The sequence below is a fragment of the Streptomyces sp. NPDC040410 genome, assembly GCF_055595715.1.
Genome location: NZ_JBVIVK010000001.1, coordinates 172,029 through 217,922, shown reverse-complemented (window position 1 = coordinate 217,922; position 45,894 = coordinate 172,029). Strand labels below are relative to the sequence as shown.

Genomic DNA, 45,894 nt, shown 5'->3' with positions numbered 1-45,894 from the left:
CACCCTCCCCCCCCCCCCCCCCCCCTTCTCCCCCCCCCCCCCCCCCTCCCCCCCCCCCCCCCCCCCCCTCCCCACCCCCCCACCCCCCCCCCCCCCCCCCCCCCCCCCCGGCCCCCGGGATGTCGTCCGTCAGGCGGAGCGGACCTCGGCGATGCGCACCGGCCGGTGCTCGTGCAGCGACAGCGTGCACGCCTCCGCGATCCAGCCGGCCTCCAGGGCGTCCGCGACCGTGCACGGCGAAGGCCGCCGTCCGGCCACGACCTCGGTGAACGCGGTGAGTTCGGCGCGGTAGGCCTCGGTGAAGCGGTCCATGAAGAAGTCGTGCGGGGTGCCGGCCGGGAAGGTCACGCCGGGCTCGACGGAGCGCAGCGGCAGCTTGTCCTCCAGGCCCACGGCGATGGAGTCCTGGAAGCCGTGGATCTCCATGCGCACGTCGTGCCCCCGGGCGTTGTGGCGGCTGTTGGAGACCACCGCGATCGTGCCGTCGTCCAGGGTCAGGATCGCGCCGGTGGTGTCGGCGTCGCCCGCCTCCTTGATGTAGTCGGCGCCCCGGTTGCCGCCCACGGCGTACACCTCGGTCACCTCGCGGCCCGTCACCCAGCGGATGATGTCGAAGTCGTGCACCGAACAGTCCCGGAAGATGCCGCCGGACGCGGCGATGTACGCGGCCGGCGGGGGCGCCGGGTCCAGCGTGGTCGACCGCACGGTGTGCAGCTTGCCCAGCTCGCCGCCCCGTACGGCGGCGCGGGCGGCCACGAAGCCGGCGTCGAAGCGGCGGTTGTAGCCGATCTGGACGGGGACACCGCTTCCCCCGACCGCCTTCAGCACCTGCACGCCCTCCCGCATGGTGCGGGCGACCGGCTTCTCGCAGAACACGGGAATGCCCGCCTCGACGGCGGCCAGGATCAGGCCGGGGTGGGCGTCCGTCGCGGCGGCGACCACCACGCCGTCCACGCCGGCGGCCAGCACCGCCTCGGGGGAGTCGGCGACCTCGCCGCCGAACCGGTCGGCTGCGGACTTGGCGGCGTCCGCGAACGGGTCGGCGAGAACGAGCGACCCGACCGCGTCGAGCCGGGAGAGCGTCTCGGCGTGGAAGACGCCGATGCGGCCGAGGCCGAGGATGCCAATGCGCATGAACTCCGCTGCTTTCCTTGTGTGTGGTTGCTGTCCGCTGCCTGGGCTCCGCCCCGGACCCGATCGCCCTTCGGGCTCGTCCTCGGCCGCCGGACGGGCTCCCTCTGCTCGGTCGAGGCCGCCGAGCACGTTCCGGTCCCAGTCGATCACCGATCCGGTGACCACCCAGGACCGGTCCGACACCAGGAAGCCCACGAACCGGCGATTTCGTCCGGCCGGCCGAGCCTGCCCATCGGGCAGCAGGGGGCGCCCGGCTTCCGGCGGACGCCACCGTGCTGCCATTCTTGTCAGGACAAACCCTTCGGACAACCAGCAGGAAGCCATCAAAAACCCTTCAAGGAGCCCCCGCATGGGCCACCCCTTCCCGATCCGTGAGATCGCACGTCAGGCGGGTCTGAGCGAGGCCACCGTCGACCGGGTCCTCAACGGCCGCGGAGGGGTGCGGGAGAGCACCGCACGGGAGGTCGAGCAGGCCATCGCCGACCTGGACCGGCAGCGCACCCAGGTCCGGCTCGTCGGCCGTACCTTCATGGTCGACATCGTGATGCAGGCGCCGGAACGGTTCTCCACAGCCGTACGGGCCGCCCTGGAGGCCGAACTGCCGGCGCTGCACCCGGCCGTCGTGCGCTCCCGGTTCCACTTCCGTGAGACCGGGCCGGTGCGGGAGCTGACCGCGGCGCTGGACCGGATCGCCCGGCGCGGCTCGCAGGGTGTGATCCTCAAGGCCCCGGACGTCCCCGAGGCCGCCGCCGCGGTCGGCCGGCTGGCCGAGGCGGGCATACCCGTGGTGACCCTGGTGACCGACCTGCCGTCCACCGCGCGCCTCGCCTACGTCGGCATCGACAACCGGGCCGCCGGAGCGAGTGCCGCGTACCTGATGGGTCAGTGGCTCGGCGACCGGCCCGGCAATGTGCTCACCAGCCTCAGCAGCGGCTTCTTCCGCAACGAGGAGGAACGCGAGATGGGCTTCCGCAGTGCCATGCGCGCCCGGCACCCGGACCGCACGCTGGCGGAGATCGCCGAAGGCCAGGGCCTGGACGCCACCCAGTACGACCTCGTCCGGGCGGCGCTGGAGCGGGACCCGGACATCCGGGCGGTGTACTCGATCGGCGGCGGCAACATCGCCACCCTGCGGGCCTTCGAGGACCTGGGCCGCGAGTGCGCGGTGTTCATCGCGCACGACCTCGACCACGACAACACCAGGCTGCTGCGCGAGCACCGGCTGTCCGTCGTCCTCCACCACGATCTGCGCCAGGACATGCGCGAGGCCTGCCACATCGTCATGCGCGCCCATGGAGCCCTGCCGCCCGCCGGCCCCACACCGCCGTCGGCGATCCAGGTGGTGACGCCGTACAACATGCCGTCGCAGACGACGACCGTGTGACACGGCGGCCCATCGGGGCGCGGCCCGGGCGTGTATCCCACCGCGGCGGGCCCGGGCTTCCTACCGTCGTCCGTATGTGGAAATCGACCCCCGACGGCGGGCCCGAGCGGCTGCTGGCGCTCGCCGACGGCGTGTACGCCATCGCCATCACCCTGCTCGTCCTCGATCTGTCGGTGCCGCGAGGCCTGAACCCCTCGGAGTACCGGGACGCGCTGCACGAACTGCTGCCGAACCTCGGGGCCTATGCGCTGAGCCTGTACGTGCTCGCGGAGTTCTGGCGCGGCCATCGCGGCATCTTCCAGAGCGTGCGGCAGGTGGACGCGCAGGTGATCTCGCTGTCCATGCTGGGCCTGGGGGTCGCGGCACTCGTGCCCTTCCCCACCAAGCTGGTCTCCGAGTACGCCGACGAGCCCGTGTCGGTCGCCGCCTACGCGGCGGCGGTCGCCGCACTCGGCGCCACCCACCTCGCGCTGCTCCTCGTTCTGGCCCGGCGTCCGTGGCTGCGCGGCGACGCCGCGCCCGACCCGGGCCTCACGCTCCAAGCCGTCGACCTGGCCACGACCGTGCTGGTCTTCCTCCTCACGGTCCCCCTGTCCCTGGCGATCGGGTCGCGGGCCATGCTGTGGTGGCTCGTCATGATCCCGGCCAAGATCGTCATCGCGCGCTGGGGCAAGGCGATCCCGGGGACGACAGGCTGAGCCGGGCCGCCGTCACGACGGCCCGTCCACCTCCACCCAGGCGCGGCTCCGCGCCGACCGCTCCATCGCGTCCAGTACGGCGGCGGTGCGCACGGCGTCCGGAAGGGTCGCTCCGTACGGCGTGCCCTCGGCCACGGAGCGCAGGAAGCGGTGCGCCTCGACGACCTTGAGATCGTCGTAGCCCATGGCGTTCGCCGCGCCCGGCTGGAACGCGCCGAACTCGCCGTCGCCCGGGCCGACGTACACCGTGCTGACGGGCTGGTCCTGGTAGGCCGTGCCGCGGCTGACGCCGAGCTCGTTCATCCGGCGGAAGTCCCAGAACACCGCGCCCTTGGTGCCGTGCACCTCGAAGCCGTAGTTGTTCTGCTCACCGACCGAGATCCGGCAGGCCTCCAGGACGCCGCGGGCGCCGGAGGCGAAGCGCAGCAGACAGCTGACGTAGTCCTCGTTCTCGACCGGGCCGAGCTCGCCGCCCGCGGCACGCGAGTGGCCCGCGGTCGCGCCGGTGGGGCGGGCCCGCCGTGGCACGAACAGGGCGGTGTCGGCGGTCAGGGACGTGATGTCGCCGAGCAGGTACCGGGCCAGGTCGGCGCCGTGCGAGGCGAGGTCGCCGAGCACCCCGCTGCCGCCGCGCTCCCGCTCGTACCGCCAGGTCAGCGCGCCGTCGGGATGCGCCGCGTAGTCGCTGAACAGCCGGATGCGGACGTGCGTGACCGTGCCGATCGCGCCGGAGGCGATCAGTTCGCGGGCCGCCTCCACGGCGGGCGCGTTGCGGTAGTTGAAGCCGACCGCTCCCTGCACGCCCGCCTTCGCGACCGCGTCGGCGACCGCCCCGGCGTCGGCCGCCGTCAGGCCCACCGGTTTCTCGATCCAGATGTGCTTGCCGGCCTCGGCCATCGCGACACCGATCTCGCGGTGCAGGAAGTTCGGGGCGGTGATGCTCACCGCCTGCACCCGGGGATCGGCCGCCACCTCGCGCCAGTCCCGGGTCGCCGAGGCGAACCCGAACTGCGCGGCGGCCTGTTCGGCCCGGCCCGGCACCTCTTCCGCGACGGTCACGAGCCGCGGCCGCAGCGGGAGGTCCGGGTAGTGGTGCATGACTCGGGCGTACGCCTGGGTGTGCACCCGGCCCATCCAGCCGAATCCGACGACGGCGACACCGAGCGCATCCACCATGACAGCCTCTCTCTGGCTTTTGGACCGGTCCACAACCTGTCCAGGCCACCCTGAGCGCCATAGCAAGACGTGTCAACCCTTTGACAACCCGGCGAGCCCCATGGAACGGTCCAGAACATGAAACCGCCGACGATCCGCGACGTGGCCGAACACGCCGGTGTCTCCAAGTCGCTGGTGTCGCTGGTGCTGCGCGGCTCCGGCCAGGTGCGGCCGGAGAAACGGGAGGCCGTGCTCAGCGCCGTACGCGAACTCGGCTACCGCCCCAACGCCGCGGCGCGCAGCCTCAGCGAGCAGCGCACCCGCACGGTCGGCGTCCTCCTCCACGACCTGCGCAACCCCTGGTTCGTGGAGCTCCTCGACGGCCTGAACCCGCTGCTGTACGACAACGGCCTGCACATGCTGCTGGCCGACGCCCGCCTGAGCCGCCGTACCGGCCAGGACCTGACCGGCCCGTTCCTCGACCTGGGGGTCGACGGCCTGGTCGTGGTCGGCACGCTGCCCGACCCGGCCGCGCTAGAGGCGGTCGCCGAGCGGATCCCGGTCGTCGTCGCGGGCGCCCGCGAACCGGTTCCGGCGGGCGTCGACGTGGTCGCGGGTGACGACGAGCAGGGCACACGGCTGGTCACCGAGCACCTCATCGGCCTCGGCCACCGCCGCATCGCGCACCTCGCGGGCTACGGAGCCGTCGGCGAGCTGCGCCGCCGCAGCTTCGAGGCGACCATGCGCGCCCACGGCCTGGGCGACGATGCGGTCGCCGAGCCGTGCGACATGACGGAGGAGGGCGGCTACCGCGCCACCGTCCGCCTGCTCGGCCGTCCGCGGCGGCCCACCGCCGTGATCGCCGTCAACGACATCGCCTCCATCGGCGCGCTGTCGGCCGCCGAGGAACTCGGCCTGCGCGTCCCGCGCGACCTGTCCGTGACCGGTTACGACAACACGAGCGTCTCCCGGCTGCGCCACCTGTGGCTCACCACCGTCGACAACGCCGGTCACGAGGTCGGCCGCCGTGCCGCCCGGTGCCTCCTCGACCGTCTCGCGGCGCCCCGGGGAGCGGGGCGCGTCCACCTGGCCGCGCCCGCGCTGGAGATCCGCGGGACCACGGCAGCGCCGCCTACAGATTGACGGCGTACGCCTTGCGCAGGGTCTCGTGCACGGTCCACGTCGTACGGTCGCCCTCCCGCAGCACGGCCATGTCGCCGGGCCCGACCGTCAGCGTCGGCCCGCCCGCCACCTCGATGGTCGCCGAACCGCTGATCACCACGAACAGCTCGTCCGCCTCGGTGTCGGTGACCACGCCCGGCGTGATCTGCCAGATCCCCCGGGCCTGACGGCCGTCCGCCGACTCCCAGACGACCTTTCCGCTCACCTCGGGCGTCCCGGAGACGATCTGCTCCGGGGCGAGGGGCTCGGGCTCGAGCTCGGCGTCGGGGACGTGAAGGACGAAGCTGTGGTTCATACGGCGACCCTAGGCCCTGCCGTCGGATTCCCGCCCGCCCCGCGACGCCTTGCACGCTCCCCACTGCCTCAAGGGCGTGGGAGGTACCCCCACTCGCCGCACCATGCCCTGGCCCGCGTATGGCCGGTACGAGGGCCCGGTCGCTCCGGCTCTGCCCGGCATTGGGGGTTTACTTGAGTCAGGCAATAAAGACCAGCCGTGCCGGCCGGCCGCATGCGGTAGGGTTTCTCTGCGTGTTCGCACGGGTCACCGTGGGAGCGGCACCGGGACGTGGCGCAGCTTGGTAGCGCACTTGACTGGGGGTCAAGGGGTCGCAGGTTCAAATCCTGTCGTCCCGACTTGCGGAAACCGCAGGTGAGAGGCTGTTTCAGCGTCGTCTGAAGCAGCCTCTTCGTCGTGCTGGACGGCCTTCACGATCAGACGGGCCGCAGCCGCCCCGCCGAGCATGCCCACCAGCTCGACCACACTGAACGCGATCAGCCTCCGCGCCTCCATGAGTGGCGCGGTGCACACCGTCCTGTCATCCGAAGTCGCAGTTCAACGCGCTTCGCCCACGCACGACTTGCGGTCAGCCGCCGGTTCCGAAGTGGGCGCCCGTCGTCTCGCCGTCGTCCGTGACCGCTGCCGCGACACACCGGAAGACCCGTAGGCCGCTGTCCCACTGCGAGGCGGTCGGCGGGAGGATGTCCACCATCCATTCCGCGGCGGCCTCCCGGCCCGTGGCCGTCATGGACTTCGTCCTGATCTGCTGCGAGCACAGGGCTTTGACGTCGGGATGTCTGATCAGGTCCCGTGCGTTGTTCGTCATCCCGTCCTTGGGCAGCGGGGCGATGGCGAAGGTCTCCCACACATGCTTCGTGTGGCAGTCCGCGGCGCTGACGGTGATGGTGCCCGAGACGTCGGTGATGCCGCTCCAGCACTCGGGGGTCGTCACACACCGGCCGCCCACGCCCTCGACCGACGTCGCGGGGCAGTCCTTCGTGGTGGTCGGCACCCCACCGAAGGCTGCCTGCCCGTCGGACGCCCCCTGGCCGTCGCGGCTCGCGGCGGGAGATGTCGTCGAGGCGGAACTGGGATCCCCCGGCGGCTGGTTCTGGTAGACGGTCACGGTGATCGACACCGCCGCCGAGACCGCCACCGCCGCGAGCACGGCGATCAGCCGGGGGCGCCGTCCCTTCCTCCTGCGGTCCTCCGCACGGGCGTTGACGGTCGTCGCGCCTCCCGCCCCGTCCGGCCGGCCGGGCTGCCCCGGAGCGACCGTTGCGGGTACACCGTCCCGGGCCGACGGTGTCGGCGGAACGGCGTCGTGAGGGGCGTACGGAAACGGCGACGGAGCGGCGTCCCGGTACGCCGGGACGGTGTGCATGCTGGGGGCCGGTCCGAAACGGCCCGGAAGGTCGTCGACGTCCACGGCGGCGAGGGCGTCGCGCAGCACCGCGGCGTCGGACATACGGTGCGCCGGCTCGGCGGCCAGGGCGTGGCGGAGCACCTCGTTCAGGGCCGGCGGCACTCCGGGCAGGTCGGGGTAGGACCAGGTGTGCCGCACGATGAGTTCGGCGAGGCTGAGCTGGCTGCCGTCCTGCGGGAAGTGGGGCGGGCGGCCCAGCAGAAGGGCGTAGACCGTCGCGGCGAGTGAGTACACGTCGCCGGCCGGAGCCGGTTCGGCCATGTGAAAGGCCTCGGGCGGCGCGTACGCGGGAGTCAGAGCCTCCCGTGTGACCGACAGTTCCCGGCCGGGCCGGGGCATGGCCGCCAGCCCGAAGTCGGCCAGGGCGACACCGCCGTACCGGTTGATCATGATGTTGCCGGGCTTGATGTCGCGGTGCAGTACGCCGGAGGCGTGTGCCGCGGCCACCGCGTCGGCTATGCCCACGCCGATGTCGCGCGCCTCCTTGACGGCCAGCGGGCCGTCACGGTGGAGGCGGTCGCCCAGCGAGCCGCCGGGACACAACTCCAGCACCATGTAGGGGCGATTGTCGCCGAGCACCCCGGCGTCGTACACGGGGACCACGTGTGGGTGCCCCGACAACTGCCCGGCCGCGGTGACCTCCCGCATGAAGCGCTGCCGGTCGCGGGGTGAGGCCAGCACTCTGCTGTCGACCTTGAGCGCCACCTCCCGGCCCACGGCCAGCTGGTGCGCCCGGTACACCGTGGCGAAACCGCCCTGGCCCAGGACCTCTTGAATCGCGTAACCGGACAGATCCACATCTTCGAACCGCATCGTACCGTCAGCCCCCAGCGCAAACCCACCCACGGCAGGACGTCTGGCCGGGGACGGCGCCGACTCTAGCGTGGAGACCGCTCGGTGACCGCGCCGGATCCATTCGTCGAGATGCGGGCCCCGGATCCGCTGGTGGTGCGGTCGCGTATCGAGCGCATGATCGTCGGGAAGTGCGCGAGCGGCAGTCCTGACATGGCGTGGTCGAGGACGTCACCCTCCCCCGAAGGTGACGTCCTCGACCGCTCCCCCGGTGCCGGACTGTGGTCCGAGCCGTCCGTGCGGAGGCGGTTTGTGCTGTCACCAGCACATGACCGCGGTCTCTCCCGGACCCCAGCTGGAGTACAGGCGCACACGGACGAAGTAGCGGCGGCCCTTGACGAGACGGGCCCTGATGGTGGCGTTGCGCGGTGTTCCTCCGTCGTCCTGGCCGGCGAGGTAGCGGGGTTCCCCGTCCCGCTCCTCGAAGACCACCACGACGGCGTCGCTCTCGCCGAAGGTGCCCACCGTGTACTCGCGGGTCTCCGGCGGCTCGACGGTGAAGTCGGCCTGTCCGCCCGGGCCGAGGCTGATCGGCGCAGAGCGGAAGGGCACCAGCGCGGGCGGCCGCTTCGGGCCGGCCGGTGGGTACCAGCACAGTACGAACTCCTTGTCGGCGGAAGAGAGCGTGCCGGGCGGGTTCAGGCCCGCGCGGTACTGCTCCGGCTCCAGGATCAGCCCCGCCGAGAAGGGGTACTGCATGATCGACTGAGGGTCCCAGACGGAGCCGTTGACCTCGTCCGGGTCGAGCTTGCGCAGTATGTTGAAGTACGTCCTGTCACGGCTCCAGAAGTTCGGCGGGCCCGCCAGATCGGCGTAGACGGCCTCGTCGTCCCAGTGGATGCCGGCGAACGGGCTCTGGTGCTCGTGCAGCAGGCCGAGCGCGTGCCCGATCTCGTGCAGGGCCGTCCCGCGTTCCCCCGGCGCGGTCAGGTCCCACCCGAAGTTCATGGTGCGTTCGTTCAGGCCGACCTGGAGCGCGTCCTTGCCCACCGTCGACCAGGAGCCGCCGCCGAGCTGGAACCCGATGCGCAGTTCGGCCTCCGAGCGGTCGTCGACCTCGGCGAACGACAGCCCGACACCGAGGTCCCGCCACTCCTCGAAGCACTCACGCACCACGTCCCGCTGCTCCTCGGCGCCGACCCACGACACCCGCCGGGACTGCCCGGTTCCCGGTACGGGAATGACGGACCCGTCGGGGTCGCCGTCGAAGAAGTAGTAGTGCACGACGGTGCCGTTGACCCACATCGGGCGTCCCCCGACGAGCGCACTGAGCCTCTCGGCGGTCAGCCCCGGTGCGAAGGCGGGGGCCGACTGCTGCGCGAGGGAGCAGTAGCGAGCGGTCATGGCGCACAGACTGCCGCCGACCCCGCCCAGGGCGCCTGAGTCGGGGGCTACTCAAGTCACCCTGTATCAGGGATGAGTATCCGGACTCTCGTTGTCGTGATGACTTTCGAGCGGGACGCGAAGACCCTGGAGCTGCCCTGGCCGTTCATCGGGCGGGAGAACGAACTCGAACTGGTCCGCCGGTCGGTGACCGCCGGCCGTCACGGCATCGTGGTGACGGGCCCGGCGGGCTGCGGCAAGACCCGGCTGGTCACCGAGGCGGCGCGCGGAGGCGACTCGGCCAAGGTGGCCGGCACCCCCGAGGCCCGGCAGATCCCCTTCGCCGCGTTCGCCCACCTGCTGCCCGAGTCGGTCTCGCTGCACCGAGCGGTCCAGCTGCTGTCCGGCACCCGGCTGCTGCTGGTCGACGACGCCCATCTGCTCGACGACGCCTCGGCGGCCCTGGTCCACCAGCTGGCCGTGCACGGACGTACCCGGCTGCTGGTCGCCGCCACGGACGGCGCTCCGGTGCCCGGTGCGGTCTCCCGGCTGTGGACCGGGGAGCTGCTGCCCCGCCTCCTACTGGAGCCGCTGCCCCGTGAGGAGACGGCCCAGCTGCTGGCGGCGGGCCCGGAAGCCCTCACGTTCAACCGGCTGTACCGCCTGTGCCAGGGAGACCTGCGGCTGCTGCGCGACCTGGTGGGCGCCGTGCGCGAGCGCCAACTGCTCACTCCCGTCCCGGATGCGGACGAGTGGGCGTGGCGGGGTCCCGTACCGCTGACCGCGACCGTACGGGAACGGACCGCGCCGGTCCTCGACCGCACCGGCCCCGAGGAGCGCGAGAGCCTCGAACGCCTGGCCTTCGCCGAGCCGCTGCCGCTGGACCTCGACGACCTCGACCTGCGCATCCTGGAACACCTGGAGGCCGACGGCCTGGTCCAGGTCGACGATCACGGCGCCGTCCGCCTCGCCCACCCTCTGCACGGTCCGGCACTGCGGGCCGCTGCCGGACGGCTGCGGGCCAGGCGGCTGGCCCGCACCCCGGACCGGTGCCGGGCGGCCCTTGAGGCGGAGGCGGCCGCGCTGAGCCGGCGGATCGAGTCGTCGGACGTACGCGCGACGCCGACGCCCGTGGGGGAGTGGCTGGCGGAGGAGGGCGAGCCGGTGCCGGCCGGGTACGCGGCGCTGCGAGCGCGGTTCTCGCGGCTGCGGGGAGAGCTGCGGCAGGCGGCTGCCTGGGCGAGGGAGGGCCTGCGCGGTGCCGGTGACGATCCGTCGTGCCGCGCGGAACTCGCTCTCGCCGCCGCGCAGTCGGGCGAGATGCCGGCCGCGCGCGAGACCGCGGACGGCGCCGGCGCCTGGTTCGCGGCCGCGCGCGGCGACATGGACGCGGCCGTCGCGGCGGTCGGTGACGTGCCCTACGACGCCGTACGCCTCGGTGCTCCCGAGCGGGCCCTCGGCCGGCTGTCGGGCGTGTTCGCCGCGCACGCCGACGCGCTCGCCCGCGGCGACGGGCCCGCCCTGGACCGGGCGGGGGCGGCCCTGGAGCAGCGGGGTTTCCTGCTGTTCGCCGCCGAGGCGTACGCCCAGGCCGTCCGGGTACACCGGGACCCGCGCGCAGCCCGCATGTCACGCACCCGTGCCGTCGCACTGGCCGGACGCTGCCAGGGTGCCCGCACCCCGGCCCTGGCCGGCCTCGTGCTGGGCGAACTCACCGCCCGGCAGCGGCAGATCGTCACGCTCGCGGCCGCGGGCCTGAGCAACCGGCAGATCGCGGAACGGCTCACCCTCTCCATCCGTACCGTCGGCAACCACCTGTACAGCGCGTACGCCCGCCTCGGCGCCAGCGACCGCGGCGCGTTGCCCTGGCTCGTCGAACCACCGACCGCACAGCCGGCGTGACCGGGGGGACCAGGCGCGCTCCGAGGCGGCCGGGTGCACGCCCATCACGCCGCGCCGAACGCCGAGAAGGCCCATCCCGTCGCCTGGTGCAGCGCGTCGCCCGGCAGCGCGGTTCGCGCGTCGCGCAGGGCCTCGGCCAGGGACAGACCCGCGCTGAGGCCCTTGTGCAGCGCGAGCATCAACGGCACGACCGCGGCGTCGTTGACGGGCGCGCTGCACGCCACCACCCCCGCCGTGCCCAGCGGCAGCAGCGCGGTGACCAGGCCGAGCAGCTCGTCGGCACCGACTGAGGCGAACCGGGCGGTGTCGCAGCAGGAGAGGATGATCCGGTACGGGCTTCGGTCCAGGCGCTCGAAGTCGTGGACGATGAGCGGGCCGTCGGCCATCCGCAGTGCCGAGAACAGGGGGCTGTCCGCGCGGAAGGTGCCGTGCGCGGCGATGTGGGCGAGCGCGGCGCCGTCGAGTTCCCCCAGCACCCGTGGGACGCGCGCGTCGTTCTCCTCCAGTACGACGGCATCGCCGTAACGTCCGGCCAGTTCGGGCACTTCGGCACCGCCGGTGGCCAGGCCCGGGCCGCGTACCAGCACCTGGCGGCCGGCCGGCGGCGGCTCCGTCTCCCGCGCGCGCAGCCAACTGCTCGCCGACGGCGACACGCTGAGCACGCGTTCGCGCAGCGACGGCAGCAGCGCCCACGGCACGCGGTGCAGCCGGCCGGGCGGCACGACCACGACCGGGCCGCTGCCGAGCTGTGCCGCGGCCGGGCCGAGCAGCAGTTCCTCAAGACGGCGGCCCGCCGCCTCCACCACCGGAAGCCTGGCCTCCGCCCCCGGGTGGGCCAGCCGCCGCAGTCCGGCCTGCACATGCTCGGCCTCCCGCTCCGCGTCGGCCAGGAGTCCGGCCTCGAACCGCCGCACCCGCCCCTGCCCGCACAGCAGCACCTGCACCCGCCCGTCGAGCACGGCCAGCTCCACCAGCCGTACGTCGTCGCCCAGCCGCTCCAGCAGCCGGCCCGGGTCGAAGCGGTGCCCGTCGCCGGGCGACTCGCCGCGGATGTGCAGGGTACGGGAGCGGATCTCGCGCTCCAGGCGCCGCTGTTCGCGCTCCAGGGCCGGGATCGGATGGCCGTCCATGCGGGCGGCCTCCGCGCGGGCGGCGATCTCCCGGAAGGCCGTCAGGCCGCTGAGCAGCGCCGGATCGGCGGGCGGCCGGGTCGGCGGCGCGGACAGCGCGGTGGCCCGCCAGCGCTCGCTCCACACCAGCAGCCGCCGCGGGCCGCCGGAGTCCAGGCTGGCCCGCTGGGCCATGGCCGCGAGCTCCGCGCCCTGCTCGGTGGCGCGGGCGCGCAACTCCGAGGCGCCCAGCGTCATCCGGTGGTCGTCGAGCACGTCGAGGCCCCGCCGGCAGGCCTCCAGGACCCCTCGGCCGGATCCGGCCGCCCGGGCCCTGAGCGCCTGAGCGGCCCAGCCCGTCATCCGCGCGAGCGGCGGCCCGCTGTGCCGGCTGCGGGCGGCGACGGCCAGATGCCGCTCCGCGTCCGCCGTCCAGCCCAGGCCGAGCGCGATCCGGCCCGCGAGGAGCGACGCCTGAGGCGCGGCCGGCGCGCCGAACGCGGCCAGCCGCTCGGCCACCGCGGCCGCGTCGGCGACCAGCCGCCCCGAACCCCGCCCGGCGGCGAGCCGTGCCTCGATCAGCACCAGCCGGGCGTGCGTCTCCCACCAGGTGCGCCGCTGCCCGGCGAACAGCCGTACGGCCAGGGCCGCGCGGGCGATCGCCGTGTGCGGGTCACCGGCCAGCCGGGCGGCCCGGGCGGCGGCGAGCAGCAGCTCCGCCTTGCGGGTCGACTGGCCGCCGATGCCGTCGAGCACCCCTGTCGCCGTATCCGCCTCGGCCAGCGCCTCGGGGGCCAGCCCCGCTGCCATCAGGACCTCGCAGCGCCGGATGTTGAGCATGAACGTCGGCGTGCCGAGCTTGGCGTACCGCTCCTCGGCCTCGTCGAGCAGCCGCAACGCCACCGGGACGTCACCCGACCGGAACGCGGCGAGTCCCCGGCTCTCCACCGCGTCGGCCTTGTCGTGCTCCTGGCCGGTGGTGTCCCACAGTGCCTCGGCCGCGGAGAAGTCGGCGTCGGCCCGGTCCACCGCGCCGAGCGCCAGGTGCACGGTCGCCCGCAGCGTCAGCGCCCGCGCCGTCCAGATCACGTCGTCGGCCTGGCGCAGCACCGGGATGGCCCGGCGCACGTCGTCCAGCGCCTCGCGGTGGTGGCCCAGCACCCACCAGACGTACGCCCGCCGGTACAGGACACGCGCGCGTGTGTGGCCGCTGCCTCGGGCGGCACCCCGTTCGAAGGCGGCGAGCCCCTGCCGGGTGCGGCCGGCGTGGACCAGCGCCACGCCGAGCGTGCCGAGGACGTCCGCCTCCCGGTCGGCCGACTCGGCGCGGGCCGCGAGGTCGCGGGCGCGCCGCAGATGGGTCAGTGCGAGCCGCATGTCGCCGAAGTCCCGCTGCCAGATGCCGATCACCTGGTGGGCGACGGAGGCGTGCAGCGGTGAGGCATCGGCGTCGAGCACGCTCTCCGCCCTCGCCAGAGCCTCGCCCGGGGCGGCGAACACCATCGGCAGCAGTTCGAGAACCGAGTCGCTTCCCGCTGTCACTCCAAGGATGGTAGTGGCCCCGAACACCACCCACACAGGGTTGTGGCTGTATCAATCTACGGTCGGACGGCTCTGATTGACGACCACCGCCTCAGTGGGAGGACACGCAATGGCACCTCAGCGATTCCACGAGCAGTTCGACCAGATCCAGCGCTCCATGCCCGACGTCCCCCTGGCGATGGGGCCGGACGACTCCGCCGAGTTCTTCTACGAGAAAGGCGTCGTGCTGGCCAGAGACGGCGAGGAGGCCCGCGCCGTCGAGGACACCGTACGCACACACTTCACCGAGGCCACCGGCCTGGTCGCGGACCATGTGCGCAGGGCCGGCCCGGAGACCAACCGGACGGGCATCACCCGCATCCAGGTCGGCGACCCGGGACACGGCGACCGGCGCGGCGACCGTGCCGTCGCGGGCGCCCTGCGCGCGCTGCGGGAGGCGGAGGGGCGGGCGGGACGCCGGCTGGTCAGCCGCAACCACGTGGTGTCGATCGCCGTCAACGCGTGTCCCGGCGACGAGCCCGTGCCCGCCCCGCTGACCCAGCCGCCGAACCCGGCCGCGGCCGAGGGGGTCCACGACACCGACACCGCCGTCGGCGTCCTCGTCATCGACACCGGACTCATGCACGACTACCGGTCCTACCCCCTGCTCGCGCACACGCAGGGCGACCTCCAGGTCAAGGAGACCGACGACCAGGGCGTCCTCCAGCAGTACGTCGGCCACGGCACGTTCATCGCCGGGCTGGTCGCGGCCGTCGCACCCAACACGGACGTGACGGTGCGGGGCACGCTGAACGACGCCGGCGCCATCCTGGAGTCCGACTTCGGCGCGAAGCTCTTCGAGGCCGTGGACCAGAACGGCTGGCCGGACGTCATCAGCCTCTCCGCCGGCACCTCCAACGGCCGCACCGACGGCCTGCTCGGTGTGGACGCCTTCATGCGGGAGCTGCGCAACCAGCGCACACTCCTCGTCGCGGCCGCAGGCAACAACGGCAGCGCCACGCCCTTCTGGCCCGCGGCCTACGCCTCCCTGCCCGACTACGAGAACGTCGTGCTGTCGGTCGGCGCGCTGCGCGGCGACGGCGAGTTCGGCGCCTGCTTCAGCAACCACGGCTCCTGGGTCAAGGTCTACGCGCCCGGGGAGCGCCTCACGAGCTCCCTCACGGGCTTCGACGCGCCCGTCCCGTACGTGTACCAGCACTCCACCTACGAGGCCTGCCGCTACGGCTTCACCTACGTCTGCACCTGCCAGGCGCCCCGGCACGCCGGCGCGTTGAGCGAGCAGAGCGCCACGCCCAAGGCGGACCAGGTCATGTTCGAGGGGTTCGCACACTGGAGCGGGACCTCGTTCGCCACCCCTGTGGCCGCGGGCATGATCGCCGCTCACATGACGGCGCACAAGGAGGCCGACCCGCGTATCGCCCGGCAGCAGCTGCTCTCGGCGAACACCGAGTTCGCGGAAGTGCGCGGGGCGCATGTACCGGCGCTTCTGCCCCCCACGTGGCGCCCGGTCCCCGTCGTGCAACTGGCTTCCCAGGCATGACGGTCAAAGCAGCCCTCTCCGCGGCGTACGATGACTTGCCGTACACGAGGGGTGGGGCCGTGGACCGTGCAGATGTCGGCGCGCTCGTCCAGTCCGCCGTCGACGGTGACGCGGCGGCCTGGAAGGCGCTGGTGGAAGGGCTGAGCCCGCTGGTGTGGTCCGTCGTGCGCGCGCACCGGCTCTCCGATGCCGACGCGCACGAGGTGTACCAGACCGTGTGGTTCCGCTTCGCCCAGCACCTGGGGCGGATCCGCGAACCGGAGAAGGCGGGGTCGTGGCTGGCGAGCACCGCGCGCCATGAGTGCCTGAAGCTGATCAAGAGCTTAAGGCGGCTGACCCTCACGGACGATCCGCAGGTGCTCGACCGGGTCAGCGAGGACCGTACGCCCGAGGAGTTCCTCATCGACTCCGAGGAGGCCGCCGCCGAGACCGAGCGGATCCGGCGCGTGTGGCAGGAGTTCGGGGAACTCGGCGATCGCTGCAGGCAGTTGCTGCGCGTCCTGATGGCCTCGCCGCCGCCCAGCTACCAGGAGGTGTCCGCCGCACTGGGCATCGCCGTCGGCAGCATCGGGCCGCTGCGCCAGCGCTGTCTGCGCCGCCTTCGGGCCCGGCTCGACGCACGGGGAGCGTTGTGATGGACATCGACGACACAGACGACATGAGCGGCCTGAACGACGTGAGCAACCTGAACGACATGAACGCGGCGAACGAAGACGGCCTCGACGAAGAGGGCTTCGACGGCACGGGGTTCGACGCCGGCCTGCTGGAGGAGGAGCTGCGCCGGGCCGCCGCCATCCTGGACCCGGTGCCGGCCGAGCTGCGGCAGATCGCCGTGGAGGCCTTCGCCCTGCACGACCTCGACGCCCGCATCGCCGAGTTGACGTTTGACTCCGTGGTGGACGCCATCCCGGTCAGGGGGGCGACGAGCGTGCCGCGGATGCTGACCTTCCACTCGGGTGACGTGACCGTCGACGTGGAGGTGAGCGCGCAGGGACTGATGGGGCAGGTGCTGCCCCCGCAGTCGACAGGCATCGAGGTGCTCAGCGGGCCGCAGGCGGCCCTGCCGCTCGTGGCCGACGAGATGGGGCGCTTCACGTCCGAGGTGACCCCCGCCGGCCCGTTCGCCCTGCGGCTGCGGACCGGCGGGGACGTGGTGGTCACGGAGTGGCTGCGGGCCTGAGTCCGCCGCCGGACACCGCCATTGGTGCCTGAGCCGGAGGTCACCCGGTCACGGCGTCGACCAGTGCCGCAAGTGCGGACGCGAGCCGGTCGAGGCCGGGGCCGGCGGGGCCGCCCGGCTCGGTCATGTAGGTGTCCCGGCGGATCTCCACCATCAGGGCGCCGACCCGCGGATCGGTCCCGTGGAACGCGAGCGGGACGTAGGCACCGCTGAACGGACTGTCGAGCCCCACCTCCCCGCACCCGGCGAACGCCGTCCGGGCCGCGGCCAGCAGCCCGGGCGGGGTGTGAGCGGCGTCGGTGCCCAGGCAGACCGGTGGCCGGGGGCCCTCGCCGTGCAGCTCGTAGGGAAGCCGGTCGGTGGGGTACGAGTGCACGTCGATGACGACGGCGCGCCCGGTGGCGGCCAGCCGGCCGGCCACCGCCTCGGTCATCGCCCGCGCGTACGGACGGAAGTACCGGTCGAGCAGCGGTTCGGGATCGGTGCCGGCGGGCCGCAGCTCGGCCTTGTGGGTGGTCCGCGTGTACACCGCGCCCATTCCCGCCATCAGCATCTCCTCCCGCTCGTCGGTGAAGCGCTCCGGGTCGACGACCAGCCGGGAGAGCCGGTTGACGAACCGCCAGGGCGTGAGCGCCGACAGGTTCGCCGCCACGTCCGCGATTCGGGCGGTGTGCGCGTCGGTGATGTGGTCGAGCTCCCGCTCCAGCGCCTCGTCGTCCAAGGTGATGCCCGCACGCACTGCCGACGGTATGTCCCGGGCGGAGTGCGGCACGTGCAGGATCACCGGTGACGCTTCGGCACCGGGCAGAAGCTCGAAGGACGGTGCGGCAGGGGCCATGAGGCTGCTCCGGGGGCGTTGTCAGTGGGGTGGTGCATGATCAAGGTGCCACATCCGGAACGTCGAGGAAGGGCGGGGGAGCACCATGCCCGTCACCAATCAGCAGGTGACCGCGCACCCGTTTCTCAAGGGGCTCTACCGGAGCGACTACTACCCCGATCACGTGGTCGACCGGGGCAAGGAGATCCTGCTGCGGCTGTGTGAGCGCATCGAGGCCGAGCGGCCCGCGGACCTGGAGGCGCTGTACGCCCTGACCCAGGCGGCCACGGGGGAGTTCAACGATCTGCAGTCCGGCTTCGAGGAGGCAGGCAGCGACATCGAGACCGTGGCCCGGGAGGAAATAGCCGAGGAGTTCTGGTTCGTCGCCGACGCGTACGGTTTCGAGGACGCGGATGTGGAGGAGCTGATCGCGACGCGGGACTGGTGAGCGGCCGGTTCACCCTGGAGACCCTGATGAGACCCTGAGACGGGTTCCGGGTGCATCAGGGACGGACGAGCGGGGTCTGCCGGGTGAGGCGGCGGGGCGCCGGAGCGGTCCGCTTCAGCGGCGGTGCAGGCGGCCGTCGCCGGCCGCACCGAGGAAAGCGCTCCACTCGCGCGGAGAGAACACCAGGGCCGGTCCGTCCGCGTTCTTCGAGTCCCGCACTGCCACCACCCCGTCGACGGCGGCGGTCTCGACGCACGCTCCGTTGCCGGAACTGCGGCTGCTCCGGCGCCACCCGACGTTCCTCAGGTCGGCGAGCGGGGGACGCCGGCCGTTGGGCGTGTTCATGAGTTCTGCAGCCGGCGCCCGGCCGGAAACGGCTCCGCCCCGGCCGGGCAGTTGCCGACCGGGGCGGACTCAGGAACGGGTCACGAGGACCCTCGCGTCAGCTCAGGGACGCGAGCGTCTCGTTCCAGGTGGCCGACGGGCGCATGATCTCGGCGGCCTTGGCCGGGTCGGGCTGGTAGTAGCCACCGATGTCGGCCGGCTCGCCCTGGACGGCGATCAGCTCCTCGACGATCTTCTGCTCGTCGGCGGAGAGGGACTCGGCGAGCGGGGCGAAGGCCTTCGCCAGGTCCGCGTCGTCGGTCTGCTGCGCCAGCTCCTGCGCCCAGTACAGGGACAGGTAGAAGTGGCTGCCGCGGTTGTCGATGCCGCCGACGCGACGGGTCGGGGACTTGTCCTCGTTGAGGAAGGTCGCCGTGGCGCGGTCGAGGGTGTCGGCGAGGACCTGGGCGCGGGCGTTGCCCGTGGTCTTCGCGTACTGCTCGAAGGAGGGCACGAGCGCGAAGAACTCGCCCAGCGAGTCCCAGCGCAGGTAGTTCTCCTTGACCAGCTGCTGGACGTGCTTCGGCGCGCTGCCGCCGGCGCCCGTCTCGAACAGGCCGCCGCCCGACATCAGCGGGACGACCGACAGCATCTTGGCGCTGGTGCCCAGCTCCAGGATCGGGAACAGGTCGGTCAGGTAGTCACGCAGCACGTTGCCGGTGACGGAGATGGTGTTCTCGCCGCGGCGGATGCGCTCCACGGACAGCTTGGTCGCCTCGACGGGGGACAGGACGCGGATGTCCAGGCCCTCGGTGTCGTGCTCCGGCAGGTACTGGTTGACCTTGGCGATCAGGTTGGCGTCGTGGGCGCGGGTCTCGTCCAGCCAGAACACCGCCGGGTCGCCGGTGGCGCGGGCGCGGGTGACGGCCAGCTTCACCCAGTCCTTGATCGGAGCGTCCTTGGTCTGGCAGGCGCGGAAGATGTCGCCGGCCGAGACGGTCTGCTCCAGGACGACGTTGCCGGCCTGGTCGACGAGACGGACCGTGCCGGTGGTCTGGATCTCGAAGGTCTTGTCGTGGCTGCCGTACTCCTCGGCCTTCTGCGCCATGAGGCCCACGTTCGGGACGGAGCCCATCGTCGACGGGTCGTAGGCGCCGTTGGCGCGGCAGTCGTCGATCACGGCCTGGTAGACGCCGGAGTAGCTGCTGTCCGGCAGTACCGCGAGGGTGTCGGCCTCCTGCCCGTCCGGGCCCCACATGTGGCCGGAGGTGCGGATCATGGCCGGCATCGAGGCGTCGACGATCACGTCGGACGGCACGTGCAGGTTGGTGATGCCCTTGTCGGAGTCGACCATGGCCAGCGCCGGACCCTCGGCGAGCTCGGCGTCGAAGGAGGCCTTGATCTCGGCGGCCTCGGGCAGCGACTCGATGCCCTTGAGGATGCCGCCCAGACCGTCGTTCGGGGTCAGGCCGGCCGCGGCGAACGTCTCGCCGTACTGCGCGAACGTCTTCGGGAAGAAGGCGCGCACCACGTGACCGAAGACGATCGGGTCGGAGACCTTCATCATCGTGGCCTTCAGGTGCACGGAGAACAGCACACCCTCGGCCTTGGCCCTGGCGACCTGCTCGGTGAGGAACTCGCGCAGCGCGGCGACACGCATCACGGAGGCGTCGACGACCTCGTCCTTGAGGACGGGTACGGACTCGCGCAGGACGGTGGTGGAGCCGTCGTCACCCTTCAGCTCGATGCGCAGCGAACCGTCCTCGGCGATCACCGCGGACTTCTCGGTGGAGCGGAAGTCGTCGGCGCCCATGGTCGCCACGTTCGTCTTGGACTCGGGGGTCCAGGCGCCCATGCGGTGCGGGTGGGTCTTGGCGTAGTTCTTGACCGACGCGGGGGCACGGCGGTCGGAGTTGCCCTCGCGCAGCACCGGGTTTACCGCCGAGCCCTTGATCTTGTCGTAGCGGGCGCGGATCTCGCGCTCCTCGTCGGTCTTCGGGTCGTCCGGGTAGTCCGGCAGCGCGTAGCCCTGGCCCTGCAGCTCGGCGATCGCGGCCTTGAGCTGCGGGATCGACGCCGAGATGTTCGGCAGCTTGATGATGTTGGCCTCGGGCGTCTTGGCCAGCTCACCGAGCTCATGGAGGGCGTCCGGGATCCGCTGGTCCTCGGCCAGGTACTCCGGGAACACCGCGATGATGCGTCCGGCCAGCGAGATGTCGCGGGTCTCCACAGCGACACCCGCCTGCGAGGCGTACGCCCGGACCACCGGCAGGAAGGAATACGTCGCCAGGGCCGGGGCCTCGTCAGTGTGCGTGTAAATGATGGTCGAGTCAGTCACCGGGTGCTCCGCTCCACGTCTGCAACATTGCTCGACATCAAGATATCTCCTGATCGGTTCCGGCTCGACGGCGGCCCGGACCGGATCTGCGCTCAGGGTCCCGGTCAGCTGTCGGCCTGAAAGCTTAGAAATCGACAATTATCCGATCAAAAAGGGCGATCATTCGGTGAATGATCGCCCCAGTCCGCCGGACGGGTTCCTCCGCCGGCCGAGGTCAGTCCAGCCGGACGACGGGCACCTCGCCCGGCTCGGTCTCCAGGCCCCGCTGCTGCGGAATGGCGACCGAGCCCTGCTGGAGTGCCACGGTCCGGGTGGGTGCCGGGATGCGGATGCCCTCCTCGCGGTAGCGCTTGTGCAGGCGCTTGATGAACTCGTGCTTGATCCGGTACTGGTCGCTGAACTCGCCGACGCCCAGGATGACCGTGAAGCCGATCCGGGAGTCGCCGAAGGTGTGGAAGCGGACGGCCGGCTCGTGCTCCGGTACGGCCCCGGTGATCCCGGTCATCACCTCGGCGACGACCTCGGTGGTCACGCGCTCGACGTGCTCCAGGTCGCTGTCGTAGGCGACGCCCACCTGGACCAGGATCGTCAACTGCTGCTCGGGACGCATGAAGTTGGTCATGTTCGTCTTCGCGAGCTCCCCGTTGGGGATGACCACCAGGTTGTTGGAGAGCGCGCGAACCGTCGTCTGGCGCCAGTTGATGTCCTCGACGTAGCCCTCCTCGCCGCTGCTCAGCCGGATGTAGTCACCCGGCTGGACGGTCTTGGAGGCGAGGATGTGGATGCCCGCGAAGAGGTTAGCGAGGGTGTCCTGCAGGGCGAGGGCGACCGCCAGACCGCCCACGCCCAGGGCGGTGAGCAGCGGGGCTATGGAGACCCCCAGCGTCTGCAGCACCACCAGGAAGCCGATGGCGAGGACCAGGACCCGGGTGATGTTGACGAAGATCGTGGCGGATCCCGCGACCCCGGAGCGGGACTGGGTGACCGTCCGCACCAGGTCGGCGACCACGCGGGCCGCCGTCACCGTCACCACGAAGATCAGCAGAACGGTCAGCACCTGGTTGACGTGGTTCTGGACTGTCTTCGTCAGCGGCAGCGCCGCCCCCGCCGAGGCCGCGCCGCCCACGAACGCCGCCCACGGCACCACGGTCCGCAGGGCGTCCACGATCATGTCGTCGCCGCTCCAGCGGGTGCGGTCGGCATGCTTGCCCAGCCAGCGCAGCAGCATGCGCAGCAGGAATGCCGCCAGCAGGCCGGCGGCCACCGCGATTCCGGCGATGACCAGGTCGTCCACTGTGAGCGCTCGCTTCACCGGGCACCTCCGGGGAGAAGAACTGCGGCGAAGGCATCCGCCGACGGCCGGATGTGAAGTCTCGTCACGTTGCCACCTGCTCGTTCACGGGATGTTGCGTCTCACGCCGGCCGCACGGCCGTGGGCGCGGCGCGACCGCTCATCCTGCCGTATCCGGTACGGGGTTTCGTACCGGGCCGGGCGGCCCTGCGGCGGTTTTCGGGCACGGCCCCCTTCACCTCCCGCATCACACTGCCCGGTCGTCCCGCACCCGGCCCTGCTGGGCTGCCCCGGATACGGCGGCTCCCGCGCTCACCCGTCCCCCAACGCCCCGTGTCGTCCCTCACCCGAGGCGAACCGCGCCGCGCCCTCCAGGCTCTGTGCCAACACGCACACCCCGTGGCGGAGTTCACCCCGCATCGCAGCCGGCTCGTCCAGCCCCTCCTGGTCCAGGACGGAGGCCCGGTCACTGCGCAGACAGGCCTGCGGGAAGCGGGCGATCAAGGCGGCGAGTTCCTCCGCCGCTGTGCGGGCGGTGCCCGTGGGGACGACGCGGTTGGCGAGGCCCATCTCGTACGCCTCCCGGGCCGGCACCGGGCGTCCCGTCAGGATCAGGTCCAGCGCGCGGCTCGTGCCGATCAGCCGGGGCAGCCGTACCGTGCCGCCGTCGATGAGCGGGACGCCCCAGCGTCGGCAGTACACCCCGAAGACGGCGTCCTCCTCGGCCACCCGCAGGTCACACCACAGGGCCAGCTCCAGGCCGCCGGCCACGGCGTGCCCCGCCACCGCGGCGATCACCGGCTTGGACAGCCGCAGCCGGGTCGGGCCCATCGGGCCGTCGCCGTCCTCCTCGACCCGGTTGCCGCGCTCGGTGCCGATCGCCTTGAGGTCCGCGCCCGCGCAGAACGTGCCGCCCTCACCCCACAGCACCGCCACCCGGGCGTCCCCGTCGGCCTCGAACTCGCGGAAGGCGGCGGCCGGTCCGGCGGCGGTCGGGCCGTTCACCGCGTTGCGGGCGGCGGGTCGGGAGAGGACCACCGTGGTGACGTATCCCTGCCGCTCGATCCGGACCGGCACGATGAAGCCCTTCTCCTCGACGAGTCCGGTCGGCACGTTACCCGGTCGTCAGATGACCTTCAGCCGTACCAGGGCACCGAGCGTCAACGCCCCCGGCAGCAGCGGCAGCCAGACCGTGATGATCCGGTAGGCGAGAACCACCGCCGTGGCGACGGCCGCCGGACCGCCCGCCGCCACGAGCGCGACGATCAGCGCCGCCTCGACCGAGCCGAGCCCGCCCGGCGTGGGCACCAGCGCGACGGCGATGGTCGCCGCGAGATACGCGAGGGCCATGTGCGCGGGCGGCACCGGCAGCCCCAACGCCAGCCCCACCGCGGCCAGCCCGGTCGCCTGCAGCGCGGGGAAGGCGAGCGAGCCGCCCCACAGCGCGAGCGCCCGGGCCGGGCGGGCGTGCACCGAACGCGCCTCGCCCAGCGCCGTACGCAGGAAGGAGCACACGGCGGTGCGCAGCCGTCGTACGAGAGCGAGCACGCCTGCCGCCACGGCCAGCACCGCACCGACGGCCAGCAGCAGCGGGCCGACCGCCCCGTGGGGCAGCAGGGTGCCGAGCCGCAGCGCGTCGGGGAAGGCGATGAGCAGTGCGGCCAGCAGAGCCAGCCGGCCCACCGACTCCGCCAGCAGATACAGGGCGAGCGCGGCGGAGGAGCGGGCGAGCGGAACCCCGCACACCGTCATGAACCGCAGGTTGACCGCGCTCGCGCCCAGCCCCGTCGGCAGCAGGTGATTGGCCGCGCCCGCCGCGAACTGGGTGGCCAGCAGCCGCCGTTTCGGCAGCCGTTCGACGACGGCACCCTGGCGGGTGCAGGCGGCGGCGACCCAGGTCAGACAGGTCGCGCCGACCGCGGCCAGCAGCCAGGGCCACCGGGCCGTCCGCAGATGACCGAAGCCCTCGGCGAGGACGGACCGGTGCTGCACGGCGACGACGGTGACGAGCAGAAGCGGAACCAGACACAGGATCTGGCGGACGGGGACGCGTCGGGGGAGCCGTCCCTGGGGGAGTTCGGGGGGTTCGGGGAGTTGTGCCGCGGTCACATCGGGAGAGGTTTTCCGAACCGCGCCAACTGCGGGTTGCGGAAGCGGGGACAGGGGATTGCGGACGGTCATCGGGTCCCTTCGCGCGGGAGAGGGGGACGTAGGGCGGGAACCGGCTTCCATCATGCCGTTGACCTCAATAACGCTCGAGGTTCTACCTTCTCTCCCATGAGCATGGAAACCACGGCCTGGACCCAGCTGCACAGCGTCATGAACGCGGAGCAGGAGCGCCGCCCCTTCGCCCGCGCGACGCTGCGCCGCATCGGCGCGTTCGCCCGCCCGCACCGCGCCCGCATCGCACAGTTCGTCCTGCTCGGGGTGGTGACCGCGCTGCTCGCCGTCGCCACCCCCGTACTGGCCGGGCGTGTCGTGGACGCGATCGTGTCGGGCGGCGACGAGGGCACGGTGGTACGCCTCGCCCTGCTCATCGCACTCATCGCGGTCGCGGAGGCGGCCCTCGGAATCCTCGGCAGACGGCTGTCGGCGACGCTCGGCGAGGGCCTCATCCTCGATCTGCGGACGGCTGTGTTCGATCATGTGCAGCGCATGCCGGTCGCGTTCTTCACACGCACCCGTACGGGAGCACTCGTCTCCCGTCTCAACAACGACGTCATCGGCGCCCAGCGCGCGTTCAGCAACACCCTGTCCGGAGTGGTCAGCAACCTGGTCACGCTGGTGCTCACCCTCGCCGTGATGATCACCCTCTCCTGGCAGATCACCCTGCTCGCGCTGGTGCTGCTCCCGGTGTTCGTGGTGCCGGCCCGGCGCATGGGCAGCCGCATGGCGCGGATGCAGCGAGAAGCCGCGGCGCTGAACGCGGAGATGGGCACCCGGATGACCGAGCGCTTCTCGGCGCCCGGCGCCACCCTGGTCAAGCTCTTCGGCAGGCCCGCCCAGGAGTCCGAGGAGTTCGCGGCCCGCGCCCGCCGCGTGCGGGACATCGGCGTCCGCACGGCGACGGCCCAGTCGGCGTTCATCACCTCCCTGACCCTCGTCTCGGCGCTCGCCCTCGCCCTCGTCTACGGCCTCGGCGGCTGGTTCGCCCTGCGCGGCACCCTGGAGCCGGGCGCCGTCGTCTCGCTGGCGCTGCTCCTGACCCGCATGTACGCACCGCTCACCGCGCTGGCCGGCGCGCGAGTCGAGGTGATGAGCGCGCTCGTCAGCTTCGAGCGTGTCTTCGAAGTGCTCGACCTCAGGCCGCTCATCGCGGAGCGCCCGCACGCGAAGAACATCCCCGACGGCCCGGTCTCCGTCGAGTTCGAGAACGTCCGCTTCGCCTACCCGTCCGCCGACAAGGTCTCCCTCGCCTCCCTCGAGGAGGTGGCCTCCCTCGACACCCGGGGCGGCGCGGAGGTCCTGCACGGCGTGTCCTTCCGTGCCGAGCCCGGGCAGACGGTCGCGCTCGTCGGCTCGTCCGGCGCCGGAAAGTCGACGATCGCGCAGCTCCTGCCGCGCCTGTACGACGTCGACGAGGGCGCCGTCCGCGTGGCCGGCGTCGACGTCCGCGACCTGACCGCGGAGTCGCTGCGCGGCACCCTCGGCATGGTCACCCAGGACGGCCACCTCTTCCACGACTCGGTGCGAGCCAACCTCCTGCTGGCCCGCCCCACGGCCGCCGAGGACGAGCTGTGGGACGCCCTGCGCCGCTCCCGCCTCGACGATCTCGTACGGTCCCTGCCCGACGGCCTCGACACGGTGGTGGGCGAGCGCGGCTACCGGCTTTCCGGGGGCGAGCGGCAGCGCATGACCATCGCCCGGCTGCTGCTGGCCCGCCAGCGCGTCGTCATCCTCGACGAGGCAACCGCCCACCTGGACAACACCTCGGAGGCGGCCGTCCAGGAGGCGCTCACCGAAGCCCTGGAGGGCAGGACGGCGGTCGTCATCGCGCACCGGCTGTCCACGGTGCGGACGGCCGACCAGATCCTGGTCGTGGAGTCGGGCCGGATCGTGGAACGCGGCACCCACGACCAACTGCTCGCTGCGGGCGGCCGGTACGCCGAGCTGTACCGCACGCAGTTCGAGCAGCGGCGCGGCGAGGCGGACGCGGTGGACGAGGCGGACGAGGCGACGGGGGTCGCGCCGGTGGGAGAGGCGGTGGCGTAGGCGCGGCCAGGGCCGCCCTGGCGGCGCTGATGGCCGGGCGAACGGCCGGGCACCCGTTCGGCGGTTGAACCACGCCGCGTTCGAGGCGAACGTCATGAGCGCGAACAGGCTGATCAGGATTCCGGCGAGGAACCGCGACGAAGGCCCGCCTCGGCGCCGACGAGATCGTGGCCACGCCGATGCTCAACGCCGTCGTCGTCCACGACTGCCTGGTCATCGGCCCGCTCCAGCAGCCCGGCAGCACGGCCGTGCGCACGGAACCCGTCCAGCCGGACTCCGCCGCAGCCGGTGTCGGCGATCCCGTACGCCATGACGCTGCCGGCGCTCGCGCTCTACGCGTGGTGTCGCGAGCGCCGGGGCGCGGGGGAGGTCACCGCCGGCTCCCCGTGAGCGGCCCACCGCACAACCGGAACCGCGGCACCGGCCTCCGGAAGGCGACGCCCGCCGCCCGTCCTGTGACCGCGGTCACGCATGGTCGAGGCGCCATGGATTCGAGGTGGCGGGTGGGGCGGTCGAGGACTCCCCGCCCGCGCCCGTGTCCGCGTCGCACTGCTCCGGGTCCGACGGCGGGATCACACGGTACGCGCCGATCCTGTCGGTCCGGAACTTCACGTCCGCTGTCCCGCTCGCGTCCAGGTCGCCGATGTCGTCGGGAAGCTCGCTGTCGGCGAGACGTGCGCCCGCGTACACCGCCATGAGGACGCCGGTGCAGGCGTCGCGTTTCCCGGTGGAAAGGCCCGGAGGGAAGCCGATGCGCCGCTCCTCGGTGCCGCCGGCGGCCGCACGGATGCGCAGTGCGGAGGTCAGCTCGGTTCCCGCCGTCGTGGCGGTGACCCGCCAGAACTCGGCCTGCACGGCGAACGGTTCGCACAGTGCCCCGCCGTCGCCCCTGCCGTACGGGCGGATCACGACGGCCGCCTCCTCGCCGGCCGCGTCCTCGTCGAACGACACGGCAGGGTGCAGCCACCGGGCCCGCTCCTTCGCCGACCAGCCGCCGTTCTCCCGGCAGCCGGCGGCCTGCGCGTCGGCGGCCGTACCCGAACAGCCCGCCGTCAGCAGGGTGAGAGCCGCCGCCAGAGACGTCAGTGAGCCGTGCGCGAAGTAGGACCTGGACATGCTCTCCCTCGATCGGAGCCGGCGAGGTACGGGCGCCTCGCGGAGTGGGCGGTGAGCAGTCTTGGCAGACCCGGCCGGATGTCACGGGTGCCGAGAGCGCCATGTCGCCGATTCGTGATGAATGGACACGCACCCGTGTCCGACGCCGGGCACGCAGTCCGTCTCGCGGAGAGGGCCGGTACCGACCGGTAGGGAGACGACATGTCGTCCGCTGGGGCGATCGTCGGCCATTCGTCGCCGAATTCCCCGAACAGTTGAGCGTTTGTCGCCCGTTCTTCACGATTTCCCTGTCAAGTGCCCCGAGGCACGGCCCCGGGCCCCACCTTCAGAAGCGAGTCCAGCATGGTGCGTGTCCGTTCGTCCCTGGCGGAGCTGCCCGCCTACGTCCCGGGCCGCAAGCTGCCCGGCGCGGTCGTTCTGGCCAGCAACGAATCCCCGTACGGGCTGCTGCCCGGGGTCGCCGGAAGGCTCGCCGAACTGGCGGGCGGCGTGTCCCGCTACCCCGACATGAGCGCCACCGGCCTGGTCCGGGCCATCGCCGAGCACCACGGTGTCGAGCCCGGGCGGATCGCGGTGGGTGCCGGCTCCTCCGAGGTCTGCGGGCAACTGCTGCACTCGGTCGTCGGCCCCGGCGACGAGGTCGTCTTCGGCTGGCGGTCCTTCGAGGCGTACCCGATCCTCACGGCGGTCGCGGGCGGTACGGCGGTCAGGGTCCCGCTGCGCGACCACGCGCTGGACCTCGACGCCATGGCGGCGGCGATCACCGGCCGGACCCGGCTGGTCTTCGTCTGCAACCCCAACAACCCCACCTCCACCGCGGTCGGCGAGCGGGCGCTGCGCGACTTCGCGGACGGCGTACCGCAGGACGTGCTGCTCGTCGTCGACGAGGCCTACCGGGAGTACGCCGACCCGGAGCTGGTCCCCGATGCCCTGGCCCTGCTCGGTGACCGGCCGAACGTCGTGGTGCTGCGCACCTTCTCCAAGGCGTACGGCCTCGCGGGACTGCGCGCGGGCTACTGCGTGGCGGCCCCGGAGATCGCCACCCATGTGCGCAAGACCCAGGTGCCCTTCAGTGTCAGCGCTCTCGCCCAGGAGGCCGCCGTCGTCGCCCTCACCGAGCGCGCCGAGGTCGCCCGCCGTGCCGCACTCACAGCCGCCGAACGGGGGCGGGTGACCCGGCGGCTGCGCGAGCTCGGATTCGACGTCCCCGACTCCCAGGCCAACTTCGTGTGGCTGCCGCTCGCGGACGACAGCGCGGACTTCGCCCTGCGCTGCCTCGACGGCAAGGTCGTGGTCCGCCCGTTCCCGGGCGAGGGCGTCCGGGTGACGATCGGCCTGCCGGAGGAGAACGACGCCCTCCTCGCACTCGCCGCGACCTGGCGAGGCTGAAGGCCGTGCGCCCCGGTCCTTACGAGCGGCATCGCGAGCTGCTCCAGCAGGCGGTACGGGCCGTCGCGACCGGTCACTGCCGGGCACCGTTCACAGCCGCGGCGGAGCAGGGCGCCGCCGACGCGGGCATGAGATCCACCCGGACGGCGGGGAAGGTCTTCGGATCCCTGCTGGGCCGGGCCTTCGAGCTCGACCAGCCCGGTGAACTCGGCCAAGTGGCCACCGAGTCCTCCGCGTACGGCATCGTCATGGGCGTCGGCTACCCGCGCTGCGACCCCGCGGTCCTGGTCGCGGCGGCCGGGCGGGCGACGGCGGGCTGGCGTGCCGCCGGCCCCCACCAGCGTGCCGGGCTGGCCGTCGAGATTCTGCACCGGCTGAACACCCGCAGCCACGAGCTGGCCCTCGCCGTGCACCACACCACCGGCCAGCCGCTGCGGGCGGCGTTCCTGGCCGCCGGGCCCCGTGCGCAGGACCGGGCGCTGGTGGCCGTGGCCCAGGCCTTCGCCGAGTCGGTGCGGGTTCCGGCGGACCTGCGCTGGGACGGCACCCGGCGGCGCGGGCAGCCGCCGACGATGCACGGCACCTGCACCGTGGTGCCCCGCGGAGCGTCCCTGCTCATCGGCTGCCCCGACTATCCGCTCTGGAACGGCCTTCCTGGCCTGTTCGCCAGCCTGGTCACCGGCAATCCCGTGATCGTGGCCCCGCATCCGCGCTCCGTGCTGCCGCTGGCGATCACCGTGCGGGTGGCGCGGCAGGTGCTGTCGGAAGCCGGCCACGATCCCGACATCGTGACCCTGGCCGTGGCGGAACCCGGTGAGCGGCTCCACCAGAGGCTGGCCACGGACCCCGCGGTGCGCATCGTCGACTTCACCGGCTCGGCGCGGTTCGCCGACTGGCTGGAGCGACACGCCCGCCAGGCCACCGTGTTCGCCAACCGGACCGGGCTGAACACCGTGATCGTCGACTCCACCGACGACTACCAGGATCTGGTACGCGGCCTTGCCCACTCCCTGTGCCTGTCCAGCGGCACTCTGCGCACCACGCCGCAGAACATCCTGGTGCCGGCGACGGGCATCGCGACGGACGAGGGCCGCAGGAGCCCCAGGGATCTCGGCGCCGACCTCGGCGAAGCCGTGGACCGGCTGCTCGCGCATCCGGCGCGGGTGGCGCGGCTCCTGGGGGCGATCGCCGGCGACGAGGTGCGGGCGGGGCTCGCGGAGGCCACGCGGTACGGGCCGGTGCTGTGCGCGTCCCGGCGGCTGAGGCATCCGGAGCATCCCGGCGCCGATCTGCGCGGTCCACTGCTCGTGCGGCTGGGGGCGCGGGACGAGCGGGTCTACGCCCGGGAGTGGCCGGGACCGGTCTCGTTCCTGGTGGGCACCGACTCGACCGCGCACAGCCTGGCCGTCTTCCGCGGCACCGTGGGCCGGCACGGCGCGCTGTACTCCGCGGTGCACTCGACCGATCCACTTGTGCTGGCGGCCGCCGAGACGGCGGCGCTGGACGCCGGGGTGCATCTGGTGCAGAACGTCGCGGACGACTTCCCCGCCGACCCCTCCTCGGCCGGCGCGGACCTGCCGGCCGAGGGCGCTCACTTCGTCACCGGGCGGTTCCGGGTCGTACGGTCCCGGCGGCACGCCCCCGTGCCGGCCGAGCTGGTCGACGTATGAGCGGGCCGGGTCACCGCGAACGGCGGCCCGCCGGCTCGGTCAGGCGGTCCAGTCGGCCCCGCGCCCGCGCACCTCGTCGAAGACCAGCCAGGTGCGGGTCGACCGCACGCCCGGAATCGCCTGGATGCTCTCCAGCACGACCCGGCGAAGCAGCACGTTGTCGGGGGTCCGGACCAGCGCCAGGACGTCGAAGTCGCCCGTGACGAGGGCGACATGGTCGACGTACGGGATCTCGCGCAGCTCGCGCGAGATGTCCCGCCACGCGTTCTGCTCGATCGACATCGTGACGTACGCACTCGTGCCGAGGCCCGCCCGCTGCGGGTTCAGCTGCGCGGAAAAGCCGGTGATGACGTCGTCGGCCATCAGTCGGCCGATGCGCGTGTAGGCGTTGGCGCGCGAGATGTGCACCTGGTCGGCGAGTGCCCGGACCGACACCCGGCCGTCCTTCAGGAGCCGGGCCAGGATCTGCCGGTCGATGTCGTCGAGCGGAGCGGCGGCAGTTCGTCCGGTCACCGGGACCGGTGCTGGGAATTCCTCGGACACTTTGCACTCCCGGAGCCCTGGATCCGGCATTTCATCGCCGGTTCAGTCGAAGTATTGAACACATATTCCGCAGTGGTGACCATTCTCCTGTCAAGTGTCCAGAGAAAGCGAGTGCCCTCCATGTCCGTGAAGAGCCTCCGACAGACGGTCCAGGGCCTCCTGCCGTCCCACACCCCGGTGAGGTTCGTGGCCGAGGACGGCACCCCGGCGGCCAAGCCACCGGCCGGATACGCCGAGCCCCCGGTCGAGGCCCTGCGCGAGGCCCACCGGCGGATGGTCCTGGGGCGCCGGTTCGACACCCAGGCGACCGCGCTCACCAAGCAGGGGCGGCTCGCGGTCTACCCCTCCAGCAGGGGCCAGGAGGCCTGCCAGGTCGCCGCGGTACTCGCGCTGCGGCCCGACGACTGGCTCTTCCCGACCTACCGGGACTCCGTCGCCCTGGTCACCCGTGACATCGACCCCGTCGAGGTGCTGACGCTGCTGCGCGGCGACTGGCACTGCGGCTACGACCCGGCCGCCACCCGCACCGCACCCCAGTGCACCCCGCTGGCCACCCAGGTGCTGCACGCCACCGGCATGGCCGAGTCCCTGCGCCGCAAGGGCGAGGACGGCGTGGCGATGGCGCTGGTGGGCGACGGGGCCACCAGCGAGGGCGACTTCCACGAGGCGCTGAACTTCGCGGCCGTCTTCCGCGCGCCCGTCGTCTTCTTCGTGCAGAACAACAAGTACGCGATCTCCGTGCCGCTGGCCCGGCAGACCGCCGCACCCGCCCTCGCGTACAAGGGCGTCGGCTACGGGGTGCGCTCCGAACAGGTCGACGGCAACGACCTGGTCGCCGTGCTCGCGGTGCTGACCAGGGCCGTCGCCCACGCCCGCGCCGGGCACGGCCCCTTCCTCGTCGAGGCGCACACCTACCGCATGGACGCCCACACCAACGCCGACGACGCCACCCGCTACCGGGACGCGGAGGAGGTCGAGCGGTGGAGCGCCGCCGACCCGCTCGGCCGGCTGGAGACCTATCTGCGGGCGCGGGGCGCGCTCACCGACGAGGACATCGCTGCGGTGGGGGAGGAGGCGGAGGCCCTGGCCGCGGAGCTGCGCGCCGGGATGAACGCCGAGACCGTCCCCGACCCGCTGGAGCTGTTCGACCACGTCTACGCCGAGCCGACCCCGCAACTGCGCGAACAACGCGCCCTGTTGGCGGCCGAGCTGGCCGACACCGCCGACACCGTTCCGGCTCAGGAGGACTGACCATGACCAAGGTCTCGATGGCGCAGGCGCTGAACACCGCGCTGCGCGACGCACTGCGCGAGGACGAGCGCGTGCTCGTCTTCGGCGAGGACGTCGGCCCGCTCGGCGGCGTCTTCCGGATCACCGACGGGCTGACCCGCGACTTCGGCGAGCAGCGCTGCTTCGACACCCCGCTGGCCGAGGCCGGCATCGTGGGCCTGGCCGTCGGCATGGCGATGGGCGGCTTCCGGCCCGTGGTGGAAATGCAGTTCGACGCGTTCGCCTATCCCGCGTTCGAGCAGATCGCCTCGCACGTCGCCAAGCTGCGCAACCGGACCCGGGGACGGCTCGCCCTGCCGATGGTGATCCGCGTCCCGTACGCCGGCGGGATCGGCGGGGTCGAGCACCACTGCGACTCCAGCGAGGCGTACTACGCGCACACCCCGGGGCTGAAGGTCGTCACCCCGGCGACGGCCGAGGACGCGTACTGGCTGCTGCGGGACGCCGTGGCCGACCCCGACCCGGTGGTCTTCCTGGAGCCGAAGAAGCTGTACTGGTCGAAGGAGGACGCCGACCTGGAGCACCGCGGCGCGCTGCCGTTCGGGCGGGCGGCGATCCGGCGGGAGGGCCGCGACGCCACACTCGTCGCCTACGGTCCCTCGGTTCCGGTCGCCCTGGCCGCGGCCGAGGCGGCGGCGGCCGAGGGCATCGAGCTGGAGGTCGTCGACCTACGGACCCTCGTCCCCTTCGACGACGAGACGGTCACGGCGTCCGTGCGCCGCACCGGGCGCTGCGTGGTCGTCCAGGAGGCCCAGGGCTTCGCCGGCGTCGGGGCGGAGATCGCCGCACGCGTGCAGGAGCGCTGCTTCCACTCACTGGCCGCGCCCGTCCTGCGGGTGACCGGCTTCGACATCCCTTACCCGCCGCCGAAACTGGAGCACGCGCACCTGCCCGGCGTGGACCGCGTCCTCGACGCCGTGGACCGCCTCCAGTTCACCGACGACCCGGACGTCCGGCACCTGTTGAAGGGAGCGGCCGTATGACCACGACCGTCACACCCACGGAGCAGCTGTTCCGCCTCCCCGACCTCGGTGAAGGCCTGACCGATGCCGAGATCGTCGAGTGGAAGGTCGCGGTCGGCGACACGGTGACCATCGACCAGATCGTCGTCGAGGTCGAGACCGCCAAGGCGGCGGTGGAGGTACCGGTCCCGTACGCGGGCACGGTGCTCCGCCTCCACGCGGAGGCCGGCACAGGACTGGCGGTGGGCGAGCCGCTGATCACGGTGGGGCCGGCGGGCGCGGGTGCCTGCGCCGAGGCCGGAGCCACGGGCCGGGTCCCGGGCGCGCCGCCGCACGGTGAGCCCGCGGACGAACCGGCGCCGGCCGACCCGGCCGCGGAGCGGTACCGGGAGGAGGAGCAGGCCGGATCCGGCAACGTCCTGATCGGATACGGCACCGGCCACGGCCCGGCCCCGCGCCGACGGCGCAGGCGGGGCGCCGCGGCGGCCGCCACCGGCGCGGCGAGCACCGGCGCGGCGAGCACCGGCGCGGCGAGCACCGGCGCCGCGAGCGCCGGCGCTGACGCGGCGGCCGACGGCGAGGCGCCCGCGCAGCCCGGTCGACCCCATGCACCCCGGGTGATCTCGCCCCTCGTCCGCAGGATGGCGCGGGACCACGGGATCGATCTCGCCGGCCTGTCACCCTCCGGCCCGGCCGGAATCGTGCTGCGCAGGGACGTGGAGCAAGCAGTCGAGCGCGCCCGGCACACGGCGCCGCAGCTCACGGCGCCCGAGCCGGTGGCCGCCCCGCTCGACCACGCCGCACCGCAGCAGCCCTCCCTCACGCACCCGCAGGGGCCCGCCCCGACCGGTCCCGTGCGCATCCCGCTGCGCGGAGTCCGCCGTGCCGTCGCCGACAAGCTCTCCCGCAGTCGCACCGAGATCCCCGACGCCACCACCTGGGTCGACGTGGACGCCACCGGACTGCTGCAGGCGAAGAAGGCACTGGAGGCCGCCGATCCGGGCCGCCGCGTCGGGCTGCTCGCCCTGCTGGCCCGCATCTGCGTCGCCGGACTGCGCCGCTTCCCGGAGCTGAACTCCACCGTCGACACCGAGCGGCGGGAGATCCTCCGCTACGACGAGGTGCACCTCGGCTTCGCCGCGCAGACCGAACGCGGCCTGGTGGTCCCCGTCGTACGCGACGCCCACCGCCTGACGACCGTCCAACTGGCCGCCGAGCTCTCCCGGTTGACCGAGCTCGCCCGCAACGGCACCCTGCCGCCGCACGCGCTGACCGGAGGCACCTTCACCCTCAACAACTACGGGGTGTTCGGCGTCGACGGATCCACGCCCATCATCAACCACCCGGAGGCAGCCCTCCTCGGCGTGGGCCGTATCGTCGACAAACCCTGGGTCGTGGACGGCGAGCTGACCGTCCGCAAGGTCACCCAGCTCTCCTTCAGCTTCGACCACCGCGTCTGCGACGGCGGGGTGGCCGGCGGCTTCCTGCGCCACGTCGCCGACTGCGTGGAACGCCCGGCGATCCTGCTCGCCGACGTCTGACCGGACCCTTCGCCCTTCCTCCCCTTCCTCCTCTCCCCCTCCTCCACCTGGGCGCAGCGCGCCCCATGCTCACCGAACGTTCCGCCTGGAGACCTTCATGCCCACCGACTTCTTCACGCGCCACGCGGCCCTGCTCCAGCAGGCGGTCACCCGCGTCGGCGACCGCGGCCACTGGTCGCCGTACCCCGAGATCCCCAGCACCTCCGTGTACGGAGCCGAGGCGCCCCAGCAGGGCGAGGACGCCTTCCGCGGCCACCTCGGCCGGCCCTTCTCCCTCGACGGACACCCCGCCGCCGGCACCGTCCCCGCCACCGAGATCTCGCCCTACGGCTTCCCGCTCGGCGTCAGCTACCCCCACCTGGCGCCCGACACGGCCGTCACCACGGCCAAGGCCGCCGCCGTCGCCTGGCGCGCCGCGAGCCCCGACACCCGGGCCGGTGTCGCCGCCGAGATCCTCGCCCGGCTGAACGCGGCGAGCTTCGAGATCGCGCACGCCGTCCGGCACACCACCGGCCAGCCGTTCGTCATGGCCTTCCAGGCCGGCGGACCACACGCCCAGGACCGCGGCCTCGAAGCGGTGGCGTACGCCTGGCACGAGCAGAAGCGCCACCCGGCCACCTCCCGCTGGAGCAAGCCGCAGCGCGGCGGCACCCCGCTCGTCCTGGACAAGACCTTCACCCCGGTCGGGCGCGGGGTGGCGGTGCTGATCGCCTGCAACACCTTCCCCACCTGGAACGGCTATCCGGGACTCTTCGCGAGCCTCGTCACCGGCAACCCGGTGATCGTCAAGCCGCATCGGCGGGCGGTACTGCCCCTGGCCATCACCGTGCGCATCGCCCGTGAGGTCCTGGCCGAGGCCGGGTTCGACCCGAACGTGGTGCTGCTGGCCGCCCAGCGCCCCGGGGAGCGCACCGCGCCCGCCCTGGCCACGCATCGGGACGTACGCATCGTGGACTTCACCGGCTCCAGCGAGTTCGGCGACTGGCTGGAGGACAACGCCCGCCAGGCCGCCGTCCACACCGAGAAGTCCGGACTCAACACCGTCGTCGTGGACTCCACGGACGACTACAAGGGCCTGCTGAGCAACCTCGCCTTCTCGCTCTCCCTCTACAGCGGCCAGATGTGCACCACCCCGCAGAACATCCTGGTGCCCCGCGACGGCATCTCCACCGGCCAGGGCCCGCGCACCGCCGACGAGTTCGCCGCCGACCTCGGTGCCGCCCTCGACCGGCTGCTCGCCGGCCCCGCCCGGGCCGACATCCTCGGCGCCCTCGTGAACGAGGACGTGCTGGGGCGCCTGGAGGAGGCGGTCTCGCTCGGCCGTACCGCCCATCCCTCCAGGGAACTGGCGCACCCGGACCACCCGGACGCGATCCTCCGCTCCCCGCTGGTGGCCCGGCTCGACGCAGAGGCCGACCAGGAGGTCTTCACCCGTGAGTGGTTCGGGCCGGTCTCCTTCGTCATCGGCACCGACTCCACCGAGCACAGCCTGCGGCTCCTGCACGAATCGGTCACCGAGCACGGCGCGCTGACCGCCGCCGTCTACACGACCGACGACGGTGTCCTGGCGGCGGCCCGGGCGACCGCCCTGGACGCGGGCGTGCACCTGTCCGAGAACCTGACCGGCGGCGTCTTCGTCAACCAGTCCGCCGCCTTCAGCGACTTCCACGGCACCGCGGCCAACCCCGCCGCCAACGCCGCCCTCACCGACCCGGCGTTCGTCACCGGCCGCTTCTCGGTGGTCCAGTCCCGCCGGCACGCTCCCGCAGCGGAGCATGTCCATGCCTAGGAAGGACCTGGCTGGGTCCATCTGATCGACGGGCCCGCACGCCGGTGGGCCGGTTCAGACCGTGGCGTCGTCGTACTGGCCGAGGTAGCGGAAGCGGCCGCCCGACGCCTGGAAGAGATACAGCGCGTCCAGGATGTAGCGGGTGCTCGTACTGGTGTAGTGCAGCCGCTTGGTGATCCCCTGGTAGTCGGTCTCCCGCAGTTGCCCCACGATCGCGGCCCGTTGCGCCGCCCGGGAGACGCCCAGCGTCGTCATGGCGCGGGCGACGAAGAGCGTCGCGTCGTAGGCCTCGGCGGCGTACCAGGGCGGGGCGGCGTCGAAGCGTTCGCGGTAGGCGGAGACGAAGGACTTCGCGGCCGGCACATGGGTCGGATCGAGGAAGGCGGTGGCGAAGACCCAGCCCTCGGCGGCATCGCCCGCCGAGGTGAGGAATCGGGGGTCGAGGGCGCGCTGGGTGGCCAGCCGCGCACCGGAGTAGCCGGCGGACCGCAGCGCACGGGCCAGCTTCGCGGCACGCGCGTACCCTCCGCCGAACACCACCGCGTCCGCCTCCGCGTCGGTCACCGACTCGGCGAGCGCACGGAAGTCGTCGGCCGAGTCGTCCTCGGCGGCGAGGGTGCGCAGGGTCGTGGTGCGCTGCCCGGATCGCACGGCCTCACGGACCCCTTCGCAGATCTCCCAGCTGAAGTCGCCCTCGGCGGCGTCGTCGATCAGTACCGTCGTGCGTGCCCGGGCGGTGCGGACGAGGTACGCGACGACCGGCGCCGCCAAGGTGTCGTCGGACGGGCGGGTGGCCGCGTACATCCGGTACTTGAGGGGGGACACGTCGTCGAGTCCGACCGACACGGAGACCATCGGCAGCAGAGCCTGCCGGTACCGGTCGAGGACGGCCTTCGCACAGGCGTCGGTGGTCGGGCCGATGACCGCGCGGACCCGGTCGTCGGCCGCCAGCCGCCGCGCGACCCCTTTGGCCCGGGTCGGGCTGCCGGCGTCGTCGTGCACCTGGAGCGCCACGTCGAAGCCGCGGCCGGCGCGGGAGTTCAGGTGGTCGACGGCGAGCCGGACGCCGCTCTCCTGGGCGCGGCCCGCCGTCCTCTGGGTTCCCGTCAGATCGGCGTGCAGGGCCAGGACCAGCCGCGGCAGCCGGGTTCCGCTGCCCCGTGCCGAGGCACTGCCCGCGCGGTCCGCGGTCCACCAGGCCGCCGTTCCGCCCGCCGCCAGGACGCCGGCTGCCGAGCCCAGCACGAGGAAACGGCGTCGCGTGGAGCCGTGGCCGGGTACGGGAGCGTCGCCGGGCGGCACACCCGTCCCGGTCGCCCCGGACACCTCGGTCGCGTCGACGGCGGGCAGGGCGAGGACGGCGGCCGAACGGCGCGCGATCAGACGGGTGACGTTCCCCGGCAGCCATCCTTCCTCCTGAGCCTCGGTCCCGTCCAAGGCCCGCCGTACGTCGACCGCGGTGGGGCGGGACCCGGGGTCCTTCGCCAGGCAGTCCCGCAGCAGCGGCAGCAACGCCCCTGGAACGCCGTCCAGGCTCGGCTCGGCGCGGACCGTACGCACCAGCGCGTCCGCCGCGGAGCCCCGGCCGAAGGGGCGTTCGCCCGTCACGGCGTACGCCAGCAGACAGCCCAGCGAGAAGACGTCACTGGCCGGCCCGATCTCCCTGCCCCGTCCCTGGGCCTGCTCGGGGGAGAGGAACCCGGGGGAGCCCACCACGATCCCGCTGGCGGTGAGCGCGGTGTCCTCCGGCATGCGGGCGATACCGAAGTCGATCATTCGCGGTCCGTCGACCGCGAGCAGCACATTTCCGGGCTTGACGTCCCGGTGCACCAGGCCGGCCCCGTGCACGGCGTCCAGCGCCTCGGCGAGCCGGCCTCCCAGGAACCGGACCGAGCCGTGCGGCAGCGGCCCGCACTCCTCCACCGCCTCCGCCAGCGAGGGTCCCGGCACGAACGCCGTGGCGAGCCACGGCGACTCCGCGTCCGGGTCCGCGTCGAGCAGCGGCACCACCCAGGGGCTGGCGACCCGGCCCGCGGTCTCCACCTCACGACGGAAACGGGCACGGAAACCGGCGTCGCCCGCGTACGCGCCGCGGATGACCTTCACCGCGGCGAGCGAACCCCCGGTGGAGCGTGCCAGATACACCACGCCCATACCGCCCGCGCCCAGCCGGCGCAGCAGCCGGTAGCCCGCGATCCGGGCCGGGTCGGCGCCGCGCAACGGCTCCATCAGCGCCCCATCAGGTGGACACCTGGTACGGCGCCACGCCCTGGTAGCCGAAGCGGCCGCCGGTGACCTTCCACAGGTAGACCCCGCTGCCGTCGATGACCAGGGCCCCGGTCTTCTTGTCGAACGCGAAGTTCTTCGTGATCCCCTGGTACGTGGCCGAACGCAGCGCCGTCGTCAGGTTCGCGCGGGTGGCCCGCTTGCCGGGCAGCCCGCTCAGACTCTTCGCGGCCAGGCGGGCCACGTCGTAGGCCTCGACGGCGTACCGCTCCGGCTCGCCACCGAAACGCTTGCGGTACGCGGCCGCGAACGCCTTCGCCTCGGGAGCCACCGACGCGTCCATGACGGGGGCGACGATCACCCAGCCCTCGGCCGCGTCCCCGGCAGCGGACAGGAAGCGGGTGTCGAGCACGCCCTGGGCGGCGGTCCGGGCCCCCGTGAAGTCACGGTTCCTCAGCTCACGGGCCAACAGGGCGGCCCGGTCGTGGTAGCCGGCGAAGACCAGGGAGTCGGCGCCGCCGTCGAGAAGGGCTTCGAGGGTCGGCCCGAAGTCGGTCCGCAACGCGCTGACCACCTTCGGCACGGCCGGCTGTCTGTCGTCCCGCAGGATCTTGGCGAGGGTGCTGCTGATCTCCCAGGCGTAGGCGTCGGCCGCCCGGTCGTCGACGATCCCGATCGTGCGCGACTTCGCGGTGCCGCGCAGATACGCGTTGAGGTGGAACGGCAGGATCGTGTCCGTGACCCGGGCGTGCAGGAAGGACCGGCTGCCCATCACCCCGAGCACGGTGGCGCCGGGCGACACGGCGACGAGGGGCAGGGACGCGGCGTCGTACGTCGCCAGCGAGGCGAGGGCGGTCGCATCCGTGGTGGGGCCGATCACGGCCAGGACGGAAGGGTCGGCGACCAGTTGCTTGGCCACGGTGGGCGACTTGGCCGGGTCGCCGCCGTCGTCCACGGTCTTCACGGCGAGCGTGAAGGGCCTGTCCGCCCGGGAGTTGAACTCGTCGACAGCGAGCCGTAGTCCGCGCTCCTGAGCCCGGCCGGTCGCCTTCTGATCACCGCTCAGGTCGGCGTGCAGGCCGATGGTGTGCACCTGGCCGGTGGCCGTGGGGGCCGAACCGGAAGCGTCCTCTTTGCCCCCACCGTCATCGGCGAAGGCCGCCCAGGCGGCCAGGCCGCCTGCGGCCGTGACGGCCGTCGCGCCACCGGCCAGGAGGAGGAAACGGCGTCTGCCGACCGAGCGTTCCTGGGGCGGCGCGGCCGTGCCGTCCGCCGCGGACGCGGCTGCCGCGGGGTCGACCTCGGTGTCGTCGACGCCGGGCAGCGCGAGGCCGGCCGCCGACCGTTCGGCGATCAGCCGGGTCAACGGCTCGGGCAGCCAGGCGTCTTCGTCGCCGGGAACCTGGCCTTCGGGCACCCGCAGGGCCTCCCGTGGGTCAGGAGTCGAGGCGGGGGCGGCGGCGAGGGTCTCGGACAGCGCCTCGGCCGTCGGCCGCTGCCGCGGATCCTTGTCCAGGCAGCCGCCCACCACTTCGGCGAGCTCCTGCGGAACACCCTCAAGATCGGGCTCGTCGTGCACCGTGCGGAACAGCAGCGCGTCGAGTGTGCCGGTACCGAACGGAGGCCGGCCGGTGGCCGCGTACGCCAGCACGCAGCCCAACGAGAAGATGTCGCCGGCCGGTCCCAGCTCCCGCCCGCCCTGGGCTTGTTCCGGTGACAGGAAGCCGGGGGTGCCGACCACGACGCCGGTCGAGGTGAGCGCGGTGTCCTGCGGATCGCGGGCCACACCGAAGTCGATCAGCCGTGGTCCGTCGAGTGCGAGCAGTACGTTGCCGGGCTTGACGTCCCGGTGCACGAGACCGACGGAGTGCAGGTCCCCCAGTGCCTGAGCGAGCCGCGCTCCCAGCACCCGCAGGCTCCGCGCGGGCAGCGGCCCGTGCGCGGCGACGGCCTCACCGAGCGAAGGGCCCGGCACGAACGCGGTGGCCAGCCAGGGTTCGGCCGCTTCGGGGTCCGCGTCCACGAGGGACGCCACCCACGGGCTGGTCATCCGGCGGGCCGTGTCCGCCTCGCGCCGGAACCGCTCCCGGAAGTCGGTGTCCTCGGCGTACTCCGCCTGGATCACTTTCAGCGCGACGAGTGATCCGCCGGCCGAGCGGGCCAGGTACACCACACCCATACCGCCGGCGCCGAGCCGCCCGAGCAGCCGATAGCCCGCCAGTTTGGCCGGGTCGGAGGTACGGAGCGGTTCCATCACTTCCCCTTCAGCTGCCGCTCGATGCGCGTGAGCATCTGAGCGAGGGCGTCGCTGCCCAGTTGCTCGATTTCCTGCTGGGTGCGGCCCTTCGCGCCGGTCACGGAGACGGCCACGACGACCGTGCCGAGCCGGGCGACCATCCACCGGTACGGCTGGGTCCCACCGTCCTCCCCGACGTACTCGCCGGCTTCGAGTACGGAGTCGTCGGCGTACTCCTGCTCGCGGGAGCCGAAGGGGGTGCCCAGCGACATCAGACCCGTGATCCGCTCGTCGGCCCGGGGCTGCTGGTCCGGGCAGCGCAGAACTTCCTCGAGGGTGGTGCTCAGCTGTTCGTCGGCGCCGAGGACGGAGGCGTGCGCGGTGGCCGCGGCCGTCACCCTGACGGCGCCCTTGCCTCCACCGCCGGGCAGTTCGCTGTACCGGGACGCACTGGCCAGTACCCCGTGGGGGAGCTTCTCCCGCTGCCAGCTGCAGCTGTCGTCCAGCACGGCCCAGGTGCCCGGGGTGCTCCTGGCCGGGCTCTGGGCGACGAAGCCCCGCCCCCAGTCGCTCGGGGCGAGCACGACGGATTCGACCACGGCACGCCCGTCCTTGGAGGTCTTCGGGACGGCTGAGGCATCGGGTGGGAGGACGGGGGCGGTGGTCGAACCGCCCGAAGGGGTGGCCCCGGCTCCCGGCGAGGCACTGCGCGAGGGTGCCCCGGTCCGCCGGGAGCTCCCGTCGTCCGCTCCCCCGGCCGAACACCCCGCCAGCAGACTCCCCGCCACCAGGAGGGTCACCCAACCTCCCCGTACACCTCCGGTGTTGCCCTTCACTCAGCCCCTCGCAGCAGCTCGCGTTGTCCGACTCGTCGAACGTAGACGGCTGCGAGGGAAGCAGCCTCAGTAGAACCACGTAAGTGGTTACGTATTCCTCCACGCATTCCTCCGCGTCCCCGTGTCCGCCGTGCTGCGTGACGGATTACGTGGTTTCACGGATGCCGCCGAGCCCGGGCCACGGCAGATTGGCGGAGTGACCCCGGGCGGCCCGGCGTACGACCGTGCCCGCCCGGCGTCTCACATCACGAAGGGTGGGGTTCTGTGAAGCCGCCGACCGCCGACCGCCGACCGCGCGGAGCCGTCCGGCCCGCGTGCTTTCCGGAGGCGCCCCGTCATGAGCCGGCTCCCAGTCCGAAGCGGGTCATGAGACCCGCCAGGGCGGAGCGGGACGACACCGATGCCTTGCGGTAGATCGACGACAGATGGGTCTCGACCGTGCGCCGGCTGAGATGCAGCCGGGCGGCGATGTCCTGGTTCCGCAGCCCCTCCGCCACCAGCCCCGCCACTTCCAGCTCACGAGCCGTCAGTTCCGCCAGCTCCGCCGGAAGCGCCGGCGTCTGCGCCATCACCTGAGGACGGATCAGCTCGGCCAGGTCCACCAGCAGCTGCGCGCCGCCGCCGACGACGATCCGGTGAGCGCGGTGCCACATCGCGGCGGCGCGCGGGCCCTGCCCGGCACGCTGCACCAGGGGCGCCGCCCGCAGCAGGGAGTACGCCTCCCACAGGCTCTGGCCGCAGCGGGCGTATTCCTGCGTGGCAGCGTCGAGGAGCCGTACGGCCTTGCCGGTGTCGCCGTGGTGCTCGGCCAGCGAGGCTTCCGCCCGCAGGGCGGCTGCCCGCTGACCGCCGATGCCGAGCCGGTCGGCCTCGCGCGCCGCCTGTGCGGCCCAGCGTCCGGCCCGGCCGAGGTCGCCCGCGGCGAGGGCCGCGGCCGTGAGGGTGTCCAGCTGGCCCGGACGGATCGACGGCTGCAGCAGGGGCAGTTCCGGGCCCCCGCCGGCCGTCATGATGGCCTCCTGGGCGCGGTGCGGGTCGCCGCTCACGAACGTCGCGTGCCCGAGCATGCACCAGGCCAGGGCGGGCCACCAGCCCTTGCTCCCGCCGGCTGCCGCGACGGCCTCCTCACCGGTGGCCAGGGCGCTGCCGTCCCCCAGGGGCCGGGCCAGCAGCAGGACCAGTGTCTTGATGGCGAGGGCGAAGGCCAGGAGGTCGCTGCTGCCCGCGGCCCGCGCGATGGACTCCGCTTCCTCGGCGGCCTCCAGCGCGGTCGGCAGACGGCAGGTGGTGAGGTGGACGAAGGCCCTGCTCGTCAGCAGGTGCGGCAGGACATGGAGCCGGCCGCCGCGGCGGGCGATGTCCAGCCCGCGGGTTATGTGCCGTTCGGCGTCGGCATAGCGCTCCAGCAGTGTTTCCGCCCAGGCCAGCCAGACCAGCGACTCGCACAGTTCCGCGAGGTCGGGATCCGTCAGCGCGTCGGCGAGTGAACAGGCGGCGTCGGCGAACCGGGCGGCCGCCTCCGTCTCGCCCTCGTACGCCTCTCCCAGGGCCGCGAGGGCCAGCGCCGCCGCCTCGCTCGCGGGGGCGTCGTCGGAGCGCGCGACGGCGACGGCTTCCGCGACGTCCGCGCGTACCTCGTGATAGGACGCGGTCAGCAGGGCCGACATGCCGAGGGCGAGCCGCAGGGAGACCGCCTGCGCGGGGGACGGGCCCGGATGGCGGGACAGCTCCCGGCGCAGCAAGGCGGTGGCCTCGGGGGAGTGGCCGAGGTGCCGTTCCATCACGGCGCACTGGGCGACGGCCTCCGTACGCAGTTCGGGATGGTCCTTGCCCGACGCCTCGATCAGGGTGTGCAGCAGGGTCCGGCTCTCCCGGTGATTTCCGCTGACGCCGAGCGCGCGGGCGCGCGCCAGGACGAGTTCGCCGCGCAGCCGAACGTGGTCGGGAGTGTCCGGCAGGTGTCCGAGGACGACGCCCAGCAGGTGGGCGGCGGTGGCCGGAGCGGTCGACGCGAAGCGCGCGGCGGCCTCGCGGAGCACGGCCGCGGCCTCGGGGTCCCAGCCGGTCAGCGACCGTTCGACATGGTGGGCCCGCTCGGTGGCGGGAGCCCCGGTGCGGGCCAGTTCGCGCGCGGCGCGGCGATGGACCGCGGCACGCCGCCCCGGGGCGGTGTTCTCGTAGACCAGGGCCCGCACCAGCGGATGGCGGAGCACCCACCGGCCGCCCGGCACGGCCCGCAGCACGTCCCGCACCACCATGGCGCCGGTGTGGTCCTCCACGTCCTGGACCGAGAGCCCGGTCGCCACGGCCAGCATGACGGTCGTGGCATGGTCGCCGAGCGCCGCCACCGCTTCGACGACCCGGCGCTGCGGCTCGGTGAGGGTGGTCAGCTCGTCGAGCAGCAGCGCCGCGAGCCCGCTGGGCACGCCGGCCGCGTCCGTGGCGCCGGCATGGGTGGTGACGCCGGGCGGCGGTGCGCCGTTGCGGTACGCGTGCAACAGGGACAGCAGATACAGGGGGTTGCCCTCGCTGGCGGCGTACAACTGCCTGGCCCGGTCCTCCGGAACGTCCGCAGCCAGCGCCCGGACGGACTCCTGCTCGGGGAGCGGCTGCAGAGTGAAGTGGAGGACTGCTCCCTCGTCGGCACCGCGCGTCAGCGCCGCGGTCAGGGAGGTCGGTGTCTGCCGGGCCCGGCGTGCGACGACCAGCAGGACGCGGCCGCGCACAGGGTGCCGGATCAGGTGGTCCAGCAGTTCCCGTGACGCGGGATCCGCCCAGTGCAGGTCGTCGAGGGCCAGCACCAGCCCGCGCTCGCCCAGGCGCGCGAGGAACGCGGCGATCGCACGGTGCAGCCCGAACCGGGCAGCGGCGCCTGCGGCGGATCCGTCGCCCGGCGCATGCCGGATGTCGTGCAGCACCGAGCCCGCATCGGTGAGGACGGGCTCAGCGGCCGGTGTGCCGGGACCGGCGTCGGCGAACGCGTCGGTGAACGCCTGGAAGGGGACGTGCTGTTCGTACTCCGTCGCCCGGCCGCGCAGGACGGTGAAGCCGGCCCGGCGAGCCCGGGCGCACGCTTCGCCGAGCAACCGGCTCTTCCCGATACCGGGTTCACCGGCGATGTCGACGACCGCCGGCACCCCGGGCCCGCCCAGGTCGGCGAGCACGGCGTCCAGCCGTGCGAGTTCCGATGTTCTGCCCACCAGTTGTGCCACGCTCGCGTCCCCCCACCGGCGACCTGCCCGCCCGCGTCGATCTCCGTCCGGCAGCCAACCCTAAGGTCAGGCACTGACAACGCCGGACGGCCGTCATGGTGTTCTGCGTCGCACGGTCACGACGGCCCTGCGCGGGCCGTCGAGCCGGAGCTCTCCGAGCTGCCCGCGGTTCAGTCTGTCGCCTGCGTGCGGGACGCCTCGTCCGCCGTGGACCTCGGCCCCGCAGGAAGCTTCCGCAGTGGCACACATCACCATTTCAACCGCCTTGTCTCCCGACCGAACATTCGGTTAGCGTGCGGCACGGCCAAGTAATCAAGCCGCATCGCTGCCTGTCAAGAGGTGGAACGCATGCCCCAGACCGTCCCCGAGCGACCCGACGTCCTCACCCGCCACCGCACCCTGCCGGAGCAGGCGGTCGCGGTCACCGCGCGCCGGGACCACTGGACGTCGTGTCCGAAGCCGCCGCGGTCGCGCCGGCCCGTTCCCACTGAGGAGTACGCCCATGCCTGACGAGGTCTTCCTGATCGACGGGGCGCGCACCCCGCAGGGCCGCTACGGCGGCGCACTGGCCGCCGTACGCCCGGACGACCTGGCCGCCCTGGTCGTCGGCGAGGCCGTCCGGCGGGCGGCCGTACCCGGCGATGCCGTGGACGAGGTCGTCCTCGGAGCGGCCAACCAGGCGGGCGAGGACAACCGGGACGTGGCCCGCATGGCCGTGCTGCTCGCCGGGCTCCCGGACACCGTGCCCGGCTACACCGTCAACCGGCTCTGCGCCTCCGGCCTGACCGCTGTCGCGAGTGCCGCCCAGGCGATCAGGTCCGGCGAGGCCGACCTGGTCGTCGCCGGAGGCGTGGAGTCGATGACCCGTGCGCCCTGGGTCATGGAGAAGCCGGGCACCCCCTGGGCCAAGCCGGGCGAGGTGCACGACACGTCACTGGGCTGGCGTTTCA

36 protein-coding genes and 1 tRNA gene (1 of these 37 cut by a window edge) are annotated in these 45,894 nt (G+C 73.0%); 18 read left to right on the top strand and 19 right to left on the bottom strand.

The genetic code is table 11. The features are described 5' to 3' along the window. Positions 1–129: 129 nt before the first annotated feature. Positions 130–1,134 carry a Gfo/Idh/MocA family protein gene (locus ACZ562_RS00930; RefSeq protein ID WP_471172605.1) on the bottom strand — a complete coding sequence of 335 codons (1,005 nt, stop codon included), beginning with the start codon at positions 1,132–1,134 and terminating at the stop codon, positions 130–132. Positions 1,135–1,483: 349 nt separating this feature from the next. Between ACZ562_RS00930 and ACZ562_RS00925 the strand changes: the two genes are divergently transcribed. Next, positions 1,484–2,518, top strand: a complete 1,035-nt coding sequence (locus tag ACZ562_RS00925) for a LacI family DNA-binding transcriptional regulator (protein ID WP_471172603.1) — start codon at positions 1,484–1,486, stop codon at positions 2,516–2,518. Between the two features lie 74 nt (positions 2,519–2,592). After that, complete coding sequence (locus tag ACZ562_RS00920) at positions 2,593–3,216, top strand: TMEM175 family protein (protein ID WP_471172600.1); 624 nt, start codon at positions 2,593–2,595, stop codon at positions 3,214–3,216. A gap of 12 nt (positions 3,217–3,228) precedes the next feature. On the opposite strand, the gene ACZ562_RS00915 is transcribed toward ACZ562_RS00920, so the two are convergent. Continuing rightward, positions 3,229–4,392 (bottom strand): Gfo/Idh/MocA family protein, encoded by a 1,164-nt coding sequence (locus tag ACZ562_RS00915; RefSeq protein WP_471172597.1) that lies wholly within the window; start codon positions 4,390–4,392, stop codon positions 3,229–3,231. Between the two features lie 117 nt (positions 4,393–4,509). Between ACZ562_RS00915 and ACZ562_RS00910 the strand changes: the two genes are divergently transcribed. Next, positions 4,510–5,514 (top strand): LacI family DNA-binding transcriptional regulator, encoded by a 1,005-nt coding sequence (locus ACZ562_RS00910; RefSeq protein ID WP_471172594.1) that lies wholly within the window; start codon positions 4,510–4,512, stop codon positions 5,512–5,514. Here ACZ562_RS00910 and ACZ562_RS00905 read toward each other — a convergent pair. After that, complete coding sequence (locus ACZ562_RS00905) at positions 5,504–5,848, bottom strand: cupin domain-containing protein (RefSeq protein WP_471172589.1); 345 nt, start codon at positions 5,846–5,848, stop codon at positions 5,504–5,506. The two genes, ACZ562_RS00910 and ACZ562_RS00905, sit on opposite strands and share 11 nt — an antisense overlap. A 264-nt stretch (positions 5,849–6,112) precedes the next feature. Here ACZ562_RS00905 and ACZ562_RS00900 point away from each other — a divergent pair. Further along, positions 6,113–6,186 (top strand) — tRNA-Pro (locus ACZ562_RS00900). A 230-nt stretch (positions 6,187–6,416) separates the two neighbouring features. On the opposite strand, the gene ACZ562_RS00895 is transcribed toward ACZ562_RS00900, so the two are convergent. Both ACZ562_RS00895 and absR1 read right to left on the bottom strand, forming a co-directional pair. After that, a complete protein-coding gene (locus ACZ562_RS00895; protein ID WP_471172584.1) occupies positions 6,417–8,069 on the bottom strand; it encodes a serine/threonine-protein kinase in 1,653 nt (550 codons plus the stop codon). 297 nt (positions 8,070–8,366) lie between these two features. Then, positions 8,367–9,452, bottom strand: coding sequence for a beta-glucuronidase AbsR1 (absR1, locus tag ACZ562_RS00890; protein WP_471172581.1), 1,086 nt, complete (start codon positions 9,450–9,452; stop codon positions 8,367–8,369). A gap of 99 nt (positions 9,453–9,551) precedes the next feature. Between absR1 and ACZ562_RS00885 the strand changes: the two genes are divergently transcribed. Beyond that, positions 9,552–11,333, top strand: coding sequence for a LuxR family transcriptional regulator AbsR2 (locus tag ACZ562_RS00885; RefSeq protein WP_471173932.1), 1,782 nt, complete (start codon positions 9,552–9,554; stop codon positions 11,331–11,333). A gap of 44 nt (positions 11,334–11,377) precedes the next feature. On the opposite strand, the gene ACZ562_RS00880 is transcribed toward ACZ562_RS00885, so the two are convergent. Continuing rightward, positions 11,378–13,945, bottom strand: a complete 2,568-nt coding sequence (locus ACZ562_RS00880) for a CHAT domain-containing protein (protein WP_471173930.1) — start codon at positions 13,943–13,945, stop codon at positions 11,378–11,380. 148 nt (positions 13,946–14,093) lie between these two features. Between ACZ562_RS00880 and ACZ562_RS00875 the strand changes: the two genes are divergently transcribed. Genes ACZ562_RS00875 through ACZ562_RS00865 form a run of 3 tightly spaced genes read left to right on the top strand, consistent with a single transcriptional unit; the run spans position 14,094 to position 16,704 of the window. Continuing rightward, positions 14,094–15,524, top strand: a complete 1,431-nt coding sequence (locus ACZ562_RS00875; protein ID WP_471172578.1) for a S8/S53 family peptidase — start codon at positions 14,094–14,096, stop codon at positions 15,522–15,524. Continuing rightward, on the top strand, positions 15,521–16,159 hold the full coding sequence (locus ACZ562_RS00870; RefSeq protein ID WP_471172576.1) for an RNA polymerase sigma factor: 639 nt from the start codon (positions 15,521–15,523) through the stop codon (positions 16,157–16,159). Before ACZ562_RS00875 ends, ACZ562_RS00870 begins: the two co-directional genes overlap by 4 nt. A 59-nt stretch (positions 16,160–16,218) precedes the next feature. Continuing rightward, the gene (locus tag ACZ562_RS00865; RefSeq protein WP_471173928.1) at positions 16,219–16,704 is read left to right on the top strand and encodes a hypothetical protein; all 486 of its coding nucleotides are present in this window, start codon (positions 16,219–16,221) and stop codon (positions 16,702–16,704) included. A 40-nt stretch (positions 16,705–16,744) separates the two neighbouring features. Here ACZ562_RS00865 and ACZ562_RS00860 read toward each other — a convergent pair whose 3' ends face one another. After that, complete coding sequence (locus tag ACZ562_RS00860) at positions 16,745–17,542, bottom strand: N-formylglutamate amidohydrolase (protein ID WP_471172574.1); 798 nt, start codon at positions 17,540–17,542, stop codon at positions 16,745–16,747. An 85-nt stretch (positions 17,543–17,627) separates the two neighbouring features. On the opposite strand from ACZ562_RS00860, the gene ACZ562_RS00855 reads away from it, so the two are divergent. Then, positions 17,628–17,969: a DUF5713 family protein gene (locus ACZ562_RS00855; RefSeq protein ID WP_471172571.1), complete on the top strand. Its 342-nt coding sequence runs from the start codon at positions 17,628–17,630 to the stop codon at positions 17,967–17,969. 114 nt (positions 17,970–18,083) lie between these two features. On the opposite strand, the gene ACZ562_RS00850 is transcribed toward ACZ562_RS00855, so the two are convergent. The 5 genes from ACZ562_RS00850 to ACZ562_RS00830 all read right to left on the bottom strand — a co-directional run bounded on the left by ACZ562_RS00850 (position 18,084) and on the right by ACZ562_RS00830 (position 24,031). Further along, positions 18,084–18,314 (bottom strand): DUF397 domain-containing protein, encoded by a 231-nt coding sequence (locus ACZ562_RS00850; RefSeq protein ID WP_471172569.1) that lies wholly within the window; start codon positions 18,312–18,314, stop codon positions 18,084–18,086. Positions 18,315–18,411: 97 nt separating this feature from the next. Next, on the bottom strand, positions 18,412–20,631 hold the full coding sequence (locus ACZ562_RS00845; RefSeq protein ID WP_471172565.1) for an NADP-dependent isocitrate dehydrogenase: 2,220 nt from the start codon (positions 20,629–20,631) through the stop codon (positions 18,412–18,414). 214 nt (positions 20,632–20,845) lie between these two features. Further along, positions 20,846–21,943 carry a mechanosensitive ion channel family protein gene (locus ACZ562_RS00840; RefSeq protein WP_471172562.1) on the bottom strand — a complete coding sequence of 366 codons (1,098 nt, stop codon included), beginning with the start codon at positions 21,941–21,943 and terminating at the stop codon, positions 20,846–20,848. A gap of 291 nt (positions 21,944–22,234) precedes the next feature. Continuing rightward, positions 22,235–22,999: a crotonase/enoyl-CoA hydratase family protein gene (locus tag ACZ562_RS00835; protein ID WP_471173926.1), complete on the bottom strand. Its 765-nt coding sequence runs from the start codon at positions 22,997–22,999 to the stop codon at positions 22,235–22,237. Positions 23,000–23,047: 48 nt separating this feature from the next. Then, positions 23,048–24,031, bottom strand: a complete 984-nt coding sequence (locus ACZ562_RS00830; RefSeq protein ID WP_471172559.1) for a lysylphosphatidylglycerol synthase transmembrane domain-containing protein — start codon at positions 24,029–24,031, stop codon at positions 23,048–23,050. 174 nt (positions 24,032–24,205) lie between these two features. On the opposite strand from ACZ562_RS00830, the gene ACZ562_RS00825 reads away from it, so the two are divergent. After that, complete coding sequence (locus ACZ562_RS00825; protein ID WP_471173923.1) at positions 24,206–26,134, top strand: ABC transporter ATP-binding protein; 1,929 nt, start codon at positions 24,206–24,208, stop codon at positions 26,132–26,134. A 113-nt stretch (positions 26,135–26,247) separates the two neighbouring features. Here the strand turns inward: ACZ562_RS00825 and ACZ562_RS00820 are convergent, their stop codons facing one another. Further along, positions 26,248–26,445 (bottom strand): hypothetical protein, encoded by a 198-nt coding sequence (locus tag ACZ562_RS00820; RefSeq protein ID WP_471172556.1) that lies wholly within the window; start codon positions 26,443–26,445, stop codon positions 26,248–26,250. Positions 26,446–26,599: 154 nt separating this feature from the next. Beyond that, positions 26,600–27,250, bottom strand: coding sequence for a hypothetical protein (locus ACZ562_RS00815; protein ID WP_471172555.1), 651 nt, complete (start codon positions 27,248–27,250; stop codon positions 26,600–26,602). 342 nt (positions 27,251–27,592) lie between these two features. Here ACZ562_RS00815 and ACZ562_RS00810 point away from each other — a divergent pair, with 342 nt between their 5' ends. Both ACZ562_RS00810 and ACZ562_RS00805 read left to right on the top strand, forming a co-directional pair. Beyond that, positions 27,593–28,639: a histidinol-phosphate transaminase gene (locus tag ACZ562_RS00810; RefSeq protein WP_471172552.1), complete on the top strand. Its 1,047-nt coding sequence runs from the start codon at positions 27,593–27,595 to the stop codon at positions 28,637–28,639. After that, entirely contained in the window at positions 28,627–30,309 is a 1,683-nt protein-coding gene (locus ACZ562_RS00805; RefSeq protein ID WP_471173921.1) for an aldehyde dehydrogenase family protein, read from the top strand. Before ACZ562_RS00810 ends, ACZ562_RS00805 begins: the two co-directional genes overlap by 13 nt. Positions 30,310–30,348: 39 nt before the next feature. On the opposite strand, the gene ACZ562_RS00800 is transcribed toward ACZ562_RS00805, so the two are convergent. Next, positions 30,349–30,852, bottom strand: a complete 504-nt coding sequence (locus ACZ562_RS00800) for an Lrp/AsnC family transcriptional regulator (RefSeq protein WP_471172549.1) — start codon at positions 30,850–30,852, stop codon at positions 30,349–30,351. A gap of 120 nt (positions 30,853–30,972) precedes the next feature. On the opposite strand from ACZ562_RS00800, the gene pdhA reads away from it, so the two are divergent. The 4 genes from pdhA to paaN all read left to right on the top strand — a co-directional run bounded on the left by pdhA (position 30,973) and on the right by paaN (position 36,434). Next, the gene (gene pdhA, locus ACZ562_RS00795; RefSeq protein WP_471172547.1) at positions 30,973–32,103 is read left to right on the top strand and encodes a pyruvate dehydrogenase (acetyl-transferring) E1 component subunit alpha; all 1,131 of its coding nucleotides are present in this window, start codon (positions 30,973–30,975) and stop codon (positions 32,101–32,103) included. Between the two features lie 2 nt (positions 32,104–32,105). Continuing rightward, entirely contained in the window at positions 32,106–33,125 is a 1,020-nt protein-coding gene (locus ACZ562_RS00790; RefSeq protein ID WP_471172544.1) for an alpha-ketoacid dehydrogenase subunit beta, read from the top strand. Next, positions 33,122–34,645, top strand: coding sequence for a dihydrolipoamide acetyltransferase family protein (locus ACZ562_RS00785; protein WP_471172542.1), 1,524 nt, complete (start codon positions 33,122–33,124; stop codon positions 34,643–34,645). The genes ACZ562_RS00790 and ACZ562_RS00785 overlap by 4 nt, the downstream gene beginning before the upstream one ends. A gap of 97 nt (positions 34,646–34,742) precedes the next feature. Beyond that, positions 34,743–36,434: a phenylacetic acid degradation protein PaaN gene (paaN, locus tag ACZ562_RS00780; RefSeq protein ID WP_471172540.1), complete on the top strand. Its 1,692-nt coding sequence runs from the start codon at positions 34,743–34,745 to the stop codon at positions 36,432–36,434. Positions 36,435–36,488: 54 nt separating this feature from the next. On the opposite strand, the gene ACZ562_RS00775 is transcribed toward paaN, so the two are convergent. The 4 genes from ACZ562_RS00775 to ACZ562_RS00760 form a co-directional block, all read right to left on the bottom strand. Beyond that, positions 36,489–38,663 (bottom strand): bifunctional serine/threonine-protein kinase/ABC transporter substrate-binding protein, encoded by a 2,175-nt coding sequence (locus ACZ562_RS00775; protein WP_471172537.1) that lies wholly within the window; start codon positions 38,661–38,663, stop codon positions 36,489–36,491. Between the two features lie 10 nt (positions 38,664–38,673). Continuing rightward, the gene (locus tag ACZ562_RS00770; protein WP_471172534.1) at positions 38,674–40,914 is read right to left on the bottom strand and encodes a bifunctional serine/threonine-protein kinase/ABC transporter substrate-binding protein; all 2,241 of its coding nucleotides are present in this window, start codon (positions 40,912–40,914) and stop codon (positions 38,674–38,676) included. Next, positions 40,914–41,696 (bottom strand): hypothetical protein, encoded by a 783-nt coding sequence (locus tag ACZ562_RS00765; RefSeq protein ID WP_471172528.1) that lies wholly within the window; start codon positions 41,694–41,696, stop codon positions 40,914–40,916. The genes ACZ562_RS00770 and ACZ562_RS00765 overlap by 1 nt, the downstream gene beginning before the upstream one ends. 371 nt (positions 41,697–42,067) lie before the next feature. Beyond that, a complete protein-coding gene (locus ACZ562_RS00760) occupies positions 42,068–44,944 on the bottom strand; it encodes a helix-turn-helix transcriptional regulator (RefSeq protein ID WP_471172526.1) in 2,877 nt (958 codons plus the stop codon). Positions 44,945–45,292: 348 nt separating this feature from the next. On the opposite strand from ACZ562_RS00760, the gene ACZ562_RS00755 reads away from it, so the two are divergent. Then, the gene (locus tag ACZ562_RS00755) at positions 45,293–45,454 is read left to right on the top strand and encodes a hypothetical protein (protein WP_471172524.1); all 162 of its coding nucleotides are present in this window, start codon (positions 45,293–45,295) and stop codon (positions 45,452–45,454) included. Next, positions 45,447–45,894: the start of a thiolase family protein gene (locus tag ACZ562_RS00750; protein WP_471172521.1), read on the top strand. 776 nt of this gene lie beyond the right edge of the window; only the first 448 of its 1,224 coding nucleotides appear in the window; the start codon lies at positions 45,447–45,449; the stop codon falls past the right edge of the window. Before ACZ562_RS00755 ends, ACZ562_RS00750 begins: the two co-directional genes overlap by 8 nt.

Coding starts and splice junctions, on each gene's coding strand:
- ACZ562_RS00930 (WP_471172605.1), bottom strand. CDS start 1,134: ATGCGCATTGGCATCCTCGGCCTCGGCCGCATCGGCGTCTTCCACGCC.
- ACZ562_RS00925 (WP_471172603.1), top strand. CDS start 1,484: ATGGGCCACCCCTTCCCGATCCGTGAGATCGCACGTCAGGCGGGTCTG.
- ACZ562_RS00920 (WP_471172600.1), top strand. CDS start 2,593: ATGTGGAAATCGACCCCCGACGGCGGGCCCGAGCGGCTGCTGGCGCTC.
- ACZ562_RS00915 (WP_471172597.1), bottom strand. CDS start 4,392: ATGGTGGATGCGCTCGGTGTCGCCGTCGTCGGATTCGGCTGGATGGGC.
- ACZ562_RS00910 (WP_471172594.1), top strand. CDS start 4,510: ATGAAACCGCCGACGATCCGCGACGTGGCCGAACACGCCGGTGTCTCC.
- ACZ562_RS00905 (WP_471172589.1), bottom strand. CDS start 5,848: ATGAACCACAGCTTCGTCCTTCACGTCCCCGACGCCGAGCTCGAGCCC.
- ACZ562_RS00895 (WP_471172584.1), bottom strand. CDS start 8,069: ATGCGGTTCGAAGATGTGGATCTGTCCGGTTACGCGATTCAAGAGGTC.
- absR1 (WP_471172581.1), bottom strand. CDS start 9,452: ATGACCGCTCGCTACTGCTCCCTCGCGCAGCAGTCGGCCCCCGCCTTC.
- ACZ562_RS00885 (WP_471173932.1), top strand. CDS start 9,552: ATGACTTTCGAGCGGGACGCGAAGACCCTGGAGCTGCCCTGGCCGTTC.
- ACZ562_RS00880 (WP_471173930.1), bottom strand. CDS start 13,945: ATGGTGTTCGCCGCCCCGGGCGAGGCTCTGGCGAGGGCGGAGAGCGTG.
- ACZ562_RS00875 (WP_471172578.1), top strand. CDS start 14,094: ATGGCACCTCAGCGATTCCACGAGCAGTTCGACCAGATCCAGCGCTCC.
- ACZ562_RS00870 (WP_471172576.1), top strand. CDS start 15,521: ATGACGGTCAAAGCAGCCCTCTCCGCGGCGTACGATGACTTGCCGTAC.
- ACZ562_RS00865 (WP_471173928.1), top strand. CDS start 16,219: ATGAACGCGGCGAACGAAGACGGCCTCGACGAAGAGGGCTTCGACGGC.
- ACZ562_RS00860 (WP_471172574.1), bottom strand. CDS start 17,542: ATGGCCCCTGCCGCACCGTCCTTCGAGCTTCTGCCCGGTGCCGAAGCG.
- ACZ562_RS00855 (WP_471172571.1), top strand. CDS start 17,628: ATGCCCGTCACCAATCAGCAGGTGACCGCGCACCCGTTTCTCAAGGGG.
- ACZ562_RS00850 (WP_471172569.1), bottom strand. CDS start 18,314: ATGAACACGCCCAACGGCCGGCGTCCCCCGCTCGCCGACCTGAGGAAC.
- ACZ562_RS00825 (WP_471173923.1), top strand. CDS start 24,206: ATGGAAACCACGGCCTGGACCCAGCTGCACAGCGTCATGAACGCGGAG.
- ACZ562_RS00820 (WP_471172556.1), bottom strand. CDS start 26,445: ATGGCGTACGGGATCGCCGACACCGGCTGCGGCGGAGTCCGGCTGGAC.
- ACZ562_RS00815 (WP_471172555.1), bottom strand. CDS start 27,250: ATGTCCAGGTCCTACTTCGCGCACGGCTCACTGACGTCTCTGGCGGCG.
- ACZ562_RS00810 (WP_471172552.1), top strand. CDS start 27,593: ATGGTGCGTGTCCGTTCGTCCCTGGCGGAGCTGCCCGCCTACGTCCCG.
- pdhA (WP_471172547.1), top strand. CDS start 30,973: ATGTCCGTGAAGAGCCTCCGACAGACGGTCCAGGGCCTCCTGCCGTCC.
- ACZ562_RS00790 (WP_471172544.1), top strand. CDS start 32,106: ATGACCAAGGTCTCGATGGCGCAGGCGCTGAACACCGCGCTGCGCGAC.
- ACZ562_RS00785 (WP_471172542.1), top strand. CDS start 33,122: ATGACCACGACCGTCACACCCACGGAGCAGCTGTTCCGCCTCCCCGAC.
- paaN (WP_471172540.1), top strand. CDS start 34,743: ATGCCCACCGACTTCTTCACGCGCCACGCGGCCCTGCTCCAGCAGGCG.
- ACZ562_RS00775 (WP_471172537.1), bottom strand. CDS start 38,663: ATGGAGCCGTTGCGCGGCGCCGACCCGGCCCGGATCGCGGGCTACCGG.
- ACZ562_RS00770 (WP_471172534.1), bottom strand. CDS start 40,914: ATGGAACCGCTCCGTACCTCCGACCCGGCCAAACTGGCGGGCTATCGG.
- ACZ562_RS00755 (WP_471172524.1), top strand. CDS start 45,293: ATGCCCCAGACCGTCCCCGAGCGACCCGACGTCCTCACCCGCCACCGC.